At 71.2% G+C, this 41,410-nt stretch carries 38 protein-coding genes; 29 read left to right on the forward strand and 9 right to left on the reverse strand.

Annotated elements, in window-relative coordinates; translation table 11 throughout:
• Window positions 1-168: 168 nt before the first annotated feature.
• Window positions 169-345: a hypothetical protein gene (locus ABZS54_RS23455; RefSeq protein ID WP_355539327.1), complete on the reverse strand. Its 177-nt coding sequence runs from the start codon at window positions 343-345 to the stop codon at window positions 169-171.
• Window positions 346-421: 76 nt separating this feature from the next.
• On the opposite strand from ABZS54_RS23455, the gene ABZS54_RS23460 reads away from it, so the two are divergent.
• From ABZS54_RS23460 to hypE, 14 genes are all read left to right on the forward strand, one after another.
• The gene (locus ABZS54_RS23460; RefSeq protein ID WP_355539330.1) at window positions 422-874 is read left to right on the forward strand and encodes a TetR/AcrR family transcriptional regulator C-terminal domain-containing protein; all 453 of its coding nucleotides are present in this window, start codon (window positions 422-424) and stop codon (window positions 872-874) included.
• Between the two features lie 57 nt (window positions 875-931).
• On the forward strand, window positions 932-2,017 hold the full coding sequence (locus ABZS54_RS23465) for a hydrogenase expression protein HypE (protein ID WP_355539333.1): 1,086 nt from the start codon (window positions 932-934) through the stop codon (window positions 2,015-2,017).
• Window positions 2,018-2,101: 84 nt separating this feature from the next.
• Window positions 2,102-3,886, forward strand: coding sequence for a nickel-dependent hydrogenase large subunit (locus ABZS54_RS23470; RefSeq protein ID WP_355539336.1), 1,785 nt, complete (start codon window positions 2,102-2,104; stop codon window positions 3,884-3,886).
• Window positions 3,883-4,416 carry a hypothetical protein gene (locus tag ABZS54_RS23475; RefSeq protein WP_355539338.1) on the forward strand — a complete coding sequence of 178 codons (534 nt, stop codon included), beginning with the start codon at window positions 3,883-3,885 and terminating at the stop codon, window positions 4,414-4,416. The genes ABZS54_RS23470 and ABZS54_RS23475 overlap by 4 nt, the downstream gene beginning before the upstream one ends.
• Complete coding sequence (locus ABZS54_RS23480; RefSeq protein WP_355539340.1) at window positions 4,413-5,060, forward strand: DUF5947 family protein; 648 nt, start codon at window positions 4,413-4,415, stop codon at window positions 5,058-5,060. The genes ABZS54_RS23475 and ABZS54_RS23480 overlap by 4 nt, the downstream gene beginning before the upstream one ends.
• Window positions 5,057-5,773 (forward strand): DUF6084 family protein, encoded by a 717-nt coding sequence (locus ABZS54_RS23485; protein ID WP_355539342.1) that lies wholly within the window; start codon window positions 5,057-5,059, stop codon window positions 5,771-5,773. The genes ABZS54_RS23480 and ABZS54_RS23485 overlap by 4 nt, the downstream gene beginning before the upstream one ends.
• Window positions 5,770-7,179 carry a hypothetical protein gene (locus ABZS54_RS23490; RefSeq protein ID WP_355539344.1) on the forward strand — a complete coding sequence of 470 codons (1,410 nt, stop codon included), beginning with the start codon at window positions 5,770-5,772 and terminating at the stop codon, window positions 7,177-7,179. Before ABZS54_RS23485 ends, ABZS54_RS23490 begins: the two co-directional genes overlap by 4 nt.
• On the forward strand, window positions 7,176-7,877 hold the full coding sequence (locus ABZS54_RS23495; RefSeq protein ID WP_355539346.1) for a hydrogenase maturation protease: 702 nt from the start codon (window positions 7,176-7,178) through the stop codon (window positions 7,875-7,877). The genes ABZS54_RS23490 and ABZS54_RS23495 overlap by 4 nt, the downstream gene beginning before the upstream one ends.
• Window positions 7,878-8,138: 261 nt before the next feature.
• A complete protein-coding gene (locus ABZS54_RS23500) occupies window positions 8,139-8,528 on the forward strand; it encodes a hydrogenase maturation nickel metallochaperone HypA (protein WP_355539349.1) in 390 nt (129 codons plus the stop codon).
• A 6-nt stretch (window positions 8,529-8,534) separates the two neighbouring features.
• Window positions 8,535-9,392: a hydrogenase nickel incorporation protein HypB gene (hypB, locus tag ABZS54_RS23505; protein ID WP_355539352.1), complete on the forward strand. Its 858-nt coding sequence runs from the start codon at window positions 8,535-8,537 to the stop codon at window positions 9,390-9,392.
• The gene (gene hypF / locus ABZS54_RS23510; protein WP_355539355.1) at window positions 9,389-11,758 is read left to right on the forward strand and encodes a carbamoyltransferase HypF; all 2,370 of its coding nucleotides are present in this window, start codon (window positions 9,389-9,391) and stop codon (window positions 11,756-11,758) included. Before hypB ends, hypF begins: the two co-directional genes overlap by 4 nt.
• Window positions 11,759-11,829: 71 nt before the next feature.
• Window positions 11,830-12,177, forward strand: a complete 348-nt coding sequence (locus ABZS54_RS23515; RefSeq protein WP_355539429.1) for a HypC/HybG/HupF family hydrogenase formation chaperone — start codon at window positions 11,830-11,832, stop codon at window positions 12,175-12,177.
• Entirely contained in the window at window positions 12,174-13,301 is a 1,128-nt protein-coding gene (gene hypD, locus ABZS54_RS23520) for a hydrogenase formation protein HypD (protein ID WP_355539358.1), read from the forward strand. The genes ABZS54_RS23515 and hypD overlap by 4 nt, the downstream gene beginning before the upstream one ends.
• Entirely contained in the window at window positions 13,294-14,379 is a 1,086-nt protein-coding gene (gene hypE, locus ABZS54_RS23525) for a hydrogenase expression/formation protein HypE (RefSeq protein ID WP_355539361.1), read from the forward strand. The genes hypD and hypE overlap by 8 nt, the downstream gene beginning before the upstream one ends.
• Window positions 14,380-14,443: 64 nt before the next feature.
• On the opposite strand, the gene ABZS54_RS23530 is transcribed toward hypE, so the two are convergent.
• The 3 genes from ABZS54_RS23530 to ABZS54_RS23540 form a co-directional block, all read right to left on the reverse strand.
• The gene (locus tag ABZS54_RS23530; protein ID WP_355539364.1) at window positions 14,444-15,172 is read right to left on the reverse strand and encodes a gamma-glutamyl-gamma-aminobutyrate hydrolase family protein; all 729 of its coding nucleotides are present in this window, start codon (window positions 15,170-15,172) and stop codon (window positions 14,444-14,446) included.
• Window positions 15,173-15,268: 96 nt separating this feature from the next.
• Window positions 15,269-16,732, reverse strand: a complete 1,464-nt coding sequence (gene eat, locus ABZS54_RS23535) for an ethanolamine permease (RefSeq protein WP_355539367.1) — start codon at window positions 16,730-16,732, stop codon at window positions 15,269-15,271.
• Window positions 16,733-16,942: 210 nt separating this feature from the next.
• Window positions 16,943-17,686, reverse strand: coding sequence for an FCD domain-containing protein (locus tag ABZS54_RS23540; protein ID WP_355539370.1), 744 nt, complete (start codon window positions 17,684-17,686; stop codon window positions 16,943-16,945).
• Window positions 17,687-17,769: 83 nt separating this feature from the next.
• On the opposite strand from ABZS54_RS23540, the gene ABZS54_RS23545 reads away from it, so the two are divergent.
• From ABZS54_RS23545 to ABZS54_RS23555, 3 genes are read left to right on the forward strand one after another with little or no spacing between them, the layout of a single operon-like run.
• Window positions 17,770-19,137, forward strand: a complete 1,368-nt coding sequence (locus ABZS54_RS23545; RefSeq protein WP_355539373.1) for a glutamine synthetase family protein — start codon at window positions 17,770-17,772, stop codon at window positions 19,135-19,137.
• Between the two features lie 11 nt (window positions 19,138-19,148).
• Window positions 19,149-20,576, forward strand: a complete 1,428-nt coding sequence (locus tag ABZS54_RS23550; RefSeq protein WP_355539376.1) for an aldehyde dehydrogenase family protein — start codon at window positions 19,149-19,151, stop codon at window positions 20,574-20,576.
• Window positions 20,577-21,362, forward strand: coding sequence for a 3-oxoacyl-ACP reductase (locus ABZS54_RS23555; protein WP_355539379.1), 786 nt, complete (start codon window positions 20,577-20,579; stop codon window positions 21,360-21,362).
• Window positions 21,363-21,538: 176 nt separating this feature from the next.
• On the opposite strand, the gene ABZS54_RS23560 is transcribed toward ABZS54_RS23555, so the two are convergent.
• Together ABZS54_RS23560 and ABZS54_RS23565 are read right to left on the reverse strand one after the other, a co-directional pair.
• On the reverse strand, window positions 21,539-22,264 hold the full coding sequence (locus ABZS54_RS23560; protein WP_355539382.1) for an SDR family oxidoreductase: 726 nt from the start codon (window positions 22,262-22,264) through the stop codon (window positions 21,539-21,541).
• Window positions 22,265-22,507: 243 nt separating this feature from the next.
• Entirely contained in the window at window positions 22,508-23,185 is a 678-nt protein-coding gene (locus ABZS54_RS23565; protein WP_355539384.1) for a transglycosylase family protein, read from the reverse strand.
• Window positions 23,186-23,994: 809 nt separating this feature from the next.
• On the opposite strand from ABZS54_RS23565, the gene ABZS54_RS23570 reads away from it, so the two are divergent.
• On the forward strand, window positions 23,995-24,375 hold the full coding sequence (locus tag ABZS54_RS23570; protein ID WP_355539432.1) for a RidA family protein: 381 nt from the start codon (window positions 23,995-23,997) through the stop codon (window positions 24,373-24,375).
• 266 nt (window positions 24,376-24,641) lie between these two features.
• Entirely contained in the window at window positions 24,642-25,460 is an 819-nt protein-coding gene (locus ABZS54_RS23575) for an SAM-dependent methyltransferase (protein ID WP_355539387.1), read from the forward strand.
• A 169-nt stretch (window positions 25,461-25,629) separates the two neighbouring features.
• On the opposite strand, the gene ABZS54_RS23580 is transcribed toward ABZS54_RS23575, so the two are convergent.
• Window positions 25,630-26,631, reverse strand: a complete 1,002-nt coding sequence (locus ABZS54_RS23580) for a LacI family DNA-binding transcriptional regulator (protein WP_355539390.1) — start codon at window positions 26,629-26,631, stop codon at window positions 25,630-25,632.
• A 597-nt stretch (window positions 26,632-27,228) separates the two neighbouring features.
• Here ABZS54_RS23580 and ABZS54_RS23585 point away from each other — a divergent pair.
• The 9 genes from ABZS54_RS23585 (at window position 27,229) to iolD (ending at window position 37,197) form a co-directional block, all read left to right on the forward strand.
• Entirely contained in the window at window positions 27,229-28,269 is a 1,041-nt protein-coding gene (locus ABZS54_RS23585) for a Gfo/Idh/MocA family oxidoreductase (RefSeq protein ID WP_355539393.1), read from the forward strand.
• Entirely contained in the window at window positions 28,269-29,273 is a 1,005-nt protein-coding gene (locus ABZS54_RS23590) for a TIM barrel protein (protein WP_355539396.1), read from the forward strand. The genes ABZS54_RS23585 and ABZS54_RS23590 overlap by 1 nt, the downstream gene beginning before the upstream one ends.
• Window positions 29,274-29,484: 211 nt before the next feature.
• Window positions 29,485-30,480, forward strand: coding sequence for a sugar ABC transporter substrate-binding protein (locus ABZS54_RS23595; protein ID WP_355539399.1), 996 nt, complete (start codon window positions 29,485-29,487; stop codon window positions 30,478-30,480).
• A complete protein-coding gene (locus tag ABZS54_RS23600) occupies window positions 30,477-31,595 on the forward strand; it encodes an ABC transporter permease (protein ID WP_355539402.1) in 1,119 nt (372 codons plus the stop codon). Before ABZS54_RS23595 ends, ABZS54_RS23600 begins: the two co-directional genes overlap by 4 nt.
• Complete coding sequence (locus ABZS54_RS23605; protein ID WP_355539405.1) at window positions 31,592-32,482, forward strand: ATP-binding cassette domain-containing protein; 891 nt, start codon at window positions 31,592-31,594, stop codon at window positions 32,480-32,482. Before ABZS54_RS23600 ends, ABZS54_RS23605 begins: the two co-directional genes overlap by 4 nt.
• Entirely contained in the window at window positions 32,479-33,486 is a 1,008-nt protein-coding gene (gene iolC, locus ABZS54_RS23610) for a 5-dehydro-2-deoxygluconokinase (protein WP_355539408.1), read from the forward strand. Before ABZS54_RS23605 ends, iolC begins: the two co-directional genes overlap by 4 nt.
• The gene (locus tag ABZS54_RS23615; RefSeq protein ID WP_355539411.1) at window positions 33,483-34,400 is read left to right on the forward strand and encodes an aldolase; all 918 of its coding nucleotides are present in this window, start codon (window positions 33,483-33,485) and stop codon (window positions 34,398-34,400) included. Before iolC ends, ABZS54_RS23615 begins: the two co-directional genes overlap by 4 nt.
• Complete coding sequence (gene iolB / locus ABZS54_RS23620) at window positions 34,397-35,299, forward strand: 5-deoxy-glucuronate isomerase (protein WP_355539414.1); 903 nt, start codon at window positions 34,397-34,399, stop codon at window positions 35,297-35,299. The genes ABZS54_RS23615 and iolB overlap by 4 nt, the downstream gene beginning before the upstream one ends.
• Window positions 35,296-37,197: a 3D-(3,5/4)-trihydroxycyclohexane-1,2-dione acylhydrolase (decyclizing) gene (gene iolD, locus ABZS54_RS23625; RefSeq protein ID WP_355539417.1), complete on the forward strand. Its 1,902-nt coding sequence runs from the start codon at window positions 35,296-35,298 to the stop codon at window positions 37,195-37,197. The genes iolB and iolD overlap by 4 nt, the downstream gene beginning before the upstream one ends.
• Window positions 37,198-37,272: 75 nt before the next feature.
• Here the strand turns inward: iolD and ABZS54_RS23630 are convergent, their stop codons facing one another.
• Together ABZS54_RS23630 and ABZS54_RS23635 are read right to left on the reverse strand one after the other, a co-directional pair.
• Window positions 37,273-38,100 (reverse strand): inositol monophosphatase family protein, encoded by an 828-nt coding sequence (locus ABZS54_RS23630; protein ID WP_355539420.1) that lies wholly within the window; start codon window positions 38,098-38,100, stop codon window positions 37,273-37,275.
• A 274-nt stretch (window positions 38,101-38,374) separates the two neighbouring features.
• Entirely contained in the window at window positions 38,375-39,217 is an 843-nt protein-coding gene (locus tag ABZS54_RS23635) for a hypothetical protein (RefSeq protein ID WP_355539423.1), read from the reverse strand.
• Between the two features lie 580 nt (window positions 39,218-39,797).
• Between ABZS54_RS23635 and dnaK the strand changes: the two genes are divergently transcribed.
• The coding region (gene dnaK, locus ABZS54_RS23640) for a molecular chaperone DnaK (protein ID WP_355539426.1) at window positions 39,798-41,410 on the forward strand (1,613 nt) is incomplete at its 3' end.

Raw genomic sequence — 41,410 nt, forward strand, 5'->3', positions numbered from 1 at the left:
GCGCCCGTCGGCTGCCGTGGAGCGGGCGCGGGCCGTGTCGCCCGCCCCGCCGTAGGAGGCGAAGACCAGCGCCGCTGCCCCGCCGTAGGGACGAAGGCCGGGCGCCCGTCGGGTGTTCGCAGACGCGTCCCGGGCCGGGTGCCCGCCCCGACGGGTCCGGTGGTGCCGTCACAGGCGCAGGTACGACAGGTCCACGGCGTCGGCCATCGCCCGCGCGCCCGCGTCGTTCAGGTGCAGGATCTGCCGCACCGTCTGGTCGCGGAAGCCCCGCGAGGGCTTGATCTGAATGCTCTCGTTCGAATCGAGCACGGCGGAGCGGAAGCCCGCGACCCAGGTCGTCGTCATGATCGGTGAACTCCTTTGATGGGTGGGGGTGGTGGTCTTCGGTCCTGCTCAAACCCGGACGGGCCGGGGGCTGGGGGTGCGTCGGGCCCGCCTGGTGATGGGCTCGATGCCACGGCTGCCCGATCTGGGCCGCACCTGGCGCGAGCTGGGGCCGGAGCGCTTCCACGTGGTGGTCCGCACGGCGCTCGCGGAGCTCGTCGAACGCGGCGAACTCGAGATCGACGACGTGCCGTTGGCTGCGATCCAACTCTCCGGTCTGGTCCTGATGCCGCACATCGCCTACGGCTCCTCGGGCGCGGTGCCCGACGCCGATCCGACCCGGCGACTGATCATCGGCGGCGTGGACATGTTCCTGGCCCGCTACCGCCCGGCGGCCGACGCGGCCGACACTCGGATCGTGCCCGCGCCGCCGGCGTATGACGCGGATCGGCGACGCGACGGCGGGTGGGTTCGATGCGCCGTCGCGGAATCGGCGTGCGGCGACTCGCCCGGATGGCCCGGATGTGAGGCGCGTCACGCGCTGGACTGATAGGAAGATCCGAGAGTCCTATATGTCCGGCTCGTAACCATTCGAGGAGGCGTCGTCATGCGCGCCACGCCCGAGAACCCCGCCGAGAGTTCGACCGCCGCCACGTCGGTCGAACAACCGTCCCCGATCCATATCCTGTGGATCAACGCCGGTCTGAGCTGCGACGGCGACTCCGTCGCGTTGACCGCCGCGATGCAGCCGTCGATCGAGGAGATCGTCACCGGCGCGCTGCCCGGACTGCCACCGGTCGCCGTGCACTGGCCGCTGATCGATTTCGAGTGCGGCCCGGTCCAGGGCGCGGACACCTTCATCGAATGGTTCTTCAAGGCCGAACGCGGCGAACTCGACCCGTTCGTCCTGGTGGTCGAGGGATCCATCCCGAACGAGTCGATCAAGTCCGAGGGCTACTGGAGCGGATTCGGCGACGACCCCGCCACCGGCCAACCGATCACCACGAGCGAATGGCTGGACCGGCTCGCGCCCAAGGCCACCGGCGTGGTGGCGATCGGCACGTGCGCCACCTACGGCGGCATCCACGCGATGGCCGGCAACCCGACCGGCGCGATGGGCGTGCCCGACTACCTGGGCTGGGACTGGACCTCCAAGGCCGGCCTGCCGATCGTCTGCGTACCCGGGTGCCCGATCCAGCCGGACAACTTCGCCGAGACGCTGACCTACCTGCTCTACCAGCTCGCCGGGTCCGCGCCGATGATCCCGCTGGACGACAAACTGCGCCCGACCTGGCTGTTCGGCGCCACCGTGCACGAGGGCTGCGACCGCGGCGGCTACTACGAACAGGGCCAGTTCGCCGAAGAGTACGACTCACCGCTGTGCCTGGTGAAGCTGGGCTGCTGGGGCCCGGTGGTCAAGTGCAACGTGCCCAAGCGCGGCTGGATCAACGGCGTCGGCGGTTGCCCGAACGTCGGCGGGATCTGCATCGCCTGCACGATGCCCGGTTTCCCGGACATGTTCATGCCGTTCATGGACGAACCGCCCGGCAGCAAGGTCTCCGCGACCGCCAGCGGCGCGTACGGCCTGCTGATTCGCAAACTGCGCTCGATCACCGCGCAGACCGTGGACAAGGAACCCAGGTGGCGCCAGTCCGGTCGCAAGCTGACCACCGGCTACCGCCCGCCCTGGTGAGCGGATCGCCTGCGCCCAGTCCTCGACCCCGCGGCCGGCCCCGAGCGTGCCGCCGTCCCACACCGCAGAAGGGCACGACACACGATGGCACCCTCGACCAAATTGGCCCGCGACGACAAGGGCTTGACCGAGATGTCCTGGGATCCGATCACCCGGATCGTCGGCAGCCTGGGCATCCACACCAAGATCGACTTCAAGAAGAAGCGGGTCGCCGAGTGCTACAGCACCTCGTCGGTCTTCCGCGGCTACAGCGTGTTCATGCGCGGCAAGGACCCCCGCGACGCGCACTTCATCACCAGCCGGATCTGCGGTATCTGCGGCGACAACCACGCCACCTGCTCGGTCTACGCACAGAACATGGCCTACGGCGTCAAGCCGCCGCATCTGGCCGAGTGGATCATCAACCTCGGTGAGGCCGCCGAGTACATGTTCGACCACAACATCTTCCAGGAGAACCTGGTCGGGGTGGACTACTGCGAGCGCATGGTCCGCGAGACCAACCCCGGCGTGCTGGAACTGGCCGAACGCACCGAGGCCCCGCACGCCGCGGAACACGGCTACCGCACCATCGCCGACATCATGCGCTCGCTCAACCCGATCGAGGGTGAGTTCTACCGCGAGGCGCTGGCGGTCAGCCGCTACACCCGGGAGATGTTCTGCCTGATGGAGGGCCGGCACGTGCACCCCTCCACGCTCTACCCGGGCGGTGTGGGAACGGTCGCCTCGGTCCAGTTGTTCACCGACTACCTGTCCCGCCTGATGCGCTACGTCGAGTTCATGAAGCGCGTGGTCCCGCTGCACGACGACCTCTTCGACTTCTTCTACACGGCCCTGCCCGGCTACGAAGAGGTGGGCCGGCGGCGGGTGTTGCTCGGCTGTTGGGGCGCGCTCAACGACCCCGACCACTGCGACTTCACCTACCGCAACATGACCGACTGGGGCCGGCGGATGTACGTCAGCCCCGGCGTCGTGGTCGACGGCAAACTGATCACCAACGACCTGACCGAGATCAACCTGGGCATCCGGATCCTGCTCGGCAGCTCCTACTACCAGGACTGGGAGGGCCAGGAGCAGTTCGTCACCCACGACCCGCTGGGCAACCCGGTCGACCCGCGCCACCCATGGAACCAACACACCATCCCCGCGCCGCAGAAGCGCGACTTCGAGAACAACTACAGCTGGGTGATGTCGCCACGCTGGTTCGACGGCACCGACTACCTGGCCCTGGACACCGGCGGCGGCCCGCTCGCCCGGTTGTGGTCCACCGCGCTCAACGGCCTGGTCGACACCGGCTTCGTCAAAGCCACCGGGCACAGCGTGGTGATCAACCTGCCCAAGTCGATGACCAAACCGGAGACCACCTTCGAGTGGAAGATCCCGCAGTGGAGCAACGCCCTGGAGCGCAACCGGGCACGCACCTACTTCCAGGCGTACATGGCCGCCATGGCGGTGTACTTCGCCGAGAAGGCACTCGACGAGGTGCGCTCGGGCCGGACCAAGACGTGGGAGAAGTTCGAGGTGCCCGACGAGGCGGTCGGCGTCGGCTTCACCGAGGCCGTGCGCGGTGTGCTCTCGCACCACATGGTGATCAGGGACGGGAAGATCGCCAACTACCACCCGTACCCGCCCACTCCATGGAATGCCAGCGTCCGCGACACCCTGGGCACCCCCGGGCCGTACGAGGACGCGGTGCAGAACACGCCGATCTTCGAGGAGAACTCCCCGGAGAACTTCAAGGGCATCGACATCATGCGGGCCGTGCGCAGTTTCGACCCGTGCCTGCCGTGTGGCGTGCACATGTACCTCGGCGACGGCAAGACCCTGCAGAAGCTGCACGTGCCCACCGGGCTGAGCGGGCTGAGCGGATGAACGCCGAACAGACCGGACTGCGCGTCGAGGAGATCCTCAGCGGCCTGACCGAGAGCGCCGACCCGGCCGGGCGTGCCGCCGCCGAGGCACTGGTGCGGGCCCTGATGGACTTCTACGGCGCCGGCCTGGCCCGCCTGGCCGCGCTGTTGCGCGACGCCGACGCGGACGGGCGCGCCGTGCTCGACGACGAATTGGTTACCGGCCTGCTCGTCCTGCACGACCTGCATCCGGACGACGTGCCGACCCGGATTGCCCGGGGCCTCGCGGCCCACCCGCAACACCGCGCCGAACTGCTCGACTACGACGAGCATGCCCGGAGCGTACGACTGCGGATCCCCGCCGCGAGTGGCGGCTGCGGATGCGCGAACACGAGCGTGGACGGCGCGCGGGAGGCCATTGAGGGTGTCCTGGGCGGCTACGCACCCGAGATCGAGCGCATCGAGATCGAGGAGGCCCCGGCCGCGCCCGCACAACCCGCGCTGCTCCAGATCGGCAACCGAACGATCGACCCGGTTCGGGCCGCGCGGTGAGCGCGCCACCCCCCACGAGTACGCGACCGGCGGTCGGGCTGCGCCGATTCCGCCGCCAGGCCGGACCGCAGCCGGAACGCTGCGAATTGTGTGCCCAGGAGGTCGGCCCGGGACACCGCCACCTCGTCGACACCGACGCCCGGGCCCTGGCCTGCGCGTGCCGCGGCTGCGCCATGTTGTTCGAGCAGCGCGCGGCCGGCGGTCGCTATCGGGCCGTGCCCGAGCGCTACCTCATCGATTCCGAGCACAGCCTGGACGACGGTGCGTGGGAGGCCCTGCAGATCCCGGTCGGCATGGCGTTCTTCCTGCGCAACGCCGCGGCGGACCGGCTGATCGCGTTCTACCCCAGCCCGGCCGGCGCCACCGAGAGCGACCTGGACCCGCATCTGTGGCAGGCGGTGCTCGGCGAGAGTCGGCTCGCCCGACTGCTGCTCGCCGACGTGGAAGCGCTGCTGCTGCGCCGCACCGACGGGGCGAGCGAGTGCTTCCTGGTCCCGATCGACGTTTGCTACGCGCTGGTGGGCCGGATGCGACTGCACTGGCAGGGCTTCGACGGCGGTGCCGAGGCGCGCGCCGACCTGGCCGCGTTCTTCGCCGACGTGCGCTCGCGGGCTCGCGTGCCCGGAAGGGACGAACTGCCGTGACGGAGTTGGACTTCTCCTGCGTCGGAGTGCGTGCGGACGGCTACGCGGCGGGCCCCACCCTGGTCTTCCGGCTGCGGATCACCGCCGCCGAGCAGGCCCGGGTGCACGCACTCGCGCTGCGCGTGCAACTGCGGATCGAGCCGGCCCGGCGCCGCTACGGTGCGGCCGAGGGCGACCGGCTGGACGTGCTGTTCGGCGAACGATCCCGCTGGGGCGGCACGCTGCACCCGATCCAGTTCGCCCAGGTGGCGTTGACCGCGCCGGGCTTCACCGGGGAAACCGAGGTGGATCTGGTGGTGCCGTGCACCTACGACATGGACATCGCCTCCTCCCGCTACTTTCACGCATTGGGCGAGGGCGAGGCGCCGCTGCTGATGCTCTTCTCCGGGACCGCGTTCATCGGCCCCGGCGGATTCCGGGTCGAACCGGTGCCCTGGCACAAGGAGGCCGCATTCCGCATGCCGGTGGCCGTGTGGCGGGAGATGATCGAGCAGCACTTCCCCGGCTGCGGCTGGCTGCGCCTGCCGCGCGAGGGCATGGACGCGCTGCTCGCCTACCGGTCCCGGCATGCGTTGCCCTCCTGGGAGGCCACGATGCGGGCCCTGCTGGCGGCGGCCGAACCCGGCTCCGCGCCCGAGCGCATCCTCGGCGTCGCCACCGGCCGCGACGGCACGCCGGATCGCAGCGGCGACACCGAGGAGATCCTCCGATGACACTGTCCGGGCTCGCCACCGAGGAGCGGTTCGCCGCCGCTCGACAGATCGCCGACGCCGTACTGTTCGAGGGCTACGTGCTCTACCCGTACCGGGCCTCGGCCGCCAAGAACCGGATGCGCTGGCAGTTCGGCGTCCTGGTGCCGCCCGCCTGGGGGCAGGGCAGCGGCGAACACCACGACCAGCGCACCGAGTGCCTGCTCGAACCGCGTGCCGGTGCGAACCTCTCGGTCGAGCTGCGCTTCCTGCATGCCCAGCGACGCACGGTGCAACAGGTCGGTCCCGACGGCGGGTTCACCTCGGTGGACGCCTTGGAGCTGCCCGATCGGGTGCTCGTGCCGTGGGACGAGGGCGTCGAGGAGCGGGTTGAACTCGCGGTGCCGGTATCGGAGTTGGCTGGCGACGGGCTGGTCTTGCCGTTCCTGCGGGCCGAGCACGAGGAGAGTGAGACGGTCGAGCTCGACGGCCGGGTGCTCGGCCGGTTGATCCGTCGGCGGGCCCGGGCGGAGGGGGTGATCCGGCTGCGGACCGCCGAGATCCCCGGCCCGTACCGCACGCTCAAACTCACCGTCGAGGTGGCGAACACCGTTGGGTGGGCGCCGGATCCGGGCGCCGACCGGGACGCGGCGCTACCGTACGCGCTGGTCTCGGCGCACGTGCTGCTCGGGGTGGACGCCGGGTCGTTCCTGTCGATGACCGACCCGCCGCAGTGGGCCGGGGCCGCCGCGGCGACGTGTGTCAACCTGCGGACCTGGCCGGTGTTGGTCGGGGAGCGGGACGACGTGGTGTTGTCCTCGCCGATCATCCTGGAGGATCACCCGCAGGTGGCCCCGGAGAGCCCGGGCGCGCTCTACGACGCGACCGAGATCGACGAGATCCTCGCACTGCGCACGTCGGCGCTGACCGAGCGGGAGAAGCGCGAGGCGCGTGGCACCGACGTCCGCGCGGGCGCCGCCGTGGACCTGGTCGACTCGCTGCCCCCAAAGGTGTGGGACCGGCTGCACGGCGCGGTGCGGGCACTGCGCGAGAGCAGCGGGCCGAGTGCGCCGACGACCCTGGTCGAGCCCGGCGCGGCCGATCCGTTCGGGTCGGGAGGCGACCGGCCCTGGTGGGATCCGGCGAGCGACGCCGGGTTCGATCCCGCTTCGGATCGGGTTGCGGTGGACGGGCGTTCGGTCGGGGCGGGCAGTCGGGTGCGCCTGCGACCGGGGTCGCGCCGTACCGACGCCCAGGACCTGTTCCTGCACGGCCGGGACGCGGTGGTCGAGGCGGTGCTGCACGACGTCGACGGCGCGGTGCACATCGCGGTGATCGTGGCGGACGACCCCGGCGCGGACATCCGGCGCGCACAGGGCCGGTTCCTGTATTTCCGACCCGACGAACTCACCCTCCCGGAGGACGAATGACCGGTCCCGGCCGGCCGACGGACGGCGTCGAGCGCGTGCTCGTCGCCGGGGTCGGCAATATCTTCCTCGGTGACGACGGCTTCGGCGTGGAGACCGTCGGCAGGCTTGCCGCACACCCGCTGCCGGCCGGCGCCGAGGTGGTCGACTTCGGTGTGCGCGGCGTGCATCTGGCCTACCAACTCCTGGAAGGCTACGACACGTTGATCCTGGTGGACGCCACCGCACGCGGCGGCGAACCGGGCACGGTCTACCTGATCGAGGCCACCGTGCCGGGCTCGGTCGAACCGGGGTCGGCGCTGCTGGACGGCCACCGGATGGGGCCCGACGCGGTGCTCGCACTGTTGGGCACGCTGAGCGCGGGCACCGGCGGCACGCCGCCGCACCGGGTGCTGGTGGTCGGCTGCGAACCGGCCGACTTGGACGAGCGGGTGGGGCTCAGCCCGCCCGTCGCGGCGGCCGTGGACGAGGCGGTCGCGCTGATTCTGCGGGTGCTGCGGCACCAGGCACCGACCGAGCGCGCGGCCGGCCGACCGGCCGGGCAATCGGCCGGGCAGACGGCCGAGCGAGCGGTCGAACAATCGGTCGACAGGCGAGCCGGTACGCCGGACGCGCCGGATCCGGCCGATGCACGACCCGCCGCCGTGGACGCGGTGCGCGGTTCCGATTCCGGAGAGGTGCCGGTATGCGAAGGATCCTGATCGGCGGAGTACTCCTGCTGGGGCTCGTCGCGCTCGTGAATCGAGCCGACATCCAGCGCTATCTGCGGATGCGCGCCATGTAGGCCGGCCCGCGTGGTACCCGGCCGGCCCTACCGGGTTGCGACGAATGGTGTACGCCCGGTGTCGGCCACGGCGTGGTGGCCGGGACAAATCGCCGACCGTGCCTGTAATGGAACGCCGGGCTCGGGCAGGTCGAGCCGGTGGGCCCAAGCGCGGGACCGGCGAACCAGCGGAGGGCCGATGCACGAGATGTCGATTGCGATGGCCGTCGTCGAGCAGGTCGAGGCCGCGGCCGCGCGCACCGGCGACCGCGCCGCGCTGAGCGTGCGGCTGCGGGTCGGGGAACTCGCCGGTGTGGTCCCCGACGCGCTGGCCTTCGCTTTCGAGGTCGCGCGCGTTGAAACGCCGCTGTGCGATGCCGAGTTGGTGATGGAGTTCGTCCCCGGCCGGGCCCGCTGCGCGGCGTGTGCCGTGGAGTGGGCGGTGGGTATGCCGCCGGACCTGTGCTGTCCGAAGTGCGCGGGAGCGAGCGCCGAACTGCTGTGCGGACGCGAGTTGCAGATCCTCGACGTGTGCTGGGCCGACCCGGTCGAGGACATCGGAAACGCCGAGGCCATTCAGGAGGGTTGATTCGTCATGTGCCGAGTCGACGAGTTGCGGCAGGCCGTACTCGCCCACAACGATCGTGGTGCGAGCGATCTACGCGCCGAGCTGGCCGCACGCGGGGTGATCGCGATCAACCTGCTGTCCAGCCCCGGCAGCGGCAAGACCGCGCTGCTGGAGGCCGAACTGCGCCTGGCCGGCGAACGCGGCATCCCGGTCGCGGCGTTGACCGCCGACCTGGCTACCGACAACGACGCGACGCGGCTGGCCCGGGCCGGTGCGCCGGTCAAGCAGGTCCTCACCGACGGCTTGTGTCACCTGGAGGCCGCGATGTTGCGCCGACAGCTCACCGGCTGGCTGCCGACCCGGACCCGGCTGTTGTTCGTGGAAAACGTCGGCAACCTGGTCTGCCCGGCCTCCTACGACCTGGGCGAGAGCCTGCGGGTCGCGCTCGCGTCGGTGACCGAGGGGGAGGACAAGCCGCTCAAGTATCCGTCCGCGTTCGGCCTGGCGAACCTGGTGGTGTTGACCAAGACCGATCTCGCCGAGGCGGTGGAGTTCGACGAACCCGCGTTCCTGGCGAACGTCCGGCGGGTCAACCCCGGGGTCGAGGTGCTGTTCACGTCGGCCAGGACCGGCCGCGGAGTGGGTGATCTACTGGCACGTACGCTCGCGGTGCTCGACGGCGCCGCGGTGCACACGCCGGTCATGGCGCGGCACGCGGCGGACGGGCAAGGGCATTTGGGTGGATCGCCGGACCACGGGCACCGAAACGGGCATGATCACGTCCACCCACACGAGCACGGGCAGGGGCAACCGGACCTCGCTCACACACACGAGTACAACCACGGGTTCGACCGGTGGCCCGCGCCGGTGGGGGAGCCGTCTTGACCGCCGGGGGGCAGGCCGACGTCGCACAGCGGCGGCGGATCACCGTGCGGGGCACCGTGCAGGGCGTGGGTTTCCGGCCGTTCGTCTACACGTTGGCCACCGAGCTGGGCCTGGCCGGCCATGTCACCAACACCGGTGCGGGCGTGCTGGTGGAGATCGAGGGCCGGTCGGCCGAGGTGGCCGCCTTCTGCCGCCGGATCGACACCGACGCGCCCGCGCTGGCCTCGGTCGAGTCGATCACCCACGAGGAACTCGAGATCGGCGGTGACACCGGGTTCGCGATCGTGGCGTCCGCGCCGCCGGAGTCGGGCGCCGCGCAGCGTACGCAGATCCCACCGGACGTCGCCACGTGCGCGCCCTGCCTGGCCGAGCTGGCGGACCCCACCGATCGCCGCCACCTGCACCCGTTCATCACGTGCACCGACTGCGGCCCACGCTTCACCATCGTCACCGCACTGCCCTACGACCGTGCGCACACCACGATGGCCGACTTCCCGATGTGCGCGGACTGCGCCCGGGAGTACACCGATCCGAGCGACCGACGCTTCCACGCACAACCCATCGCGTGCCACGCCTGCGGGCCCCGGCTGTCCCTGGTCGGCGCGGACGAGGCCCCGATCGGCTTCGGCACCGTGGACGAGGCGCGCCGGATGCTCGCCGACGGGGCGATCCTGGCGGTCAAGGGCATCGGCGGCTACCACCTGGCCTGCGACGCGACAAACGAGGAGGCGGTGTCGCGGCTGCGCGAGCGCAAGGGGCGCGGCGACAAACCCTTCGCGCTACTGGCCCGTTCCCTCGCCGAGATCGAGCCGCATGCCGCGATCGAAGACGCGGAACGGGAGTTGCTCACCGGTGCGGCTCGGCCGATCGTGCTGCTCCGGCGCCGCCGGGCGAGCCGGTCCGAGCTGCCGGAGGCGATCGCCCCGCGCTGTCCCGACCTGGGCTTCATGCTGCCGTACACGCCGCTGCACCATCTGCTCCTGGGGCTGATCGAGGATCGGCCCGGACCGCGCCTGCTCGTACTCACCAGCGGCAATGCGGCCGGCGAGCCGATCGTGACCGACGATGCCGAGGCGCGGACCCGGCTCGCGCCGCTCGTGGACGGCAGGCTCACCCACGATCGGCCGATCCGGGTGCCGCTGGACGACTCGGTGGTGCGGGTCGTGGACGGGGAGCCGCAGTTCGTCCGGCGCTCCCGGGGCTGGGCCCCGCTGCCGATCCGGCTGCCGGTATCGGTGCCCGCGACGCTCGCGGTCGGCGGGGACCTGAAGAACACCTTCGCGCTGGCCGAGGATCGTCAGGCGTGGTTGTCCGGCCACATCGGCGACATGGACGACCTGGCCACGCAGGGCGCGTTCGAGCGTGCGGTCGAGCATCTGGCCACGCTCACCGGCGTGCGTCCGGAGATGCTGGCCGCCGATCGGCATCCGGGTTATCGGTCCACCGGGTGGGCCCGTCGCACCGCGGCCGGGCGGCCGGTGCGGCTGGTTCAGCACCATCACGCGCACATCGCCGCCGCGATGGCCGAACACGGCGCGGACGGCGCCGCGCCGGTGCTCGGGGTCGCCTTCGACGGGACCGGCTATGGAGACGACGGGGCGGTGTGGGGCGGGGAGTTCCTGCTCGCCGACTACGTCGGCTTCCGCCGGGTGGCGCAACTGCGCTACGTGCCGTTGGCCGGTGGCGACGCGGCGGTGGCCCGGCCGTACCGGATGGCGTTGGCCCATCTACACGCCGCCGGCATCGAGTGGGCGGACGATCTGCCGTGCGTGCGGGCTGCTTCGGCGGAGGAACGGCGGGTGCTGGCCGGCCAATTCGAACGTGACCTGAACTGTGTTCCCACCTCCTCCATGGGCCGGCTCTTCGACGCCTTCGCGTCGCTGATCGGCGTGTGCCACCTGGCCGGCTACGAGGCGCAGGCGGCGATCGAGCTGGAGGGAGCGGCCGCCCAGCGGTCCGGACCGGTCGCGGGGTACGCCTTCGCGCTGCGCCCGGGGGCCGGTGAGGACGATCCGCTGATCGCCGACCCGGGCCCGGTGTTCGCGGCGGCGATCGCCGACCTGCGGGCCGGGAGCGACCCCGAACTGCTCGCGGCGCGCTTTCACCACGCGGTCACCGACCTGGTCGTCGCGGTGGCCGAGCACACGCGGGAGCGGTACGGGCCCACGCCGGTCGCGCTCACCGGCGGCGTGTTCGCCAACGCGATCCTGTCCTCGGCCTGCGGACGAGCGCTGCGGGCACGGGACTTCACCGTGTTGCGGCATCGCTTGGTGCCGCCGAACGACGGCGGGCTGGCGCTGGGTCAGGTGCTGGTCGCGGCAGGGCGGGAGAAGCGGCGCGGCCGAGCACGGACGCCCGACCGATGACCCGGGTCGACCTACCGGCGCCCGCGGACGCACGTTCCACAGCCCTTTCGGACGACGACGAGGAGCAACCGATGTGCCTGGCGGTGCCCGGCAGAGTGACCAGGATCGAGGAACGGGACGGAACCCGAATGGGCCTCGTCGACTTCGGCGGTGTGGTCAAGGAGGTGTGCCTGGAGTACGTCCCCGACCTGAGGGTCGGCGAGTACGCCATCGTGCACGTGGGCTTCGCGCTGCAACGACTGGACGAGGAGTCGGCCCTGCGCACGCTTGCCCTGTTCGAGGAAATGGGGCTGCTCCAGGAGGAGTTCGGTGATCCCTGGGAGGCGGCCGGTGCGGCACCCGGGGAGTTCGTCCGGCCGGAGCCGGTGGTCGTCCCCGACCCGGATCACAGCGGCGTGTCGAAGCAGGCACGGCGGTGAAGTACCTGGAGGAGTTCCGGAATCCGGAGGTCGGTCGCCGACTGCTTGACGAGATCCGGACCATGGTGACCCGGCCGTGGTCGATCATGGAGGTCTGCGGCGGGCAGACGCACACCATCATCCGGCACGGTATCGACCAACTACTGCCTCCCGGTGTGGAGTTGATTCACGGGCCGGGCTGTCCGGTGTGCGTGACCCCGTTGGAGGTGATCGACAAGGCGCTGGCGATCGCGGCGCGCCCCGGGGTGATCTTCTGCTCGTTCGGCGACATGCTGCGGGTGCCGGGCACCGATCGCGACCTGTTCCGGGTGCGCAGCGAGGGCGGCGACGTGCGGGTGGTCTACTCGCCGCTGGACGCGCTCGCGATCGCCCGGGACAACCCCGACCGCGAGGTGGTGTTCTTCGGCATCGGCTTCGAAACCACCGCGCCGCCCAACGCGATGACGGTGTATCAGGCCAGGCGGCTGGGCATCCGCAACTTCAGCCTGCTGGTGTCGCACGTGCGGGTGCCGCCCGCGATCGAGGCGATCATGCGGTCGCCGGACTGCCGGGTGCAGGGCTTCCTGGCGGCCGGCCACGTGTGCAGCGTGATGGGTGTGGACGAGTATCCGGACCTGGCCGAGCGGTATCGGGTGCCGATCGTGGTCACCGGGTTCGAGCCGTTGGACATCCTGGAGGGCATCCGGCGCACGATCCACCAATTGGAGCGTGGCGAGCACACCGTGGACAACGCGTACGCGCGAGCGGTCCGGGCCGAGGGCAATCCCGCAGCCAAGGCCATGCTGGCCGATGTGTTCGAGGTGACCGACCGGGCCTGGCGCGGCATCGGGGTCATCCCGGACAGCGGGTGGCGGTTGTCTGCGCGCTACCGCGACCAAGACGCCGAGTACCGATTCGATGTGACCGGGATCGCCACCCTGGAACCGGCCGAGTGCCGCAGCGGCGAGGTGTTGCAGGGCCTGCTCAAGCCCAACGAGTGCGCGGCGTTCGGCACCACCTGCACCCCGCGCAATCCGCTCGGCGCCACGATGGTCTCCAGCGAGGGCGCGTGCGCCGCCTACTACCTCTATCGCCGGCTCGACGCCGTCGCCGGCGCGCCTCAGGAGGCGACCCCCGTTGTCTGAACTCATCGACCGGGCGCCCGCGCCCCCCGTGCCGGACTTCTCCGGGTGGACCTGTCCCACGCCGTTGCGCGACCACCCGCGGATCGTGTCCGGCCACGGGGGCGGTGGCGCGCTGTCCGCCGAACTCGTCGAACACATCTTCGCGCCCGCGTTCGGCGGAACCGTGCTCGCCGCGCTCGCCGACTCCGCGGTGGTCACCCTCGGCGGAGTCCGACTGGCCTTCTCCACCGACTCGTTCGTGGTCCGTCCGCTGTTCTTCCCGGGCGGCGACATCGGGGGGCTCGCGGTCAACGGCACGGTCAACGACCTGGCCATGAGCGGTGCCCGGGCGGCCTATTTGTCCGTCGGATTCATCCTGGAGGAGGGCGTCGAGACAGCGGTCGTCGCCCGGGTCGCCCACATGCTGGGGGACGCGGCGCGGGCCGCCGGAGTCGAGGTCGCCACCGGCGACACCAAGGTGGTCGAGGCCGGGCACGGCGACGGCATCTACCTCAACACCGCCGGGATCGGTCTGGTCCCGCCCGGCGTCGACCTGCGCCCGCAACGCGCGGCGCCGGGCGACGTGGTGATCGTCAGCGGCGATATCGGCGTGCACGGTGTAGCGGTGATGAGCGTGCGCGAGGGCCTCGAATTCGACGTCGAGATCCGCAGCGACTGCGCCGCGCTGGGCGGGCTGGTCGAGGCGATGTTGGCGGTCACGCCGGACCTGCACGTGCTGCGTGATCCCACCCGAGGCGGCCTGGGCGCCGCGCTCAACGAGATCGCCGCAGCGGCCGGGGTGGGCGTGACGATCGCCGAACGCGACGTCCCGGTGCCGCCGGAGGTGGCCAACGCGTGCGCGATCCTGGGCCTGGATCCGCTGTATGTGGCCAACGAGGGCAAGCTGGTCGCCTTTGTGCCCCGCGAGCACGCCGACGCGGTGCTCGCGGCGATGCGTGCGCATCCGCTGGGCGCGGGGGCGGCGGTGATCGGGGAGTGCGTCGCGGCGCATTCGGGGATGGTGGTGGCGCGCACCGGGCTGGGTGGCACGCGTGTGTTGGACATGCCGATCGGCGAGCAACTGCCCAGGATCTGTTGAGCGATGCCGTGGGATCGCCGCGCGACGGCCGCAATCGGGTGCGCATGCGGCCCTCGCGCGGACCTCAGGCCGAGGGCGCGGGCACCAGGCGCGGCCGGCGGGCGGCGTCGATCAACGCGTGGGCCAGCCGCCGGTCCGTCCCGGCTTCGGGATGCCACTGGACCCCCAGCGCGAAGGTCTCGCCGGGCAGCTCCACCGCCTCGACGATGCCGTCCTCGGCCCGGGCGCTCGGCACCAGGCCGCGGCCGAGCCGGTCCACCGCCTGGTGGTGGTATGTGGGCACCTCGTACGGCTCGGCGCCGAGCGAGGCGAACAGCGTGCCGGGGATCGGCGCGACCACGTGTGCGGCCGGTTTCCCGGCCGGGCCGGTGTGCCCGCCGTGGCCTACCACGTCCGGCACGTGTTGGATCAGCGTGCCGCCCAACACCACGTTCAGCAGTTGCATGCCGCGGCAGATCGCCAGGAGCGGTGTGTTCGAGGCCAGCGCCGCCTCGATCAACGCACTCTCCCACGCGTCCCGGGCGTCGTTCGGGGGACCCGTGCGGGCATGTGGCTCGGCGCCGTAGCGGGTGGGCCGTACGTCCGGACCACCCGCGATCACGACGGCGTCCACCCGGGCCACCGTCTCGGCCGCCGCCTCCGGGGCGTCCGGAGGCAACATCACCGCCAGGCCGCCGGCGCGTTGGATGTGGGTCGGATAGTCGAGGGGGAGCAGCGCGGCGGGCAGGTGCCACACCCCCCACTGCACGGATTCCTCGTGGTAGGTGCTGATGCCGATCAGTGGCTTGGGCATGATGGGTCGCTCGGTTTTCTCGGGATCGCTGTCTTGTGGATCGCTGTCTTGGGACCGCAGCCTCGGGATCGCGGCCGCGATGGATGGGGTGTGTGGTCAGTCCCGGCCGAGTTCGGCCTCGGCCGCGGCCAGTGCGGCGAATTCCTCCTCCGGTGCGTTGGCCACCAGATGATGCCGGCTGTACAGGGCGAAATAGGCCAGGGCGACGGCGTACACACCCAGCGCGATGAACGCGGCTTGCTTGTCCACCAGGAACGTCGCGGCCAGCGCGGAGCAGGCCAGCACGAAGGCCACCGAGGAGGTGGCGATGCCGCCCGGGGTGCGGTACGGCCGGGGCAGGTCGGGCTCGCGGCGGCGCAGCACGATGTGCGACAGCGACATCAGCGCGTAGGAGATGGTCGCGCCGAACACCGCGATGTTCAGCATCCGGGCGCCGTCGCCGCTCCACGCGGCCAGTGCGAAGCCGAGCGCACCGGGCACCAGCAGACCGAGGTAGGGGGCCTTGCGGCGGCTGGTCAGGGACAGGAAGCGGGGCAGGTAGCCGGCCCGGGACAGCGCGAACAGCTGTCGCGACCCGGCGTAGATCAGCGAGAAGAACGAGGCGACCAGTCCGGCCAGGCCGGCGTAGTTCACGAAGCGGCTCAGCGGGGTCGGCTCGCCGTCACCCTGGAGCGCGGTCACCAGCGGGTTGCCCGCGTCCTGGACCGCGCTCGACCCGTGTGCGCCGGTCGCGGCCAGGAAGGTCACCACGGCCAAGAGCAGCAGCACGCCGATCGACAGGCTCATCGCCTTGGGCAGGGTGCGGGCCGGGTCCTTGGTCTCCTCGGCGGCCAGTGGCACGCCCTCCACGCCCAGGAAGAACCACATCCCGAACGGGAAGGCGGACCAGATGCCGAGCAGACCGAACGGGAGCCAGGAGTTGGCACCGAGCGCGTCGTGGTCCACCGGGATGTCGTTGAGCCCGCCGGCGTCGAACTCGGTGAACGCGCCGACCGCGAAGATCAGCAGCGCGGCGACCGCGATCCCGGTGACCACGAAGCTGAACCGCAGCGCCTCGCCGACACCCCACAGGTGGATGCCGATGAAGACGACGAAACAGGCGAGGTAGACCGGCCAGGACGAGGTCAGGCCGAACAGGTTGAGGGATTCCACGTAGTCGCCGATGAAGATGACGATCGCGGCGGGCGCGAGCACGTATTCGATCAGGATCGCGGTGCCGGTCAGGAAGCCGCCCCAGGTGCCCAGCGCCCGACGGGCGAATCCGTAGCCGCCGCCGGCGGCGGGCAGGATCGAGGACAGCTCCGCGAGCGAGAACACCATGCACGTGTACATCAGGCCCATCAGCGCGGCGGCGATCGCCAGACCGCCGAAACCGGCCTCGGCCAGGCCGAAGTTCCAGCCGGAGAAGTCGCCCGAGACGACGTAGGCCACACCCAGACCGGTCAGCAGCAACCAGCCCGCGCTGCCCCGGCGCAGAGCCCGCTTCTCCAGGTAGTCCTCCGCCTCGGCGGACGTGCCGCCACCGCCCTGCTTCGTGCGCGCTTGGATGTCGTCGACCACGAGCCACTCCTGACGGGAGGGAGGGGAGAGAGAATTATTGGTTCGAGCGCATACCTTTGCTCTTGGAGTCGATGCTGCGCAAGGCTTCGGTGAAGATGTCTTTCGGGCGGGCCGCCTGCGTCGGGTGGAAAAACGACGCGGCCCGGGCGCGAAAACGACACCGGCCGGGCGGGAGATCCGCGCGGCCGGGGAGGGAGAAGTGCGGGTGGCTCAGGCGAGAAATCCGCGCAGCAGGGCCGCGGTTCCGGCGCAGTGCTCGCGCATCACCTCGGCCGCCGCGTCCGGATCGCCGTCCAGGATCGCCTCGACCAACGCGGTGTGCTGGTGCTGCGAGTGCTCCAGATTGCGCACCAGCAGCGGAATGCAGTCCAGCAGGTCGTTCACCGTGGCCCGAACCGCCGCGTACTGGCCGGCCAGGGTCGGCGAGCCGCACAGCTGGGCCAACGTCAGATGCAGCAGCGTGTCCCGGCGTCGGTACTCGGCCAGCGGCGCGTCCCGGGTCTGCGCCAGCGCCGCCCGCAACCGCGCCGCCTGTGCCTGGTCCAGGCCCTGGGCCGCACACAGCCCGGCCGCGCCGACCTCCAGTACCTCGCGAAAGCGCAGCGTGTCCTCCACGTCCACCTTCGCGATCCGACGGCGCAACTCGGCGGCCGAGCCGTCGCCGACCGGCCCCGGGCGCTCGCGCACGAACGTGCCGCCGTAGCGGCCCCGGCGGCTCTCCACGATGCCCTGATCGGCCAGCACCTTGAGCACCTCGCGCAGGGTCACCCGGCTGACCCCGAGCCGCTCGGCCAGGTCGCGTTCGGCGGGCAGCCGGCCGCCGTCGGAGACCAGGCCCAGCCGGATGACCTGGAGGATCTGCTCCAACGCCTCCTCGAAGCCGTTGCCCGCACGCACCGGCCGCAACAGCGGCGACAGACCGTCTCTCGGCTCCGGCCCGGATCGCTCGTCCACGATCCCTCCCCTCCAGCTCTTCCCAATCAATGGTTCGCGGCCATACCTTATGGCTTCCGGTTGGACCGACAGGAGGCATTCCCTTGGCAGACCGAACGCCCCCGCTGTCCGTCGACGAGCTGCGCGCACTCGTCGACACCGGGGAGATCGACACGGTAGTCCTGGCCTTCACCGACATGCAGGGCAGGCTGCAGGGCAAGCGCTTCGCCGCCCGCTTCTTCCTGGACGACACGCTCGCCCACGGCACCGAGGGCTGCAACTACCTCCTCGCCGTGGACACCGACATGAACACGGTGGACGGCTACGCGATGTCGTCCTGGGAACGCGGCTACGGTGACTTCGTGATGCGCCCCGACCTGGCCACCCTGCGTCGCACCCCCTGGCATCCGGGCACCGCGCAGGTGAACGCGGACCTGCTGTGGCACGACGGCTCCTCGGTCGCGGCTTCGCCCCGACAGATCCTGCGCCGCCAACTCGACCGGCTCGCCGAGCACGGCTGGACCGCGTACGCGGGCACCGAACTGGAGTTCATCCTCTTCAAGGACACCTATGAGGCCGGCTGGGACCGCGCCTACCGCGGCATGACGCCCGCCAACCAGTACAACGTCGACTACTCCGTGCTGGGCACCGGCCGAGTGGAACCGCTGCTGCGCCGGATCCGCAACGAGATGGGCGCGGCCGGGATGACGGTGGAGTCGGCGAAGGGCGAGTGCAACCTCGGCCAGCACGAGATCGCCTTCCGTTACGACGACGCGCTGACCACATGTGACCAGCACACCGTCTACAAGACCGGGGCCAAGGAGATCGCCGCGCAGGAGGGCATGTCGCTCACCTTCATGGCCAAGTACGACGAGCGCGAGGGCAACTCGTGCCACATCCACCTGTCCCTGCGCGACACCGACGGCCGGCCGGTGCTGGCCGACGACAGCGGTCCGTACGGAATGTCGAAGACGATGCGGCACTTCCTGGCCGGCCAACTCGCCGCGATGCGCGAGTTCACGCTCCTATACGCGCCCAACATCAACTCCTACAAGCGCTTTCGGCCCGGCTCCTTCGCGCCGACCGCGGTCGCCTGGGGCCCGGACAACCGCACCTGTGCGCTGCGGGTGATCGGACACGGCCACTCGCATCGCTTCGAGAACCGCCTCCCCGGCGGCGACGTGAACCCCTATCTCGCGGTCGCCGCCATGATCGCGGCCGGCCTGTACGGGATCGAGCACGAACTCGAACCCGGCGACGCCTGCACGGGCAACGCCTACGCCGGCGACGCGCCGCACGTGCCCGGCACGCTGCGCGAGGCCGCCGAGCTGTGGGCCTCCTCGACCATCGCCGAGCACGCCTTCGGCGCCGAGGTGGTGGCCCACTACCTGCACATGGCGCAGGTCGAGCAGGACGCGTACGACACGGCAGTCACCGACTGGGAGCGCTTCCGCTCCTTCGAGCGCATGTGAGGATCAAAGCGTTGTCCCAGCAGCACGAACAACACGAGCGACCGGACCCGGACGGCTCGCACGAGCACGACATCCTCGACCCCGCCACCGAGGAGATCATCGCGAGCGTCCCGGCGAGTTCCACGCACGACGTCGACGCGGCGGTGGCCCGGGCCACCCGCGCCGCCGCGCAGTGGGCGGCGCGTGCCCCCGGCGACCGGGCCCGCATCCTGCGCCGCTTCGCCGTCGTCGTGGACGAGCACCTGGAGGAACTCGCCCACTTGGAGGTGCGCGAGGCCGGGCACCCGATCGGCAATGCCCGCTGGGAGGCGGGCAACGTCCGCGACCTGCTGGACTATGCCGCCGGCGGGGTCGAGCGGCTGAACGGCCGGCAGATCCCGGTGGCCGGCGGCCTGGACATCACCTTCCACGAACCGCTCGGCGTGGTCGCGGTGATCGCCCCCTGGAACTTCCCGATGCCGATCGCCGCGTGGGGCCTGGCGCCCGCGCTCGCGGCCGGCAACGCGGTCCTGCTCAAGCCCGCCGAGACCACCCCGCTGACCGCGCTGCGCCTGGCCGAACTGGGCCTGGCCGCGGGGCTGCCCGCGGGCCTGTTCCAGGTGCTGCCGGGAGCCGGTCCCGTCGCCGGACGGGCCCTGGTGGAACACCCGGGCGTGGCCAAGGTGGTCTTCACCGGCTCCACCGCCGTGGGCAAGGACATCATGGCCAGGTGCGCCGCCGGGGTGAAGCGGGTCACCCTCGAACTGGGCGGCAAGAGCGCGAACATCGTCTTCGCCGACGCCGACATCGAGGCCGCCGCGGCCGCCGCGCCGGGCGCGTTCCTGGACAACACCGGACAGGACTGCTGCGCGCGCACCCGCATCCTGGTGCAGCGCGGCGTCTACCACCGCTTCATGGACCTGCTCGAACCGGCGGTGCGGGCCTTCCGGGTCGGCGACCCCAGGGACCCCGACACGCAGATGGGCCCGCTGATCTCCGCCGCGCATCGTGAGCGGGTGCGCTCCTACGTACCGCAGGACGCGCCCGCCGCGATCCGCGGGGAGGCGCCCACCGGCAAGGGCTTCTGGTATCCGGCGACGGTCCTCACGCCCGAGTCCGCAGAGGACCGCACGGCCGTGGAGGAGATCTTCGGCCCGGTCGCGGTGGTCCTGCCGTTCGACGACGAGGCCGACGCGATCCGCCTGGCCAACGCCACCGCGTACGGCCTCTCCGGGTCGCTGTGGACCCGGGACGTGGGTCGCGCGCTGCGCGTCTCGCGGGCGGTGCGGGCCGGGAACCTGTCCGTCAACTCGCACAGCAGCGTGCGCTACTCGACCCCCTTCGGCGGGTTCGGGCAGTCCGGGCTGGGCCGTGAGCTGGGGCCGGACGCACTGGCGGCCTTCACCGAGATCAAGAACGTGTTCATCAGCACCGAGTCCACCAGCACCGAGGAGAGTTAAGTGAGCGAGCAGACCCCCGTGTGCCGCCGCCTGGTCGGCCGTACCGCCGTCGTCACGGGAGCGGGCAGCGGTATCGGCCTGGCCTCCGCCCGCCGACTGGCCTCCGAAGGCGCGAACGTGGTGTGCGCCGACATCGACGAAGCGTCCGGCAAGGCCGCCGCCGACGAGGTCGGCGGGATCTTCGTGCAAGTCGACGTCACCGACGCCGACCAGGTCGAGGCCCTGTTCAAGACCGCGTTCGACACCTACGGGTCGGTCGACGTCGCGTTCAACAACGCGGGCATCTCGCCGCCCGACGACGACTCGATCCTGACCACCGGCCTGGACGCGTGGCGCCGGGTCCAGGAGGTCAACCTCACCTCGGTGTTCCTGTGCTGCAAGGCCGCGTTGCCGTACATGCAGCGGCAGGGCAGGGGCTCGATCATCAACACCGCGTCGTTCGTGGCGGTGATGGGCGCGGCCACCTCGCAGATCTCCTACACCGCGTCCAAGGGCGGCGTGCTCGCGATGTCGCGGGAGTTGGGCGTGCAGTTCGCCCGCGAGGGCATCCGGGTCAACGCGCTGTGCCCGGGCCCGGTGAACACCCCGCTGCTCAAGGAACTGTTCGCCAAGGACCCGGAGCGGGCGGCCCGCCGGCTCGTGCACATCCCGGTCGGCCGATTCGCCGAACCCGAGGAGCTCGCGGCTGCGGTCGCGTTCCTGGCCAGCGACGACTCGTCGTTCGTCAACGCCGCCGAGTTCCTGGTCGACGGCGGCATCGCGGGGGCGTACGTCACCCCGATGTAGCCGGTGCCGGGCCCCTCGGTGCGCCGCCGAGCCGGCCCGAAACCCTGCGGTCCGGCACACGCCGCCGTGCACGCAGGTCCCGCCGGCGGCCCGTCGTGCATCCCCTGCGCGTCGGGCCGGCGGCGGATCCGTGCGCGATCGCCGGCTCGCAGGTGGTCGGTTCGCAGGCCGCCGGCTCAGACGAGGCGGCCGCCGCCGTCCACGTGCAGGACGGTGCCGGTGACGTACGGGTTGGCGATGGCGAACAGCACCGCCCGGATCAGGTCGTCGGGCGTGCCGACCCGACGGGCCGGGTTGCGCTCCGCGACGCCGCGCAGGAACGCCTCCTTGTCGGCGCCGAGACCGTCCCACGATCCGGTGTCGACGATGCCGGGCGAGACCGCGTTGACCCGTACCGGCGCGATCTCCACCGCCAGGGCCTGAACCAGGAACGCCAAGGCACCGTTGGTGGTGGCCATCACGGTGCGCGCCGGCGCGGGGCGCCAGGCCGCCACGCCGGAGAAGAAGGTGAACGAGCCGCCCGGCTCGACCTGCGGTGCCAGGTGCTTGGCGAGCAGCAGCGGGCCGATCACCTTGGCCGCGAACGCGTCCTGGACGGCCGCGAGTTCCAGCTCGGCCAGTGGGCCGTTGGCGGGCCGCGCCGCGGTAGACACGAGGTGGTCGAAGCGCCCGACCTTCGCGGCGAGTGCGGCGATCGAGTCCTCCTCGGTGAGGTCGACCGGGACCACGTCGACCGAGCCGCCGAGTTCGCCGGCGGTCCACTCCAGCTTGCGCGGATCGGGGCCGGCCAGGATCACGTGGGCTCCGGCGGCGGATACGTCGCGGGCGAGCAGGCGGCCGGTGTGCGAGCCGGCGCCCACGACAACGATGCGGCGGTCGGCGAGCGAGGCGGATGCGGGCATGACGAAACACCTTTGCGACGGGGGTCGGATGGGTCGACCGCGGAGACTGCGCTGCTGCGCTGCGGCCGAGTCCCACCTTCGCCCCGAAGGACGCCATGAGTCCAAGTCTTGTTTTCTACCGCCGGCATGAAATCTCTTCATGACGGTCGCGCGCCCGGCGGTGAGGATCGAGTAGGCCGGGGTTCGCCGAGTAGGCGGGGAGGTCGGGGCCGGCCCCGACCTCCCCGTGCGCCGTGCGCCCGGTCAGCGCAGCGACAGGCGTTGACCGGGGCTGATCAGGTCGGGGTCGGGGCCCACCGTCGCCTGGTTCTTGGCGTAGAGGGCCGGCCAGCCGCCCGGGATCTGGTGCGTGGCGGCGATGCCGGACAGGGTGTCGCCGGGCTGGACGAGAATCTCGTCGGCGTCGGCGGGCGGCAAGGTTGGTTCGGCGGAGGATGCGGGTTCCTCCCGGGGGCCGGAGGCGGATGGAGCGGACGCGGCGGACTTTCGGGTATGGACGGGTCGCTCGGCCTCGGAGCGTTCGGCGCGCCGGGCAGGGCCGGCACCGGCCAGGCCGGCCTTGCGTCCGCAGACGGGCCAGGCGCCCGCTCCCTGCGATCGCAGTACGTTCTCGGCGACGCGGATCTGCTCCGCCTTGGACGCGTCCCGGGCCCGGCCCTTGCCGCCGTGAGCTTTCCACGTGCGCTCATTGAACTGCAGTCCACCCTGGTAGCCGTTGCCGGTGTCGGTGGCCCAATTGCCGCCGCTCTCGCAGCGTGCGACCCGGTCCCAGGTGGCGTCGTCCGCAGCCTGGGCCTGGGCCAGGGCCGCGAAGCCCACGAGTGAGGTCGCGACGACACCGACCACGGCCGAGTCGCGCAGGCGGCGTAGGCCGCCGGCTCGGCGTGATTCGTCACGGTGCGAAGTGCTGTGAGAAAGCATGGATTCCCTTCGGAATTCCCCCTGTGGGGCTCGACCGGCAGCGATCCGAAAGGAATCCGTTCCGGCCATCCGAATCGCCCGGATGCTTGTGACGAGCGTTTCGATGCCTCCACCTCGCGACCGGGTCGCGAGTTCGACCGTGACTGCACGGCGAAAAACCGGGGGTGCGGTCTGCACTTGGCGCAGACGGTAGACAACCCGTGTCGCCGATATCAACGACCGATTACGTTTCCGCAGGCCACGACGGCATTTCGCGCGAGTGTCGTGGCAGGGTGCAGGCTTTCCCATGGATTGGCGGATACGCTGTTCCGACGCCGTTCGGTGGGCGACTATACGGGTGATTCCGGTGGGCCGCAGGAGTTCCGGACGCAGCCGACCGCTCACCTTCGAGGTTGCCGATCCGGCTGCGGAGCAGGGGTTTCGATGGAGCAGATTCTGCCACAGGCCGAACAATGCGGGCCGCTCCGATAAACCTCGACGGGCGTCCGGAAGATTTCCTTGTGGCGGCGGCCGAGCCTTTCCGGGAAGTGATTCGTGCAGCCGGTACCCTCCGCGCGCGATCGGCGATTCCGCGAGATCGACGACCGTCGATTTCGTGTCGACGAAGTGCAGTTAATAGTATTAATACACTGGAATCGTGAGGTTCTCGGGCGCGGTCCGGGTCGGAAGCTGTTCAGTGCGTGCTGCCGGGGCGAATGCCGAGCCGGATATGCGTTGTCGGCATGACAGCCGTGCGCAACATGCGTTGGTGCCATGGGTTTCGGGTGGGCAAGGATCACCGCATGACGACGAATCGACGACTTGTGCGAATGTGCTCTCCCGTCGGTGTGGCGCCCGCGCGGGGCTACAGTCAAGTGGTGACCGGTCCTGGTCGGCTGGTGGTGGTCTCCGGGCAGCCGGCGACCGACGAGTATGACGAACCGGTCGACCCGGGGGACCCGGACACTCAGGCGCGGCAGGTGTTCGCGAACCTCGGGCGATGCCTGGCGGCGGCGGGAGCGACGTTCGACGACGTCGTGAAGCTCACCCACTTCACCACCGACATCGGATACCTGGCGAGTATCGGTGCGGCCTGGGACGAGTTTGTCGACCCTCGGCACGAACCGGCCAGTGTGGCGGTACAGGTGCGCGCGCTGTCGCGGCCCGAATACCTCCTGGAGGTCGAGGCGTTGGCACTGGTCGCGCCGTAGGGCCACCGAGCATGGCACGGCGTTGCCGGCCTGCGGTGCCGGCTTCGGGGGCTGTCACGAAGTGGCTTGGAATGTGCGGTGATTGGCCGACCCCTCAGGTTGCGGATGCTTCTCATCAACGTCATCGGTTGTCGGCCGGCGCTGTCGAAGCGGATGCTTCGTTTACCGATTTCCCTTCCATACACAGGAGTTCCGCATGGATGTGAGTCGCCGTCGATAGGATCGGCGCGGCAGTGGGGACGCCGCTTGGTGACCGAGGGGGATCTGTGAGTGAACGGGACGAGAACGGGCGGGAGTGGGTCGAGCGCGGGGTGGACGTGAGTGTGCCGAGCATCGCGCGCGTCTACGACGCGGCACTCGGCGGCAAGGACAACTTCGCCGTCGACCGGGCCGTGGCCGACGAGTTGATCAGAGCCGTGCCCGGGGCCCGAGAGGGCGCGTTGGCGAATCGGGCGATTCTCTCGCGGGGGGTTCGCTTCCTGGTCGAGCAGGGGATCGACCAGTTCATCGACCTGGGTTCGGGGTTACCGTCGGCGGAGAACACGCATCAGGTCGCCCAGCGGCACAACCCGGGGGCGTCGGTGGTCTACGTCGACATCGACCCGATCGTGCTCGCCCACGGACGGGCGCTGTTGGCGGAGAACTCCCGGACCCGCGTGGTCACCGCCGACGCGCGTGACCCGAAGGCGGTGCTCGCGCTCCCGGCCGTGCGCGAACTCATCGACTTCGACCGACCGGTGGGCCTGTTGATGGTCGCGATAGTGCATCACCTGGAGGACGACGAGGACCCGGCCGGCATCGTCCGGACCTATCTGGACGCGCTTCCGTCCGGAAGCTACCTGTTCCTGACCCACTTCTGGGCCAACGGCACCCCGGAGGCCGCGGTGATCGAGAAGGTGCTGCACGGCGCGCACAACACCGGACGCTTCCGTTCACGGGAGGAGATCGCGGGCTTCTTCGACGGCCTTGATCCGGTCGAACCGGGCCTGGTGAACCTGCCGTTGTGGCGCCCGGAGGAGAGGGTGCCGGACCCGCTGCCGGTGTCCGGCACGCTGCTGCTGGGCGGCATCGCCCGCAAGCCGTAGTCGGGTCGCCCCGGAGGCGGCGGTCGAGACCGGGCCGCCGCCGCCGTCGTCGCCCCGGCTCGGCATCGCCCGCCCGAATCCCGGGTCCAGGCGTGGCAACCGGCCCCGGCGTCAGGGAGGTTCGGCGTCGTCCGGGGGAGACCGGCTCGCACCGGCCGGCCGCGGAGTGCTACTTCCTCGGGGGCGCGGTGCTGGTGCGGATCACCAGTTCCGGGTGCAGCAGGTGGCGGGCGGCCCTGGTGCGTTCGCCGCGCAGCTGTTGGAGGAGGGTTTCGGTGGCCAGCCGGCCCATCTGCTCCCGCGGCTGATTGATCGTGGTCAGGCCGATGTGCCGCAGTCCGGCCAGGTGGGTGTTGTCATAGCCGACCACGGAGACGTCCCCGGGCACCCGCACGCCGGATGCGGACAGTTCGCCGATGATGCCGACCGCGTTGAAGTCGTTGGCCGCGACGATGCCCGTCGGGAGGGTGCCGCGGTCCAGCAGCGCCCGCGCGGCCCGGGCGCCGCCCGTGTCGGTGTACTCGCTCGGCACGACGGACAGGTGGCGGCTCAACGCCAGGCGGATCATGGCCTGTTCGTAGCCGCGGCGGCGAACCGCGGCCTGCGAGCCCGCGCCACCGTCCACGTGCACGATGTCGCGGTGGCCGAGCGCGGCCAGGTGCTCGACGGCCAGCGCCGATCCGGTGGCGCCGTCGTCGTTGACGGTGTCCACGCGGGCGGCACGTACGCTGCGCGCCACCAACACGGTGGGCACCTGGGCGGCGGCATCCTCGATCGCGGAGGTCTCCACCACCGGGCCGAGCAGGATCAGGCCTGCGGGGTGGAACTGGAGCAGGCGTTCCAGGCTGCGGCGTTCGTGCGCCGGCCGGCGGCCGCCGGTGCCCAGGATGATGTCCATGCCGCAAGCGTGCGCGGCGGCCTCGACGCCGTCGACCACCTCGGCGAAGTACGGGTTGTGCAGATCGGAAATCATCACACCCAGCGTGCTGCTGCTGCCGGTGGCCAGGGTACGGGCGTTGAGGTTGGGGCGGTAGCCCAACTCTCGGGCGGCGGCCAGGACGGCCTGTCGGCGGACCTCGCTGACCTTGGGCGAGTCACGCATCACCAGCGACACGAGCGAGCGGGAAACCCCGGCGCGGGCGGCGACGTCTTCGAGGGTGGGACCGGACACTGATGCTCACCTTTCTCCCGATGTGGAGCCGGCGGACGGGTTGTCGGGGTATCGCGGTGTCCCGACGACCGGCAACCTGCCGACCCCGAGGTTCGACGTCCACCGATTCGACGCCTTCGACCATCCGGCGAGCCCGCGACCCGCACAACCGCGACCCCGCCCCACCCGATGCCGCAGCGCCGCCCCGCACGATCGGCCCTCCGGCGACGCCGGAGATCCCGGCGATCCGACGGCCGACGGCCGCGCAACGAAGATTACACGCTTGGAGCGCTCCATTGAATGGAGCGCTCCAACCGACAGTGGCTCGGAGCACCGAACGGTCCGACGAATGGCTGTATTGCCCATCGGCTCGGGTGTGTCGCCGACGCTGAGCGAAGGTTACGAGTGACCCTTGACACGCTCGGACGGCGAGCATCAGGCTTGGGGCGTTCCCGGATTGGAGCGCTCCAAATGATGGAGCGCTCCAATCCGGAGGTGCTTCGACCACGGCAGTCGAACGGGAAGCCGTCGAAGCCCCGTTGCCCACCTGCCCGGTCACTCAGTTGCCCACTTGCCCACTTACCCACATGCCCAGTTGCCCACCTGTCCACTGGAGAAATGAACCTGATGCGTATCGGAGTCGCAGGCGTGGGGCGGATCGGCGCGATGCACGCGCGGAACCTCACGAGCCTGGAGACGGTCGACGAACTGGTCCTGTTCGACCCGCAACCCGGCCGGGCGGACGCCCTCGCGAAAGAACTCGGCGCCGAGGCGGTCGACGACCCGGAGACCCTGCTCGGCACGGTCGACGGCGTCGTGGTGGCGACCCCCACCGACACCCACCCGCAGATGGTGCGGCGGACCGTGGCCGCCGGCGTACCGACGCTGTGCGAGAAGCCGATCGCCTCGGACATCGCCGCGATGATCGCCCTGATCGCGGAGGTGGAGGCGAGCGGCGTCCCGGTCCTGGTCGGCTTCCAGCGCCGATTCGACCCGGCCGTGGTCGAGTTGAAGCGCCGTCTCGACGCCGGCGAGATGGGTAGGCCCTATCTGGTCCGTGCGGTCGGCCAGGACGCCGCACCGCCGGACTTCGGCTACCTGCCCGCGTCCGGCGGGATCTTCCGCGACCTGCTCATCCACGACCTGGACGCGGTGCCGTGGCTGCTCGGCGAACCGGTCGTCGAGGTGTTCGCGAGCGGATCGGTGCTGGTGGACGAGGCGTTCGCGAAGGCGGACGACGTGGACAACGCGGTCGTGCTGCTGCGCTTCGCGAGCGGGGCACACGCGGTGCTCACCGGTGGGCGGCACGACCCGGCGGGGTACGACCACCGGATCGAGGTGCTCGGCTCGGCCCAGTCGCTCACGGTGGGCCTGGACCCCCGGACGCCGTTGACCTCGCTGGAGGAGGACGGCCCGCAGGCCGGCCCCGATGCCTATCCCGGTTTCCCGGAACGATTCGCCCGCGCCTACGGCAACGAGATGCGGGTGTTCGTCGAGGTGGTCGCCGGGCGGGTGGCCAATCCGTCCCCGGTCCGCGACTCGCTGGCCAGTCTGGTGCTGGCGGACGCCTGCGAGCGGTCGCGCCGCGAGGGCCGGCCGATCGAGCCGGCGGACGTACTCGGCGCGGCGAGCGCGGCGCCGGCCACGGAGGTGGCCTGATGAGCAGGCCGGTCTCCTCGGCGACGTCCGGCACCCCGACCACGCCCGCCACCGCGACCACGCCGACTGCCGCTCACCCGCCGGTCACCCCGACGCCCGCAGCCGCCTTCGCCACGTCGGCCGTTTCGCGCTCGTCGGACCTGCGGCTTGCCGGTGCGCCGATCTCCTGGGGGGTGTGCGAGGTACCCGGTTGGGGCCCGATGCTGCCGGTGGACACGGTGCTCGGCGAGATGGCCGATCTCGGGCTGACCGCCACCGAGTTGGGGCCGCCCGGCTACCTTCCGGACGATCCCGCCGTGCTCAAGGGTGTGTTGGCGGGGCACGGCCTGACTCTGGTCGGCTCGTTCGCCGCACTCGTGCTGCACGAGCGGGACCGGGTCGCGCAGTCGGCCGCGGCGGCGGAACGCACCGCCGCGTTGATCGCCGCCGCCGGTGGCGAGGTGCTCGTGCTGGCCGCCGCCACCGGCCTGGACGGCTACGACACTCGACCCGAACTCTGCGACGCGCAATGGCGATGCCTGATCGAAGCGGCCGACGATATCGCGCGGATCGCCCGGGGATACGGCCTGCGAACCACCCTGCACCCGCACGTGGGCACGCACGTGGAGACCTCGGCGGAGGTCGAGCGCTTTCTCGGTGACAGCACCCTGCCGCTGTGCCTGGACACCGGCCACCTGCTGATCGGCGGGACCGACCCGCTGGACCTGGTCCGCAGGCACCCCGACCGGATCGGGCACGTGCACCTCAAGGACGTGCACGCCCGGCTCGCCGCACTGGTGCGGTCCGGTCTGCTGACCTACGCCGACGCCGTCGGGCAGGGCATCTACCGCCCGCTCGGCGACGGCGACGTCCCGGTCGCCGAGATAGTGGCCACCCTGCGGGCGGCCGGCTACCGCGACTGGTACGTGCTGGAACAGGACACCCGGCTGACCGACGACCCGGTCGACGCGGACCTGCCCCGCCACAACACCGCGCGCAGTCTGGCGCACCTGCGCGGCAACTGAAGCCGACGCCCGTGCGCGCTCGACGAGTCGGTGCGCCCTTGCCGGCCGCCCGGCCGGGTACGACATCGATATCGGGCCGCGCGCCCGTACCGCCGACCGCCGCTCGCCCGTACCGCCGCCCCTCGCCCACCCATCGACGAGGATCCGCACCGTTGCGGATCCATTCCCGACCCGACCCGTTCGTCCCGACCGTCCTGACGAGGAGTATTCGATGCCCCGACGTTCCCTCGGACTCGCCGCCGCCCTAGGTGTATCCGCGCTCGTCCTCGCCGCATGCAGCAGCCCATCGGGTTCCGGACCGGATGCCAAGAACACCCCCAAGGGCGCTCCGACCGCCGCGGCCAAGGGCAACAACACCGTGGCCGTGATCACGCACGGCTCGGCCGGGGACGCGTTCTGGAGCGTCGTGCAGAACGGCGCGCAGGACGCGGGCAAGAAGCTGGGCGTGGACGTCCAGTACCAGGGCAACGGCGACCCGGCCGGGCAGGCCCGGTTGATCGACAACGCGGTCACCCAGGGTGTGGGCGGCATCGTGGTCTCGATGGCCAACCCGGACGCGCTGGCGAATTCGATCAAGGCGGCCACCGCCAAGGGCATTCCGGTGATCACCATCAACTCGGGGCAGAGCAAATCCACCGAGTTCGGCGCGATCGCGCACGTCGGCCAGGACGAGTCGATCGCCGGCGAGGCGGCCGGCGCCAAGCTCAAGCAGGCCGGCCGTACCAAGATGTTGTGCGTCATCCACGAGGCGGGCAACATCGGCCTGAACCAGCGATGCGACGGCGCCAAGGCCGGTTTCGGCGGCCAGACCCAGACGCTCCAGGTGGACATCGGCAACCCCACCGACATCCAGGCCCGCATTCGCGGGGCGCTCCAGTCGGACTCCTCGATCGACGCCGTGCTCGCGCTCAACCCGCAGGTGGCCGCGGTCGCGGTGGGCGCCGTGGGCGATGCCAACTCCAAGGCGCAGATCGCCACCTTCGACCTGAACCCGGACGTGGTCACCGGGATCAAGGACGGCAAGATCGTCTTCGCTGTCGACCAGCAGCAGTACCTCCAGGGCTACCTGCCGGTGATGATGATCAAGCTCTACCGGGACAACGCCAACACGGTCGGCGGCGGCAAGCCCGTACTGACCGGGCCCGGCTTCGTCGACAAGAGCAACGTCGGCGCGGTGGCCGAGTACGCGCAGCGGGGCACCAGATGAGCACGAGTCCCTCGACGCCCTCGGTGCCCACCGAGGTGGCCGGCGGCGCGGATCGTGCCGCGGCCCCGGCCGGCATCGGTGCCGTCGAGCCCGGGCCGGACGAACGGGTCGCGCCCGCCCGGCTCGTGCACCGGCTGCTGATCCGCCCGGAACTGGGCTCGCTGATCGGCGCCGTGCTGGTCATGTGCTTCTTCGCGATCGTCGCGGACGGCTTCCTCACCGCGTCCGGAGCGGCGACCTGGCTGGACGACTCGGCCACCCTGGGCATCATGGCAGTGGCCGTGGCACTGCTGATGATCGGCGGGGAGTTCGACCTGTCCGCCGGTGTGATGACCGCCTCGACCGCGCTGATCACGGCGATGCTGGCGACCAGGGCCGGTTGGTCGGTATGGCCCGCACTCGCGGTGTCGCTGGTGTTCGCACTCGCGGTCGGCGCGCTCAACGGCTGGCTCGTGGTGCGTACCGGACTGCCCAGCTTCATCATCACGCTGGGCACGTTCCTGGCGCTCCAAGGCCTCAACCTCGGGGTCACCCGGCATGTGACGAACAGCGTGCAGGTCAGCGGGATGCGCTCGACCGACGGCTACGAGTCCGCCGGCCGGTTCTTCGCCTCGACCATGGCGATCGCCGGCACCGAGATCCAGGTCTCGGTGCTGTGGTGGCTGGTGCTGGCCGCGCTGGCGACCTGGCTGCTCGCGCGGACCCGTTTCGGCAACTGGATCTACGCCGTCGGCGGCGCGCCGGTCAGCGCGCGCAACGTCGGCGTCCCGGTGGACCGCACCAAGATCGTGTTGTTCATGACCACCGCCGGCGCCGGCTGGCTGGTCGGCTCGATCAACATCCTGCGCTACACCTCGGTCCAGGCCAATCAGGGCATCGGCCTGGAATTCCAGTACATCATCGCCGCGGTGATCGGCGGTTGCCTGCTCACCGGCGGCTACGGCTCGGCGATCGGCGCCGCGGTGGGCGCGCTGATCTTCGGCATGGCCCGCCAGGGCATCGTCTACGCGAAGTGGAACAGCGACTGGTTCCAGCTCTTCCTCGGCGTGATGCTGCTGGCGGCCGTCCTGGTCAACAACTCCTTCCGGCGCCGCGCGGAGAGGTCCCGTCGATGACGAATCCAGCAACTCGGCCGCCGGCCGGTGAACCGACCACCGTCGAGAGCGCCGCCGGCGCGGAGGCGGGCGCCACGACGGCCGGTGCGAGCGGTTCCGGCACCGGCGCACACCTGCTCGAACTGCGCGGCGTCGGCAAGCGGTTCGGCAGCGTGATCGCCCTGGACGACGTCTCCACGTCGGTCGACGCCGGCGAGGTGACGTGCGTTCTGGGCGACAACGGCGCGGGCAAGTCGACCTTCATCAAGATCCTGGCGGGCGTGCACACCAACGACAGCGGCGCCTACCTGGTCGAGGGCACGCCGGTGCGCTTCTCCTCGCCCCGACAGGCCCTGGACCGGGGCATCGCCACGGTCTACCAGGACCTGGCCGTGGTGCCGCTGATGAGCGTGTGGCGCAACTTCTTCCTCGGCTCCGAACCGCGCAAGGGTCGCGGCCCGTTCTCCCGACTGGACATCGCGAAGGCGCGCGGCACCGCGCGGCGGGCCCTGTCGGACATGGGCATCGACCTGCGCGACGTCGAACAGCCGGTGGGCACGCTCTCCGGCGGCGAGCGTCAGTGCGTGGCGATCGCCCGGGCCGTGCACTTCGGCGCCAAGGTACTGATCCTGGACGAGCCGACCGCCGCGCTCGGCGTCAAGCAGGCCGGCGTCGTACTCCGCTACATCGCGCGGGCCCGCGACCGGGGCCTGGGCGTCGTGTTCATCACCCACAACCCGCACCACGCCTACCCGGTGGGAGACCGCTTCCTGCTGCTCAACCGGGGCCGCAGCCAGGGTTGCTTCGGCAAATCCGAGATCACCCTGGCCGAACTCACCCGGCAGATGGCCGGCGGCGCCGAACTTGAGGCACTCGCCCACGAGTTGGACGCGGAGGCCAAAACATGACGGCGCCCGTGTCGGAGCGGGCCGACGGTGCTCGGCCCACCCGCGGCCCGGCCCTCGACGTGCTGACCGTCGGGCGCGTCGGCGTGGACCTCTATCCGCAACAGAGCGGCGTGCCGCTCGATCGGGTCGAGACCTTCGCCAGGTCGCTGGGCGGCACCGCCACCAACGTGGCGGTGGCCGCCGCCCGGCTGGGCCGACGCTCCGCGGTGCTGACCAAGGTCGGCGCCGACCCGTTCGGCACCTACGTCCGCACCGCGCTGGCCGACTTCGGCGTGGACCCGACGTGGGTGGCCACACACCAACGACTGCTCACCCCCGTGGTCTTCTGCGCGCTCGATCCGCCCGAGGACCCGCCGCTGCTGTTCTACCGGCTCCCGGTGGCCCCCGACCTCACGCTCACCGACGAGGACGTGCCGTGGGAACTGGTCCGCGAGGTACCGGTGTTGTGGGTGACCGGCACCGGGGTGAGCACCGAGCCCTCACGCGGCACCCATCGGCGGATGCTCGCCGTGCGGGGCCGACGTGCGCACACCGTGCTCGACCTCGACTACCGCCCGATGTTCTGGCCCGATCCGGCCGTCGCGACCCGACACATCGGCGAACTCGTCGACGAGGCCACCGTCGTGGTGGGCAACCGGGCCGAGGTCGCGATCGCGGTCGGCACCGCGGATCCGGACGAGGCAGCGCGCCGACTGCTCGACCGCGGCGTGCGCCTGGTCCTGGTCAAGAAGGGCGGCGAAGGCGTCCTGGTGGCCACGCCCGAAGGCAGCATCACGGTCGCCCCCCGCCGGGTCGACGCGGTGTGCGGGCTCGGCGCCGGCGACGCCTTCGGCGGGGCCCTCGTGCACGGCCTGCTCGCCGGCTGGGATCCGGTACGCGTCGCCGAATACGCCAACGCCGCCGGGGCGCTGGTCGCCGCCCGACTCGCGTGCGCCGATGCGATGCCCACCGACGCGGAAATCGAGAACCTGATGAACCACCCGATGCTGGAGAACCGAACGTGATCAGCGACCGCGACTGGACCAACCTGCTGGCGACCCGGGCGAACCGGCCCCACGCGGTACGCGCCGCGTACGCCGAGCGCCGGCGCCGGCCGCGCCTGCTCTCCGCGCACGGCACCCTCTTCCTGGTCGCCGCCGACCACCCCGGGCGCGGCTCACTCGGGGTGGGCACGGACCCGCTCGCCATGGCCGACCGACGCGACCTGCTCGGCCGACTGGTCGACGCCCTCGAACACCCGGACGTGGACGGAGTCCTGGGCACCCCCGACGTGATCGAGGAACTGCTGCTCCTGGGCGTGCTGGAGGACAAGGTGGTGATCGGCTCGATGAACCGGGGCGGCCTGGCGGGCGCGTCCTGGGAGATAGACGACCGCTTCACCGGCTACGACGCGGACGCGATCCGCCGATACCGGCTCGACGGCGGCAAGATGCTGCTGCGCATCGTCGACGAGGACGCGGGCACGATACCCACTCTGCAGGGCTGCGCCCGCGCGGTGAGCGAACTGGCCGAGCACGGGATCCGGGCGATGATCGAGCCGCTGCCCTACCGGCGCGACACCTCCGGGCGGCTGGTCCTCGATCGCGGCACCGCCGCCAACGTGCGCGCGGTGACCATCGCCTCGGCACTGGGCAGCACCTCCGCCTACACGTGGCTCAAGCTGCCCGCCACCGAGGAGCCGGACCGGGTGGCCGGCGCAACCACTCTGCCGACCGTCGTACTGGGCGGCGTGCCCTCGGTCGACCCGCAGGCCGACCTGTCCTCGTGGGGGCGCGCCCTGGCCCAACCGGCCGTACGCGGCCTGGTGGTGGGCCGGGCACTGCTGTATCCGGCGGACGGCGACGTGCGCGGCGCGGTAGCCGCCGCCGCGCGGGTGCTGCGCGCCGCGAACCCGCGAGCGATCGAGGTGATCACGTGAACGACCCGACCCTGTTCCACCCCTGGGGGACCGCCACCGGCGCCGAGGACCCGCTGCTGATCACCCCCGAACTCGCCGGCTGGCACTACAGCGGCCTGCGGGTGATCCACCTGCCCCCGGGCGGCCGGCGGGACCTGGCGACCGGAGACCACGAGGTCGCGGTGATCCCGCTGGCCGGTTCCGCGACCGTGCAGACCGAGGGCCGTCGATTCGAACTCGCGGGCCGCGAGAGCGTGTTCACCGCCGTATCGGACTTCGCGTACGTGCCGCGCGACGCCGAACTGCGGCTGTCCGGCGAGCACGGCTGCCAACTCGCGCTCGCTTCGGCCCGAGCGACCCGGCGGCTGGACCCGGCGTACGGCCCGGCGGCCGGCGTGCCGGTCGAGGTGCGCGGCGCAGGACGCGCGACCCGACAGGCGAACAACCTGATGACCCCCGACGCCTTCGAGGCGGACAAGCTGATCGTCTGCGAGATCCTCACCCCGGACGGCAACTGGTCCTCCCACCCGCCGCACAAGCACGACACGGCGAGCGCCCACGAGAGCGTCAACGAGGAGATCTACTTCTTCCGAGTGGCCGGCCGGGACGGCCGCACCCCCGACCGGACCGGCTTCGGCCTGCATCGCACCTACACCACCGACGGCGCGATCGACGAGACGGTGACCGTCCGCGACGGCGACGTCTTCCTCGTTCCGCGCGGCTACCACGGCCCCTGCGTGGCCACCCCCGGACACCACCTCTACTACCTCAACGTAATGGCCGGCCCCGCCGACGAGCGGGCGATGCTCGCCTGTGACGACCCCGCCCACCACTGGGTACGGGAGAGCTGGGCCGACCAGACACCCGACCCCAGGTGCCCGATGACCCCGCTGCCGGCGTCGGATGGAGGAAACCGATGAGCACGCCGACACCCGCGACACCCGCCACGCCCGGTGCGACCGTGCGGCTGACCACCGCCCAGGCCCTGGTGCGCTGGCTGGTGGCCCAGGAGAGCGAACTCCTCGACGGCCGCCGGGCCCGGCTGTTCCCCGGCGTGTTCGCCATCTTCGGACACGGCAACGTGCTCGGCCTGGGCGACGCGTTGCACGAGGCCGGCGAGGCGATGCCGGTCTGGCGCGGCCAGAACGAACAGGGCATGGCACTGGCCGCGGTCGGCTACGCCCGGGCCACCGAGCGCCGCCAGGTGCTCACGGCCACCTCCTCGATCGGGCCCGGCGCGCTGAACATGGTCACCGCCGCCGGCGTCGCGCACGCCAACCGGCTGCCGCTGCTCCTGCTGGTCGGCGACACCTTCGCGAGTCGCGCCCCGGATCCGGTGCTCCAGCAGGTCGAGCACTTCCACGACCCGAGCACGAGCGTCAACGACGCCTTCCGCGCGGTCAGCCGCTACTGGGACCGGATCACCCGCCCGGAACAGCTGATCGCCACCCTCCCGCACGTGGCCCGGGTGCTGACCGACCCGGCCGACTGCGGGCCGGTCACGCTCGCGCTGCCGCAGGACGTCCAGGCGGAGGCGTACGACTTCCCGGTGAGCCTGTTCGCGCCGCGCCTGCACCGGCCGCTTCGCCCACGCGCCGACCTGAGCGAACTCGCGGACGCGGCGGCACTGTTGCGCGGCGCGAAGCGGCCGCTGCTGGTGGTGGGCGGCGGCGTGCGCTACTCCGGCGCGGCGCGGGAGGTGTTGCGGGTGGCCCAGGCACACGGTGTCCCGTTCGCCGAGACGGTCGCCGGGCGCACCCTGCTCCCGCACGACCACCCGCTGCACGCCGGGCCGATCGGGGTGACCGGCAGCGCCTCGGCCAACGCGCTCGCCGCCGACGCCGATGTGATCCTGGCCGTCGGCACCCGCCTACAGGACTTCACCACCGCGTCGTGGAGCGTGTTCGCCGCCGACGCACGCCTGGTGTCGATCAATACGGCCCGGTTCGACGCGGTCAAGCGGCACGCCGCACCGGTGACCGCGGACGCCCGCGAGGCGCTGCGCGAACTCGGACCGCTGCTGGGCCAATGGCGAGCGGACCCGGCGTGGACCACGCGGGCCGAGGGTGAACGGCGGGCCTGGGACGGGGTGGTCGATCGGCTGCGCGAGGTGGGCGAGCCGGCCGCGCCGCCGACGTACGCTCAGGTCGTGGGCGTGGTCAACACCGTCGCCGGGCCCGACGACTACGTGCTCACCGCCGCCGGCGGGCTGCCCGGCGAACTGGTCGGCGGCTGGCGGGCCCGCAGCCCGATCGGCGCGGCGACGATGGACGTCGAGTACGGATTCTCCTGTATGGGCTACGAGATCGCGGGCGCGTGGGGAGCGGCGATGGCGCGACCGACCGGAGTGGTCACCACCCTGCTGGGCGACGGCTCCTATCTGATGCTCAACTCCGAGCTGTACTCGGCGGTTCTGTCCGGACACCGGTTCGTCGCGGTGGTCTGCGACAACGGGGGATACGCGGTGATCGCCCGACTCCAGGAGGGGCAGGGCGCGGCACCGTTCAACAACATGATCGCCGACTGTCGGGGTCCCGGCGCCGCCGCGGATCACCGGGTCGACTTCGCCGCACACGCCGCGGCGTTGGGCGCCGAGGTGTTCACCGCAAAGACCGTCGAGGAATTGGCGAAGGCGTACACGGCGGCCCGGGCGGCCCGCCGGCCGGCCGTGGTGGTCGTGCGCACCCGGCCCGATCGGTGGACCGAGGCCGGCGCGTGGTGGGAGGTGGGCGTGCCCGAGGTGTCGGCGCGGCCCGAGGTGACCGCGGCACGCGAGCGCATGGACCTGGCCCGGGCCGAGCGGGTACGCGGGAGCTGAGGCAGGCGTGGGCCCGTGAGCGGTGCTCGACGACCGGTCGCGGGCCCGTGCCGCCTCGCCTGCGGCCCGCTGCGGTCAGGCCGCGATCGGCCGGGAGGGCAGCCCGGCGCCGGCCCTGGCCTGGGCGAACGAACGCAGCAGCCGGTCGTGGATGGCGCCGTTGGAGGCCACCAATTCGCCGTCTCCGGGCTTCCAGTCCGCTCCCTCGAACGTGGTGGCCCGACCGCCGGCCTCGCGCACCAGGATCGCGCCGGGTGCCCAGTCCCACGGGCCGCAGCGCTGCTCCCAGTACGCGTCCAGGCGACCGGCCGCCACCCAGGACAGATCGATGCCGGCGCAGCCCAGCCGGCGCACGTCGCGGGTGTCGTTGACCACGGACAGGAACTCGGCCAGATTGTTGTCCGGATCGGTGGCTCGGGACGGCGGGAAGCCGGTGGCGATCACACTGCGACCCAGCGTGCGGGTGTCGGACACGTGCAGGCGCTTGCGACCCTCGTAGGCGCCGCGGCCGGCCTCGGCCCAGTAGGTCCGGCGCCGGGTCGCGTCGGCAACCACGCCGAGCGCGAGTTTCTCGCCGTCCCAGAACGCGATCGCGCACGCGTAGTGCGGCAGCCCGTGGGCGAAGTTGGTGGTGCCGTCGAGCGGATCCACGAACCAGGTGGGCCGGCGCAGATCCAACTCGGCCAACCCGCCGCCCTCTTCGCCGACCACCGCGTCCTGTGGGTAGTGGCTGCCCAGCCAGGCCCGGACCAGTTTCTCCACCCGCAGGTCGGTCGCGGTGACCAGGTCCGCGGTGGAGGACTTGAGCCGGATCCGCCGGGGGCGCCCGGCGCGGCGAATGGTCTGGGCGGCTTCTCGGGCGACGCGCAGGGCCGCGAGCGTACGGGGAAGGGGAAAGACCACGGTGTCGCTCCTTGCCTACGGCGGTCGATGAGACCGATGTCCGATCGATCGGGAGCCGAGGCCGACCCACGCGATCGGCTCGCGGCCTTCGCCCCACGCGAAAGCCGTCCCTGGGGCGTGTCTTCGGTCCCGCGTCGGGGTGCTCGGCGGGGGATCGAAGACACGTCCGGCATCGGGTCGCCGTCGTGCAATAGATTGCCCCTGCATTATGTCGAGGCCGGCCGCCGTCCACCAGCAGGTTGGCCGCGGGCCCCGAACACCGGGTCGGCGGCGGTCAGCTCGTCGTGGTGGGTTGGTAGTTGCGGAAGTTGACCCACAGGCGCGAGGGCGCCACGTCCAGGGTGTGCATGACCGTGCCGTCGGCGGTGGGCAGGAAGGCCAGCCCCTCCGCCTCGGTGCCGGAGGGCAGGTCGCGGTCGAGCACGTCGGCGACGGCGCCGGTGTCCGGGTCGATTCGGTAGATCGACTTCAGGTCGTTGTCGGCGGACGCGTAGAGCTTGCCCTGGTGGATCTTGGCGCCCTGGATGCGGCCCACCGTCGTGCTCAGCGGCACCTGTTTGACGAACGACAGATCGGCCAGGCTGAACACGTTGAGCGCGGTGGTGTTGCTCCACTCGGCGGTGTAGACGTATCCGCGTGCGGGGTCGACCGCCACCCACGGCACGCCCTGGGTGTGCAGGTTTTGCGGGAGTTCGTACGCGGTGCCGGTGAACTCCAGGGTCTGCGCGTCGAACAGTGCGATGAACGGATGGCGATACCCGCTGCCGTCCTCGATCGGGGCGTAGATCCTCCCATCGTGGTAGTCGATGTCGCCGATGTGGTTGCCGCCCAGGTCGGCGATCCGCTTGGGGATCGCGAACGGCTTGTCGATGATCCTCGAACCGTCGAGGGTGGTGCGCTGGAGGCCGTTCTGCCAGGAGAAGAACCACGTCTGCCCGTCGGTGGCGACGCCCTGGGAGCGTTGCAGGGCGTCCAGGAACAGGAAGGTCTTGCCGGACGTCTGCCTCCACTCGCCGGCCGCAAGTGCGGGCGAGGTGGTCAGGGCGACGGCCAGGACGGCGCCGCACACGGTGTTGACCGTGGCGGTGGCGGCTCGGCACGCGGAACGTCGACGCATCAGGAATCAACCTCCGGCTCGGGCGCGACCACGTGGGCATCCGCCGTCGTGGTCACGGGAGTTGCGGGTCGTGGACAGACAACCGGTCGAACACGAGCGCCACCAGCAGACCGCCTCGAAGGGCCCGTTGCCAAGCCGAATCCGGTGAACGATCCACGACCCTCGCCCGACGCGCGGACCACCGACCCGCAGCGGGGAACCGCCCCGGGGCATGCGGCCGACGCATGCGAAAGGTGACGGCGTGATCACTCGATGGGCGCACGCGTCCCGATGACTCCCTCGCGGCCGGTGAACGGCCCCGGACGTGCCGGTGCGGCGGAACCGGGGACGGGGAGGCATCGCCGGCAACCGGCCGTGCGGGTGTGGTCACCGTTGGTGGAGCGGGAGCGGTGATTGGCATGGTTGCGGTTGACATGGGGGTGTGTGGGTCATATTCCGGAGGTAGTACCCGCACGGCCGCTAGGTACGAGAGCCTCGGTGGCGGGTCCTTGGTTCGGGGGCGGCCGCGGTGCCGGTGGTGCCGGGGCGCGGACACGGGATCGGCCACCGAAGCGCTCGACGTTCGACGAGGAGCGTCGTCATGGCACGTCCGGTCGGTATCGATCTCGGCACGACCAATTCGGTGGTCGCGATTCTGGAAGGCGGTGAACCCACCGTCATCGCGAACGCGGAAGGGGCGCGGACGACCCCGTCGGTGGTCGCGTTCGCGAAGAACGGCGAGGTGCTGGTCGGCGAGGTGGCCAAGCGCCAGGCGGTGACCAATGTCGAGCGCACCGCACGATCGGTGAAGCGGCACATGGGCGACAACTCGTGGCACTTTCCCGACGCCGGTGACATCGACGGCAAGCGGTACACGGCGCAGGAGATCGCCGCCCGGGTCCTACAGAAGCTCAAGCGCGACGCCGAGGCGTACCTGGGCGAGAAGGTCACCGACGCGGTCGTCACAGTGCCGGCGTACTTCGACGACGCCCAGCGGCAGGCCACCAAGGAGGCGGGCGAGATCGCCGGACTCCAGGTGCTGCGCATCGTCAACGAGCCCACGGCGGCGGCGCTGGCGTACGGCCTGGACAAGGTGCGCGATCAGATGATCCTGGTGTTCGACCTGGGCGGTGGCACGTTCGACGTGTCGCTGTTGGAGATCGGCGAGGGCGTCGTGGAGGTCAAGGCGACGCACGGCGACACCCATCTGGGCGGCGACGACTGGGATCAGCGGGTGATGGACCACCTGGTCAAGCAGTTCAAGAACGGTCACGGCGTGGACCTGTCCAAGGACAAGATGGCTCTCCAGCGCCTGCGCGAGGCGGCGGAGAAGGCCAAGGTGGAGCTGTCGAGCGCGACCGAGACCTCGATCAACCTGCCCTACATCACGGCCTCCGCCGAGGGCCCGCTGCACCTGGACGAGAAGCTCACCCGCGCCCAGTTCCAGCAGTTGACGGTCGATCTGCTCGAACGCTGCCGCGGGCCGTTCCACGCCGCGATCGAGGACGCCGGCGTCTCGGTCGCGGGCGTCGACCAGGTGGTGCTGGTGGGCGGTTCGACCCGGATGCCGGCCGTCACCGAACTCGTCCGCGAGCTCACCGGCGGCAAGGAGCCGAACAAGGGCGTCAACCCGGACGAGGTCGTCGCCGTCGGCGCCGCGCTCCAGGCCGGTGTGCTCAAGGGTGAGGTCAAGGACGTCCTGCTGCTGGACGTGACGCCGCTGTCTCTGGGTATCGAGACCAAGGGCGGCATCATGACCAAGCTGATCGAGCGCAACACCACGATCCCGACCAAGCGTTCGGAGATCTTCACCACGGCCGAGGACAACCAGCCGTCGGTGCAGATCCAGGTGTTCCAGGGCGAGCGCGAGATCGCCGCCTACAACAAGAAGCTCGGCATGTTCGAGCTGACCGGCCTGCCGCCGGCCCCGCGCGGGCTGCCGCAGATCGAGGTCACCTTCGACATCGACGCCAACGGCATCGTGCACGTGTCCGCGAAGGACCTGGGCACGGGCAAGGAGCAGTCGATGACCATCACCGGCGGCTCCGGCCTGCCGAAGGACGACATCGACCGGATGATGCGCGAGGCGGAGGCGCACGCGGAGGAGGACCACCAGCGTCGCGAGGCCGCGGAGACCCGCAACCAGGCCGAGCAACTGGTGTACACCACCGAGAAGTTCATCAAGGACAACGGCGACAAGGTCCCGGCCGACGT

The organism is Embleya sp. NPDC005575 (assembly GCF_040605455.1).
Classification (GTDB): Bacteria; Actinomycetota; Actinomycetes; order Streptomycetales; family Streptomycetaceae; genus Embleya.

Coding starts and splice junctions, on each gene's coding strand:
- ABZS54_RS23455 (WP_355539327.1), bottom strand. CDS start 345: ATGACGACGACCTGGGTCGCGGGCTTCCGCTCCGCCGTGCTCGATTCG.
- ABZS54_RS23465 (WP_355539333.1), top strand. CDS start 932: ATGCGCGCCACGCCCGAGAACCCCGCCGAGAGTTCGACCGCCGCCACG.
- ABZS54_RS23470 (WP_355539336.1), top strand. CDS start 2,102: ATGGCACCCTCGACCAAATTGGCCCGCGACGACAAGGGCTTGACCGAG.
- ABZS54_RS23475 (WP_355539338.1), top strand. CDS start 3,883: ATGAACGCCGAACAGACCGGACTGCGCGTCGAGGAGATCCTCAGCGGC.
- ABZS54_RS23490 (WP_355539344.1), top strand. CDS start 5,770: ATGACACTGTCCGGGCTCGCCACCGAGGAGCGGTTCGCCGCCGCTCGA.
- ABZS54_RS23495 (WP_355539346.1), top strand. CDS start 7,176: ATGACCGGTCCCGGCCGGCCGACGGACGGCGTCGAGCGCGTGCTCGTC.
- ABZS54_RS23500 (WP_355539349.1), top strand. CDS start 8,139: ATGCACGAGATGTCGATTGCGATGGCCGTCGTCGAGCAGGTCGAGGCC.
- hypB (WP_355539352.1), top strand. CDS start 8,535: ATGTGCCGAGTCGACGAGTTGCGGCAGGCCGTACTCGCCCACAACGAT.
- ABZS54_RS23515 (WP_355539429.1), top strand. CDS start 11,830: ATGTGCCTGGCGGTGCCCGGCAGAGTGACCAGGATCGAGGAACGGGAC.
- ABZS54_RS23530 (WP_355539364.1), bottom strand. CDS start 15,172: ATGCCCAAGCCACTGATCGGCATCAGCACCTACCACGAGGAATCCGTG.
- ABZS54_RS23560 (WP_355539382.1), bottom strand. CDS start 22,264: ATGCCCGCATCCGCCTCGCTCGCCGACCGCCGCATCGTTGTCGTGGGC.
- ABZS54_RS23565 (WP_355539384.1), bottom strand. CDS start 23,185: ATGCTTTCTCACAGCACTTCGCACCGTGACGAATCACGCCGAGCCGGC.
- ABZS54_RS23570 (WP_355539432.1), top strand. CDS start 23,995: ATGTGCTCTCCCGTCGGTGTGGCGCCCGCGCGGGGCTACAGTCAAGTG.
- ABZS54_RS23585 (WP_355539393.1), top strand. CDS start 27,229: ATGAACCTGATGCGTATCGGAGTCGCAGGCGTGGGGCGGATCGGCGCG.
- ABZS54_RS23590 (WP_355539396.1), top strand. CDS start 28,269: ATGAGCAGGCCGGTCTCCTCGGCGACGTCCGGCACCCCGACCACGCCC.
- ABZS54_RS23595 (WP_355539399.1), top strand. CDS start 29,485: ATGCCCCGACGTTCCCTCGGACTCGCCGCCGCCCTAGGTGTATCCGCG.
- ABZS54_RS23600 (WP_355539402.1), top strand. CDS start 30,477: ATGAGCACGAGTCCCTCGACGCCCTCGGTGCCCACCGAGGTGGCCGGC.
- ABZS54_RS23605 (WP_355539405.1), top strand. CDS start 31,592: ATGACGAATCCAGCAACTCGGCCGCCGGCCGGTGAACCGACCACCGTC.
- iolC (WP_355539408.1), top strand. CDS start 32,479: ATGACGGCGCCCGTGTCGGAGCGGGCCGACGGTGCTCGGCCCACCCGC.
- iolD (WP_355539417.1), top strand. CDS start 35,296: ATGAGCACGCCGACACCCGCGACACCCGCCACGCCCGGTGCGACCGTG.
- ABZS54_RS23635 (WP_355539423.1), bottom strand. CDS start 39,217: ATGCGTCGACGTTCCGCGTGCCGAGCCGCCACCGCCACGGTCAACACC.